This is a genomic window from Sphingomonas oryzagri, from assembly GCF_029906645.1.
In the GTDB taxonomy this organism is placed as follows: domain Bacteria; phylum Pseudomonadota; class Alphaproteobacteria; order Sphingomonadales; family Sphingomonadaceae; genus Solisphingomonas; species Solisphingomonas oryzagri.
Window position 1 is genome coordinate 1 of record NZ_JARYGZ010000006.1, and the last position, 54,229, is coordinate 54,229.

Genomic DNA, 54,229 nt, shown 5'->3' on the forward strand with positions numbered 1-54,229 from the left:
CTACACGCCGAGCCGCCGCCCGCATGTCCCTTCATCCAACCAACAATGAGAAAGATCAAACCGCTGCGCCGACAACCTCTTGTCCCTCCCTTTCGGTCGGGGCAGTGTGGCTGCCGATGTAGCGGTGAACCGCGTTTCGCTGTTGGCGAAGCGCCGTTGACGAGGGGCTATCTATGGGCGGTCGCTCCCCCCGTCAACCGCGTTTTGCAATTTTGTTGCGCTTTTATCGAAAGTGCCCGGAAACCGGGCTTTCTTAACCCCTGCGCGGGCATAGACCCACCATGCAGAGCGTGGAGAATCGGGTGTCGGCGATTCGTGAAGGGCAGGAATCGGCGGAATCGGGCGGCGAAATGACCGCGCGAATCCGCAGCGCGGTCATTTGGCGGTCGGGCAGCCAGATGATCGGCCAGCTTGTCATGTGGGGATCGACCTTCCTGGTCCTGCGCCTGCTGACGCCAGGCGACTATGGCCTGTTCGCGATGACCCAGGTGGTGATCGGCCTCGCGCAACTCCTCAATGGCTACAGCTTCGCATCTTCACTGGTGCAGGCCGAACAGCTCGACACGCGCCGGGCCAGCCAGGTGTTCGGCATGCTCATCATGATGAACTTCGGCATGGCGGCCGTACAGTTCCTGATGGCCCCGCTCGCCGCAGCCTATTTCCACCAGCCGGCACTGACCCTGATGCTGCGGGTCCAGTGCCTGCTGCACCTGACAACACCCTTCATCGTCGTGCCGCAGGCGCTGCTCAGCCGGAACATCGATTTCCGTACGCAGGCACGCGCCAACCTCGCCGCCGCATTGTCGGGCGCGATCGCGGGGCCGGTCTGTGCACTTGCCGGGTTCGGCGTGTGGACTCTGGTCATCGCGCCGATCGTGATGTTCTGGACGCGCGCGATCCTGCTGCAGACGCTCGGCCACTGGTGGATCCGCCCGCGCTTCGCGCTCGCGGGAGCCGGTGCGATGTTCGGCTATGGCGGCATGGTATTGGTGAGTGACGTGCTGTGGTTCGTGCAGAACCAGGCCGATACCTTCATCGCGGGCCGCCGTTTCGACGCCCACATGCTCGGCCTCTATTCGGAGGGACTGTTCCTCACCCAGCTGTTCATCAACAAGTTCGTGCCGGCGCTGAACGAGGTCGCCTTCCCGGCCTATGCGCGGATGCAGTCGGATCGCAGCTCCGTCGCCTGGAGCTTCGCCAAGGCGCTCTCGATCATCATGGTCGCGGCGATGCCCTGCTTCATCGGGCTGGCGGCGACCGCCGAGCCGCTGGTGCTGACGGTGATGGGGCCGAAATGGGCGGAGGCGGTGCCACTGGTGCGGCTGCTCGCCTTCGCGATGCCGTTCACGACGCTCCATGTCCTCTACCCGCCCGCCACCAACGCGCTGGGCAAGCCCAAGATCGCGGCGATCACCTCGGCGGCGGGCGCGGCGGTGCTGCCGGTCGCCTTCGCGGTCGGCGTCGGCTACGGGCCGATCGGCATGGCGGCGGCGTGGGTGGTGTCGATGCCGCTGCTGGTGCTGCTCTCCTCCAGCCTGTCGCTCCCGGTGCTGGGGCTGAGCTGGGCGCGGCTCGGCCAGGCGGTTCTGCCGCCGCTCGCCGCCGCGCTGGCGATGGGCGCGGTTGTGACCGGGATCGATCACCTGCTCCCACCGATGGCCGCGCCTCTGCGGCTGGCGAGCCTCGTACCGGTGGGCGTCGTTGCCTATGCCGGCTTCGTCCTGCTCTTCGCGCGCGATATCGTGCGTCAGGCGCTGGCGATGGTGCGCGGCCGGGGCAAGCCGGCCGCCGCCTAATTGCCGGCGATGTAGAGGCGCATCGCCTCGGCATCGGCCTCGATGCGATCGATGCGCAGCTTCACCAGATCGCCGATCGAGACGAGGCCGACCACCGCGCCGCCCTCCACCACCGGCAGATGGCGGATGCGCCGCTTCGTCATCAGCGCCAGTGCCGACATGATCGGGGTGCTTTTCTCGACGGTCAGCGCCGGCGAGGTCATCACCTCGGACACGCGGCGATCGAGCGCCGCCGGCCCTTCCTGCGCCAGCCGGTAGATCACGTCACGTTCGGAGAAGATCCCCTCCACCCGCCCGCCGGCGATCACCGGCACCGCGCCGATGCGCCGGTCGGCCAGCAGTTTCACAACTTCCCCGACGCGCTGATCGGGGCCGACGGAGATGATCTCCGCACCCTTGTTCTGGAGTATCGCCGCGATCGTCATGCCGGCTCCTCTCATTCTCGTTGGCGAAGCCGGCCCTTTGCGCCGGCCCGGTTGATCATCCCACTTTCGCGGTCCAATGGAAAGCCATGCCGCGCCACGATCCCGCCCCGCGTTCGTCGATCGCCAACCCGCACGCCTGGGCGCGTTTCCGCACGATCATGCGCTGGATGACGCTGCTGGGAATCGCCTGCGTGATCGGCGCGCTGGCCTATCTGCGGGACGGCGGCACCCCGATGACGGCGCAGGTCGTGATCGCCACCGCGCTCGGCGTGTTCCTGACGGTGCTGGTCGGCACCGGGTTGATGAGCCTGATCTTCCTGTCGCACGGCAGCGGCCATGACGAGCAGGTGGACGACCCCTTCGACGAGCGGCGCTGAACGACGAAAGGGCGCCGCCCCATTGGAGCGACGCCCTCTCGTTCAGATCCGGCGATACCGATCAGGCGGCAACGTCGGCTTCCGATGCGGTGCGACGGGTGCGGCGCTTGCGCGGCGCAGGCTCGGCGGCCTCGTCCTCGGCCTGGCCATTCGCCGCATCCCCGGCAGACGCCGAGAAGGACGGCGGCAGGCGATCGACCTCGATCCGCTGCGGTGCTTCGGCCGAGTCTTCCGCCTTCACCTTGCGGGGGCGGCCACGGCGCGGCTTGGGCGCGTCTTCCTCGGCAGCGACAGGAGCGGGAGCGACCTCGGCAGCCGGCGCCTGCTCCACCGGCGCAGCGGCGACCGGCTCGCGATAGTCGCGGCGCTCACGGCGATTGCCGCGATCTTCCCGATCGTCACGACGGTTGCCGCGATCCTCGCGATCGCCACGGTCACGGCGGAACTGGCGATCCTGCTGCTCGGGCTGGTGCTCGCGCGCTTCGGTCTCGGCGCCGTCGTCGGTGCCTTCGCCCTCATCGCCCTCGCCGTCGAAGTCTTCGTTGTCGAAGCGCTGACGACGCTGCTGCTGATGCTGGTTCTGATCCTCGAAGCGCGACCGGGATTCCGCCAGCACACGGAAATAATGATCCGCGAACTGGTGATAATATTCGGTCATCACCCGGTCGCCCTGGGTCTGGGCGTCACGCGCGAGATTCTTGTATTTCTCAAGGAGCTGGGCGGCATTGCCACGCGCCCGGTTGTCGATCCGGTTACCCCTGTCGCCACCGTTGTTGGGGCCCCGCATCTGCTGCGGACCGCCGCCACCACGGCCACGGCGACGGCCGTTCTGCCGATTGTTGATCAACGTCTGAGAGTCCTCGTTCTTGTGGCCTTGAAAGTCACCACTCCTGCCGGTGCAATTCCGGCGTCATCATCCGGGCCATCCCGGCGATTCCTGCGTCCGATCCATGGCCGGCGCCAGCGACAGGACACACCCCGAGAGGCGCGCCCGATCCGCGTCGCCACCCCCGCCCAGCGGGAGCAACAGGCCATCGGTTTCGGCATGGGGCTACAGCGTTGGAAACTCGCGTTCCGATGCTGAATGGCCCCCGTTCCTGATCGCTATGTAGTGCGCCCAAACGGCAAAACCAAGTCAAATATGCGTCTTATCGCCGCGTTGCCACGATACAGCGATCGAGGCCGGCAAGGTCGTGGCGGATTTGCACCACCAGCCCTTGCGACGCGATTAACGAGGCGACGGCCGCGCCTTGCGTCGCGCCGATCTCGATGCAGGCAACGCCGCCGGGCGCTAGCTGGGCGGGCAGCAGCGGGGCTATCGCGCGATAATCGTCGAGGCCGTCCGCGCCGGCGAAGAGAGCCGAATGCGGCTCATGCTCGATCACGTCGCGGGCGAGCGGCTCGGCGGTGCCGATATAGGGCGGGTTGCAGAGGATCAGATCGAACGCCTCGCCTGTGCCGGACCAGTCGCCTTCGATGATTTGGGCGCGGCCGGCCATACCCAGCGCCTCGGCATTGGCCTGAGCAATGGCGAGCGCCTGGGGCGAGCGGTCGATGCCGACGCCGGTAGCCTCGGGCCACTCGGCCAGCGCGGCGAGCAGCAGCGCGCCGGAGCCGGTACCGAGATCGAGGATGCGTTTCGGCCCGGATGAACCGGCGAAGTGAGCGACGGCCACCTCGATCAGCGTCTCACTGTCGGGGCGCGGGATGAGGACTCCGGGGGCCACCTTCAGCCGGATCGTCCAGAAATCGCGATGCCCGAGGATGTAGGCGATGGGTTCGCCGGACATGCGGCGCTCCAACAGGACTTCAAACGATCCGTTCGCACTGAGCGTAGTCGAAGTGCGGGCAGCGGGCGCCGCGCTTGCAGCCTGTCCTTCGACTACGCTCAGGACGAACGGGGGGATGGGCTGGCCCAGACCCGCAAGGATCATCGCTTCCCGCGTCACCCCCAGCGCCTCCGCCATCAGCAGCTCGGCATCGAGCCTCGGTGTCTCGGAGGTTTCGGCCAAGCGCGTAGCCGCCGCCCGGATCGCCGCCCCGATGGTCTCAGGCGGCGACATCGTCCAGCGCGGCGAGCCTTCCCGCCTCGTCCTCGGCGATCAGCGCGCCGATCAGCTCGTCCATCTGGCCCTGCAGGATCTCCGGCAGGCGGTGGAGCGTCAGGTTGATCCGATGATCGGTCACGCGACCCTGCGGGAAATTGTAGGTGCGGATGCGCTCGGAGCGGTCGCCCGATCCCACCATCGCCTTGCGCGATCCCGCCCGCTCGTTCGCCAGCCGCTCGCGCTCGCGCTCGTAGAGCCGCGCGCGCAGCACCTTTAGCGCCTTGGCCTTGTTCTTGTGCTGGCTCTTCTCGTCCTGCTGGATCACGACGAGGCCGCTCGGGATATGGACGATCCGCACCGCGCTGTCGGTGGTGTTGACCGACTGGCCGCCCGGCCCCGACGAGCGATAGATGTCGATGCGCAGATCCCTGGCCTCATCGATCTTCACATCCACCTCCTCCGCCTCGGGCAGGACGGCGACGGTGGCGGCGGAGGTGTGGATGCGCCCGCCGCTCTCGGTGACGGGCACGCGCTGGACGCGGTGGACGCCGCTCTCGAACTTGAGCCGCGCGAACACGCCCTGGCCGGTGACGGAAGCGACGACCTCCTTGTAGCCACCCATCTCGGCGGCATTGGCGGACATCAATTCGACCCGCCAGCCCTGCGTATCGGCATAGCGCTGGTACATCCGGAACAGGTCACCCGCGAACAAAGCCGCCTCGTCGCCGCCGGTGCCGGCGCGGATTTCGAGGATGGCGGAGCGCTCGTCGGCGGCATCCTTGGGCAGCAGCGAGATGGCGAGGTGGCGCTCGGCGGCAGGCAAGCGATCCTTGATCGCCTCGATCTCTTCGGCCGCCATCGCGCGGATCTCGGGATCGGGATCCTCGCCCATGCCGGTGAGCACCGCGAGCTCGGCGCGCAGCCGCCGCACCTCGGCCGCCGCACGCGCGACCGGCTCGATCTCGGCATAATCCTTGGAGAGCTGGACGAACTGCTCGGGCGGCAGATCGGCGCGCGCCATCGACGCCTGCAGCTCATCGCGCCGGCCCTCGATCTGGGCAATGCGTTCGGCGGAGATGGAGGTCATGCGGCGCCCGGTCCGCCTTTGAGTATTTCCGCGATATACTGAGCCCCGGTCGACGAAGCGCTGCCAGTCGGGATTTGCCAAAGCAGCGACAGAGGCATCGATCCAATGGATTCGATAGAGGCTGTTGCCTGCTGACCCTCCACCAGATTGCGAACGATGATCTTGCCCTCGGACAGCTCGTTATCGCCGAGAATGAGCGCGTAGGTCGCACCAGAAGCGGATGCCTTCGCCATCCGCTTCTTCATATTGCCCTTGAAGGCCATGTCGGTTGCGACGCCGCTGCGACGCAGCTTCGCAACGAGGCCAAGCGCAACCGCCTCGGCCGCTTCGCCCATCGGGACCATGACGGCTTCGATCGCCTCAGCCGCCGGCTCTTCCAGCAGCATCCCCAGCCGCTCGATGCCGGCCGCCCAGCCGACCGCCGGCGTATGCGGGCCACCGAGCGTCTCGATCAGCCCGTCATAGCGGCCGCCGCCCAGCACCGTGCCCTGCGCGCCGAGCCGGTCGGTCACGAACTCGAAGGCGGTGTGGCGGTAATAATCGAGGCCGCGCACCAGCCGCGCGTTGCGCGTCCACGCCACGCCCGCCGCGTCCAGCCCCTTGGTCACCGCCTCGAAGAAGGCGCCCGCCTCGGAAGACATATGATCGTCGATCCCCGGCGCGGCGTCCGCGATCGGGCGGTCCCTCGGGTCCTTCGAATCGAGGATGCGCAGCGGGTTCTTGTCGAGGCGCGTCTGGCTATCCTCGGAAAGATCGCCGCGATGCCCCTCGAAATGGGCCACCAGCGCCTGCCGCCACGCATCGCGCGTTTCGGAATCGCCCAGCGTGTTGAGCTGGAGCGTCACGCCGTCCGCGATGCCCAGTTCCTTCAGAAGCTGGTCGGCGAGCACCAGCAGCTCGACGTCCGCCGCCGGCTCCGCCGCGCCGATCACCTCGGCGTCGATCTGGTGGAACTGGCGGTAGCGCCCCTTCTGCGGCCGCTCGTAGCGGAACACCGGGCCGTGCGTCGCGAGCTTGAGCGGCGCGAACTGCTGCCAGCCCTCGGTCAGATAGGCGCGGCACAGGCCGGCGGTGAATTCCGGGCGCAGCGTCAGCGAATCCCCGCCGCGATCCTCGAACGTATACATCTCCTTGGAGACGACGTCGGTGGTCTCGCCGATCGAGCGGGCGAAGACGGCAGTCGCCTCGAAGATCGGGATCTGGACCTGCTGGAAGCCGTAAAGACGGCGCACCCGCTCGAACGCTTCGACGACCGCATGATGTCGCCGCGCGGACTCCCCGAAAAGATCCTGCGTTCCTCGGATGGGCTTGGGGGTTTCAGGGCGTGCCATGGGGGCGGCCTCCTAACCTAATTCCTTCAAACGGAAAATATCATTCGCAATTGCACAATAAGACGCTTGTGGATGACATATCCGAACCGCTATTCGCGGCCACGCTATGAACATCGATCTCATCCCCGTCGGGGCCAATCCGCCGCACGAGCTCAACGTCATCATCGAGGTGCCGGTGGGCGGCGAGCCGGTGAAGTACGAGTTCGACAAGAAGTCGGGCGCGCTCTTCGTCGATCGCATCCTGCACACGCCGATGCGCTACCCGGCGAACTACGGCTTCGTGCCGCACACCCTCTCGCCGGACGGCGATCCGCTCGACGCGCTGGTGATCGCGCGCTCGCCCTTCGTACCCGGCTCGGTGGTGCGCGTCCGCCCGATCGCGGTGCTGCGGCTGGAGGATGAGGCCGGCGGCGACGAGAAGCTGATCACCGTGCCCGACGAGAAGACCTTCCCTTACTATAACGACGTCGGCGAGAAGGGCGATCTGCCTGAGATCATCATGCAGCAGATCGAGCATTTCTTCACCCACTACAAGGATCTGGAAGCCAAGAAGTGGGTGCGCATCGGCACCTGGGGCGACGCCGAGGAAGCGCGCCAGGTGATCGTCGAGGCTATCGAACTCGCCAAGAGGAAGAAGGCCGAGACCGGCACCGACGCCGGCGCGAAGGCGCTCTGAAATATTTGAAATAAAATTGCGCGCTCTGGACGATCGTATCGGAGCGCGCAAAAAGGCTGACTTCGTTCTGTAGCGGAGTCGTCGCTTTCATGTTTTCCCTGTCCCGCCTCGCGCTGGGCGTGGCGCCCCTGGCGCTGATCGCCGGTGCCGCGCACGCCGGCCCGCAGCCCGCCGGCAACAGCCTGCCCCAACCGGTCACCATCACCGACACGATCCCGGCGCCGCAGGACACGCCCTATCCGGGCGGCACGATCCAGCTCGCGGTCGATGCGACCGACGTGACGCGCGGCATCTTCTCGGTGAAGGAAGTGATCCCGGTCGCGCAGGGCGGCAAGCTCACCCTGCTCTTCCCGAAATGGCTGCCCGGCAACCACAGCGCGACCGGCCAGATCAGCAAGATCGCCGGGATCGCCTTCAGCGTCGACGGCAAGACCATCCCCTGGGTGCGCGACACGGTGGACGTCTACGCCTTCCATCTCGATCTGCCGGCCGATGCGAAGGCGGTGACCGCCACCTTCCAGTATCTGTCGCCGACCAAGTCCGATCAGGGCCGCGTCGTCGCCACGCCCGACATGCTGAGCCTGCAATGGGATTGCGTGGCCTTTTACCCGGCCGGCTATTTCGTTCGCCAGATCCCATTCTCCGCGAGCGTGCAATATCCCAAGGGCTGGAAGTCGGCGACGGCGCTGGCGCCGGGCCTGTCCGGCGACACCGTCACCTATCCGACGGTCGATTTCGAGACGCTGGTCGATTCACCGACCATCGCCGGCCGCAACATGGTGAGCCACGATCTCGCCCCCGGCGTGAAGCTCGACATCGCGGCCGACCGGCCCGACCAGCTGGTCGCCACGCCCGAGCAGCTCGCCCCGCACAGGAAGCTGGTCGAACAGGCGATCAAGCTGTTCGGCGCGCAGCATTACGACCATTACGATTTCCTCTTCACCCTCTCCGACAATCTCGGCGGCGAGGGGCTGGAGCATCATCGCTCGTCGGAAGACGGCACCGGCGCCGATTATTTCACCGACTGGGCCAACCAGGCGCCTGATCGCAATCTGCTGGCGCACGAGTTCACCCACAGCTGGGACGGCAAGTTCCGCCGCCCGGCGGACCTCTGGACGCCGGATTACCGCACTCCGATGCAGGACACGCTGCTCTGGGTCTATGAGGGACAGACGCAGTTCTGGGGCTACGTGCTCCAGGCGCGATCGGGCCTCGGCACCAAGCAGGAAATCCTCGATTCGCTGGCGGCGACCGCGGCCTACTACCAGAACAGCCCGGCCAAGGACTGGCGCTCGGTCGAGGACACCACCAACGATCCGATCATCGCGCAGCGCCGGCCGAAGGGCTGGACGAGCTTCCAGTGGTCGGAGGATTATTACGAGGCCGGCAAGCTGGTGTGGCTCGATGCGGATCAGCTGATCCGCGAGAAGACCGGCGGCAAGAAGTCGCTCGACGATTTCGCCCGCGCCTTCTTCGGCGTGCGTGATCGCGACTGGGGCGTGCTGACCTACAGGTTCCAGGACGTGGTCGATACGCTCAACAAGGTGATGCCCTATGACTGGGCCACCTTCCTCAACGAGCGGATCAACCAGCCGGGCGCCAAGTTCCCGCTCGATTGGATCACGCGCGGCGGGTACAAGCTGGTGTATCAGGACACACCGACGAGCTGGTGGAAGCAGCGCGAGAAAGGTCGCAAGATCGTCGATCTGAGCTACTCGATCGGCCTCACGATCAGCAGCGGCGACAGCAAGGGCGCGATCAGCGGCGTATTCTGGGGCAGTCCCGCTTTCGACGCGGGCGTGACGGTCGGCTCCAAGCTGCTCGCGGTCAACGGCCGCGACTATGACAAGGATCTGCTCACCAGCGCGATCACCGCCGCCAAGGCCGATGGCAAGCCGATCCACCTTCTGATCAAGCAGGCCGACCAGTATCGCGACGTCGCGATCACCTGGCGCGGCGGCCTGCGCTATCCGACGCTGGAGAAGGTCGGCAAGGGCGAGACCGGACTGGACAAGCTGCTCGCGCCGAAGTGACGATACCCGTCAGCCCTTCCCGTTCGCGCGGGAAGGGCTGACGAAGAATTCACGAGACGGCGGGGCGGCCGGCGCTATGCTCGCCGACATGGCTCTCTCGCTCCATCTCGGCCGGCGCATCGCGCCACCGCGCTTCATCGCCTTCGTGCTCATCCTGGTCGCGGGGCTGCCGATCCTCCAGCCGCTGCTGGGCTGGCGACAGGGCGCGATGGCAGCGTTCGACGTCGCGGCGATGATCTTCCTCGTCTCGCTCTGGCCGCTGCTCACCACGCCGCACGCTAAGGAAATGCGCATCCATGCCGAGCGCAACGACGCCAATCGCGCGGTGCTGCTGGCGATCACCGGCGCGGTCATGCTGGTGGTGCTGGTCGCGGTCGGATCGGAACTGATCGAGAAGGACGCGCCCAAGCCGCTGGCGATCGCGCTGATCATCGTCACTCTGGTGCTGAGCTGGCTGTTCTCGAACATCGTCTATGCGCTGCACTACGCCCACATGTTCTACAGCCAGGAGGCCGGCGACGAAGGCTGCGAGGATACCGGCGGGCTCGATTTTCCGAGTACGAAGGAGCCCAATTACTGGGACTTCGTCTATTTCAGCCTGACGCTCGGCATGACCTTCCAGACATCCGACGTCGAGATGACGACGACGCCGGTGCGCATCGTCGCCACCTTCCACTGCTTCGCCGCCTTCATCTTCAACCTCGGCGTGCTGGCCTTCACGATCAACACGCTGGGCGGCGGCTAGGCCCTCAGCAAACGGACCTGCTCGGTCGAACGGCGGCGATATTCGTCGGTCGAATAACGATGCGTGCCGACGAAATGGAGGAAGCGGGCGTCCGGATTCGGCGCCTCGTTCCAGTAATTGAGGTAGCGGCGATAGGGCAGCGGCCGCATCCCCGGCTCGTTGGCGAGCAGGAAGCTGGAGGCGACCTGCTCGGTGCCCCACTCGGTCCAGCGCTGCTTGCCGACCAGGTCCTCGCCGGCCAGCGAGAAGGCCTCCGCCTCCGGGCGCCCCGAAGGCCCGCCCCGCGCGAAGCCGGTGAAGCCCGAGCAGCCGCGTACGTAGCGATAAGCGGCGGCGTCGGGATAGGCGGCAAAGCTGGTCTCGATCGCGGTCTGGATATGGAGGCGCCCCGCCGGCGCGCCTTGCGGATAGCGATGCGCCACGAACTCCGGCAGCGGCAGCGCGCCGACACCGTCCGTCTCGGGATCGCCGAGCAGGGTGAAGCTGTGATTGCCTTCGATCGCCGCCAGCACCTCGGGCACGTCGCCCACCGTCACCGTGTCCGAATCGAGCTGGATCACGAAATCGTCGGCGCGCAGATCAAGCAACGTCAGCAGCCGCTCCCAGGTGCCGCCCTGCGGGCAGCGGCCGGTATCGACATCGCGGATCGAGCGGATCTCGGGATCGCCCAGGTGATGCGCCAACACCGCCTTGTCGGCCTGCGTGAGCGATCCGTCGTCAAGGATCGCGATCCGGCCGATCCTGAGCCGCGCGTGCAGCGACTTCACCGCGACCAGATAGGGCAGCAGCACCCGCGTGCCGATCATCGAGAAGATCACCACCCGGTCGGCCGTCGGCACGATCGGCGGCGTCGCCAGCACCGCGCGTGCGGCGCGCAGGTGCAGCGTTTCGCGGCCCTTGCGGAAGATGCGGTCGATCATCACCCCTTGCGTCCCAATCCGTTCGTGTCGAGCGAAGTCGAGACACGTTGCGCCCGCGTCCCTCGACCACGCTCGGGACGAACGGGAGAGAACTTAACCGGCGGCGGTCACTTCCCCGTTAACGCGAGCCGCTCGATCCCCTCGCCTTCGATCCGCCACGGCTGCCAGCCCTCGTTGCGTTTCGCGCCGATCCGCTCGTAGAATTTCATCGCTTCGGTGTTCCAGTCGAGCACCGCCCAGTCCATCCTCGCGCAGCCTCGCGCCAGCGCCTCCTCGGCGAGCGCGACCATCAGCGCGCGTGCCACGCCCGATTTGCGCTCGCTCGGATCGACGAACAGATCTTCCAGATAGAGACCCGGTCGCCCCGTCCAGGTCGAGTAATTGAGGAACCAGAGCGCCAGACCCACCGCTCGTCCGTCGCGCTCGGCGATATGGGCATGGACCTGCGCGCCTCCCCCGAACAGGTTCTCGGTGAGCATCGCCTCGGTGGCGATCACGGCGTCCGGCTCCCGCTCGAAATCGGCGAGCGCGCGCACCATGCGCAGGATATCGGCCTCGTCGCCGGGCGCGGCGGCACGGATGGCGAGGCTCATCGGGCGGCCGCCGGTGAAATTGACAACATTGACAGCTGTGAGAGCAAAAAACGAACTCCTGAGTGCCGTTCGATCGCCACCCGATCGATCAGACGAGACCCTGACAGGCGCAATCCTACAAGGGAAGGCCCCGCATCACTGTCCGCTCAACCGTACAGCCCGTGCGAATTTGATCGGATTATCGCGCGCCAGAACCGCCACTATCTTGGCGCCACCCCATCAAGGAGACCTCTCATGTCCCATCCCGACGTGACGCGCGCCGGCACCTTCCGGCTCGGTGATCGCACTGTGAACCGCCTCGGCTACGGCGCGATGCAGCTTGCCGGCCCCGGCGTGTTCGGCCCGCCCAGGGATCATGACGCGGCGATCGCCGTGCTGCGCGCGGCGGTGGAGAGCGGCATCGACCATATCGACACCAGCGATTTCTACGGCCCGCACGTCACCAACAGGCTGATCAGGGAAGCGCTGCATCCCTACCGCGACGGCCTGACGATCGTCACCAAGGTCGGCGCCAAGCGCGGAGAGGATGCGTCGTGGAACCCGGCCCAGTCGCCCGCCGAGCTGGAAAGCGCGGTGCACGATAACCTGCGCAATCTCGGCCTCGACGTGCTCGACGTGGTCAACTTCCGCGCCATGGGCGATCCCGAGGGCCATGGCCCGGCGGAAGGAACGATCGCCCCGCAGTTCGAGGCTCTGGCGAAGCTGCGCGAGCAGGGGCTGATCCGCCACCTCGGCGTCAGCACGATCACCCCGACCCAGCTTGCCGAGGCGCGCGGCATCGCGCCGGTGGTGTGCGTGCAGAACCTCTACAACCTCGCCCACCGCGAGGATGAGGCGATGATCGACGATCTGGCGAAGGACGGCATCGCCTACGTGCCCTATTTCCCGCTCGGCGGGTTCAGCCCACTCCAGTCCGATGCGCTGTCCGCGGTGGCGGAGCGGCTGGGGGCGAAGCCGATGCAGGTGGCACTCGCCTGGCTGCTCCACCGCGCGCCCAACATCCTGCTGATCCCCGGCACCTCGTCGGTCGGCCATTTGCGCGAGAATATCGCGGCGGGCGGGCTGGAGCTTCCGGTCGACGCGCTGGCGGAGCTGGACGGTATCGGCGCGAAGACGGTGGCCTAAGGCACCTGCGAAATCGCGCCGATCGTCCCGTAGAAACCGGCATGGCGGAGCGTCTTCACGATATCCGCCATGCAGTCGTAGGAGATCTCGCCGCCCGCCTTGCCGATGAGGTGCAGCGCGATCCCCTTGTCGGGCAGGGCCGCGACCAGCGCGTCCTGCCCGGCCTCTGTCGCGATGTCGCCGGTGTCGACACCGTTGACCTGCGGCACGCAGCCCTTGTGGGTCGCGTCGTGGCCGACGAAGATCGTCTGGTGGCGACGCACCTCGGGCGCCTCCGGTCCGACCGCCACCAGCCCCAGCAACAGGCCGGCGATCACTCCGCCGCGACCGCCTGTTCCGCTGCCGCCTTGTGCGCTTCCAACTCGGCCGCCTTGGCCTCGACCAGCTTGACGACGTGATCGACCATATCCTCGTCGGCGATCGTGTGATCGGTGACGCCGGAGAGATAGATCATGTGCTTGCCGTTACCGCCGCCGGTGACGCCGATGTCGGTCTCGCGCGCCTCGCCGGGGCCATTGACGACGCAGCCCAGCACCGAAAGCGAGAGCGGGGTCGAGATGTGCTTCAGCCGCTCCTCCAGCTTCTCGACGGTGCGGATCACGTCGAAGCCCTGCCGCGCGCAGGACGGGCAGGAGACGACGCGCACGCCCCGCGTGCGGATGCCGAGCGACTTCAGGATCTCGTAGCCGACGCGCACCTCTTCCTCCGGCTCGGCCGAGAGCGAGACGCGGATCGTGTCGCCGATCCCGTACCAGAGCAGCGAGCCCATGCCGATCGCCGACTTCACCGTGCCGCCGATCAGGCCGCCGGCCTCGGTGATGCCGAGGTGCAGCGGGCAATCGACCGCTTCGGAAAGCTGCTGGTAGGCGGCGACGGCGAGGAACACGTCGGACGCCTTCACCGCGACCTTATATTCGTGGAAATCGGCGTCCTGCAGCAGCTTGATGTGATCGAGCGCGGATTCGACCAGCGCCTCCGGGCACGGCTCGCCGTACTTTTCGAGGAGATCCTTCTCGAGCGACCCGGCGTTGACGCCGATGCGGATCGCGCAATTGTTGGCCTTGGCGGCGTTCACCACCTCCTGCACGCGGGCGGCGGAGCCGATGTTGCCGGGGTTGATGCGCAGGCAGGCGGCGCCGGCATCGGCGGCTTCGAGCGCACGCTTGTAGTGGAAATGGATATCCGCGACGATCGGCACGCGCGCGGCGCGGACGATCTGCTTGAGCGCCGCCGTCGATTCCTCGTCGGGGCAGGACACGCGGATGATGTCGGCGCCGGCCTCCTCGCAGCGGCGGATCTGGTCGATCGTCGCCTTCACGTCGGTGGTCAGCGTGTTGGTCATGGTCTGGACGGTGACGGGGGCGTCCCCGCCGACGGGAACGTTGCCGACCATGATCTGGCGGCTCTGGCGCCGATGGATATCGCGCCACGGACGAACGGACATACTCAAGCCTTCGCGGTTGCTTCGCCTGCCTCTATAGGCGCTCGATGTGGCAAAAGTAAGCGCTCCGGAGGCTTACCTTTTGCTCATGGGACGATCCATCCCGCCGTCATTGCGAGCGAAGCGAGGCAATCCACGGCCACCAGCGCGGCGTCGATGGATTGCTTCGTCGCTGCGCTCCTCGCAATGACGGCGGGATTGCGAATGGGAGAGTGCGAGTGGGCTGGACCCTGATGATCCATGGCGGCGCGGGCTCGATGCAACGCGGCCAGTTGAGCGAGGCGGACGAGCAAGCGGGCCGCGCGGGGCTGTCGGCGGCACTGGAGGCGGGCGGCGCGGTGCTGCGCGATGGCGGCTCCGCCCTCGATGCGGTGGAAGCGGCGGTGAAGGTGCTGGAGGATGATCCCGCCTTCAACGCGGGGCGCGGATCGGTCTTCACCTGGGACGGCCGGATCGAGTGCGACGCTGCGATCATGGACGGCAGCGACCGCAATGCCGGCGCGGTGGCGGGCGTCACCGCGACCCGCCACCCGGTCAGCCTCGCCCGCGAGGTGATGGCGAACAGCGCGCACGTGCTGCTCTCCGCCGCGGGGGCCGACGCCTTCTCGAAGGAGCACGGGCTGGAGCAGGCGGCGCAGGACTGGTTCGCCATCCCCGAACGTCGCCGCCAGCTCGACGAGATGAAGGCGCGGCCCGAAGGCGCGTTCGATTCGGGGATGAAATATGGCACGGTCGGCGCGGTGGCGGTGGACGAGGCCGGCCATGTCGCCGCCGCCACCTCGACCGGCGGGCTCACCGCCAAGCGCTGGGGCCGGATCGGCGATTCGCCGCTGATCGGCGCCGGCACCTATGCCGACGATCGCGCCGCCGCGATCAGCTGCACCGGATCGGGCGAGCATTTCATTCGTCTCGGCCTCGCTCACGAACTGTGCGCACGACTGCGGCTGTGCGGCGACGAGCTGTCGATCGTCGAGCAGGACCTGATCGCCGAGCTGGGCCGGATCGGCGGCAAGGGCGGCTTCATCGCCGTCACCCCGCAGGGTGAGGCGCGCTGGGCGTTCAACACGCCGGGCATGTATCGCGGCCGGATCGGCCACGACCGAGCCGCGCAGGTGGCGATCTTCGGAGACGAGGGCTGATATGTCGGTTCGGCAATGCTTCTGACGCGCCTTCGCGCTAGGGCGCGCGCATGATTCGCATCCGCCTGTTGCTCGCCGCGCTTGCCGCGCTGTTCCTCTCCGCCTCACCCGCCGCCGCCTGGTGGGAATATGGCCACCAGACGGTCGCCGCGATCGCCTGGCTGGAGGTGACGCCGCAGACCCGTGCGGGGATCGACCGGCTGCTGCGCCAGTCGAAGCTGCTCGACACGCCGACCTGCCCCGCCCGCACCATCGAGGACGCGTCGGTGTGGCCCGATTGCGTGAAGACGCTCGGCGACCGGTTCAGCTATGCCTACAACTGGCATTTCGTCGATATCGACGTGTGCAAGCCGTTTGATCCGAAGGGGCCGTGCGCGGGCGGCAATTGCGTGATCAGCCAGATCGAGCGCAACCAGCGGCTGCTCGCCAACCCCAAGCTCAACCCGCGCGAGCGGCTGATGGCGCTGATCTTCCTCGTCCATTTCGTCGGCGATCTGCACCAACCGCTCCACGCCTCGGAACGCGACGGCGATCAGGGCGGCAACCGGCTCAAGGTCCATTACGGCGCGATGCCGCATACCAATCTGCATTCGGTGTGGGACGGGCTGCTCGCCGATCGCGCGATCTCGACGCCGCCGGGTGGTGCGAAGGGGCTGCTCTCCGGCACGACGCGCGAGAGCCGCGCGCTGATGGCGCAGGGCAGCGTGACGGATTGGGCGAAGGAAAGTTGGACCGTCGCGCACGACGTCGTCTACCCGACCGCGACTCACGCCCCGGCCTGCCCGGCGACGTCGCCCGCCGATGCGGGGCTGGACGAGGCGGACATCCAGAAGCTGGTGCCGGTGTTGCGCGAGCAGGTGCTGAAGGGCGGGGTCAGGCTGGCGAAGATGCTCGACGACGCCTTCGCCGGGCGCGTGAACCTGAAGCCAAGGTACAAATAGAAAGTCCTCCCCATCACTAGATGGGGAGGGGGACCACCCGCAGGGTGGTGGAGGGGTAGGCGCAGCGCACGAAAAGAAAAGACCGCCGTCTCGCGACGGCGGCCCCTCCACCAGCCTACGGCGGGTCCCCCTCCCCGTCTCGGGGAGGTATTGAGTGTTACTGCGGCACCACCGTCACGGCGCGGCGGTTCTGCGCCCAGGCGCTCTCGTCCGAACCCATCGCGACCGGACGCTCCTTGCCGTAGCTGATCGTGCTCATGCGATCGGGCGACACGCCCGCGCTGGCGAGGAAGTTCTTGGCCGCCGTCGCACGGCGATCACCGAGCGCGAGATTGTATTCGCGGGTGCCGCGCTCATCGCAATGGCCCTCGATCGTGACGCGCACGTTCGGGTGCGCGACCAGCCACTTGGCCTGCGCGGTGAGGATGCCCTGCGCCTCGGAATCGACGTCCGAATGATCGGTGTCGAAGTGGACGGTGTCGGTGCCGACCTGCTGGAGGAAGTCCGCACGCGAGCCGGGCACGATGCCGGTGCCGACCGGGCCGGTCGACGCGCCATTGTCACCGGCGGGGCCGGCGGGGCCCGGAGGCGGCGGCAGCTCGGCCGGCTTCTTCTTGGCGCAACCGGCCAGCGCGATCATCGCGGCGACGGTCACTATGGTTGCCGTCCGGGCGGCAGTTCTGGTCTTGATCATGTCGTCTCCTCTTTTCCTCAACGGCTGCCCCCGTCGTCCTTCATTACAGGCTGGTAATGTTAACCAGTCCGAGTCAACCCCCGAGCGCAAAATTCGTTACGGCAGCAACGGCGACCATGCCGGATCGGATCCGTCGAGCGGCGTCGGAATCCGCCTCTCGTTGGTGCCGGTCAGGTCCACAGACCACAGATCCGCCTTGCCGGATCCCTGGCCGGTACGGAAGAACATGATCACGCGGCCGTTGGGGGACCAGCTTGGCCCCTCGTCCTGCCAACCATGGGTCAGGATCTTCTCGCCGCTGCCGTCGGGCGCCATCACGCCGACGTCGAAGCCGCCGCCGATCTTGGTGAAGGCGATCAGATCGCCGCGCGGGCTCCACACCGGGGTGGCGTGGCGGCCGGCGCCGAAGCTGATGCGGTGCTGGTTGGATCCGTCCGCATTCATCACGTAAATCTGCTGCCCGCCCGAGCGATCGCTCTCGAACACGATCTTGCTGCCGTCGGGCGAATAGCAGGGTGCGGTGTTGATGCCGGGCGCGTTGGTGAGTCGCGTCGGAGACCCGCCGTTCGCCGACACGCGATAGATCTGCGTGTTGCCGCCGACCGACATCGAATAGACGATCGAACGCCCGTCCGGCGAGAAACGCGGCGAGAGCGTCATGTTCGGAGCATCGACCACCAGCTTCTGCGAACCGGAACCGATATTGTAGGTGTAGATGCGCGGGCGGTTGCCCGTGTAGCTCATGTAGACGATTTCCTGCTGGTTCGGCGAGTAACGCGGGGTCAGCACGATCGTCTGGCCGTTGGTCAGGAAATGATGGTTGGCACCGTCCTGATCCATGATGGCGAGGCGCTTGATACGGCGGTTCTTCGGGCCGCTTTCCGACACATAGACCACGCGGCTGTCGAAATAGGGGCCTTCACCGGTCAGGCGCGTGTAGACGGTATCGGCGCATTTGTGCGCGCCGCGCCGCCAGTCGGCGGGCTTCAGCACGAAGCCCTGCCGGGTCAGCTCCTGCTTCTGGTAGACGTCGTAGAGGTAGCAGCCGACGGTGACGGTGCCGTCGCCGTTCGCCTGCACGAAGCCCTGCACCAGCGCCGAGGCGCCGGTCGTCGTCCAGTAATCATATTCGGGTGCGGTCACCTGCGGGTAGCTCACCGGATGGGAGGCCGAGACCGGCTTGAACAGGCCCGAACCCTGCAGATCGTTGGTGACGATCTGCGCGACCTGCTGGCCGAGTGCCGCGGTATCGCCCGCAGCGGTGTGGACGGCCGCCGGCGTCGGCATCGCGGGAATCGCGATCGGCATCGGCTGCGACAGGCCGCCGTTGATGTCGACGACGAGACGCTGGCCGGGCTGCGGGCCAGCACCGGGGGCAGCCTGCGTCGCGGGCACCTGCGCCGAAACGGCGGTAGATGCCAACAGGGCGACTGCGCCCATCATCAGCCGGGCTTTCATCAACACTCCCTCCTCACTGCATCTGGTCCGGGCGGAACCGGAAATCGAAATCGCTCCAGCCGCCGTCGTAAAGTTCGGGCGGCAAGCCGGTGATCGGCGAGCATCGGCGCACGGCGCGCACCGCCGCGTCCGCCATCTGGCGCGCATAAGCGGAATTAGACCCGTTAACCCCGCTCTGCGCGCCCGGCGTGACGCTCGCGACCGAGCCGTCCTTGTTCATGCGGATTGAAAGCAGAGTCACGATCTGCCCGCTGTCCGCGCCGCCGGCGGGCGGATTGTAGCAGGGCTTCACCTTGGCGGCGATCAGCGCGATCAGCCCGCTCATCGACTGGGCCGAGATCGCCGCGGCGCGCGGCGCGCTGGCCTTGCCGGGCGCCTTGCTGGGCGACAGGCCCTTCAGGAAATCGGCGCCGAGCCGGGATCCCTTGGGCTTGGCGTTGCCCGGCTTGTCCTGCGGCAGATCCTTCAGGAAGTCCGACGACAGGCCGGATTTCTTCTCCGGCTTGGCGGGTGCGGGCTTGGCCTTTGCGGGCGCGGGCTTCGCCTGCTGCTTCTCCGGCTTGGCCTTGTCCGGCTTGGCCGGCGTCGGCTTGGGCACCGGCTTCGGTTCGGGTTTGGGTTCCGGCTTGGGCTGAGGCTTCGGCGGAGCGGGCGTCGGCCTGGGCGGCACCGGCTTGGGCTGCGGCTTCGGCTCGGGCACCGGCTCGGCCTTGGGCGGCGGCGGGTTGCTGTCCTCCGGCGCGCCCTTCTCCGGCGCAACCGACGGGGCCGGCGCCTCCTGGCTGACCTTGGGCGCGGCGGACGTCAGGCCCACCTTGTCGACGAACTGCACATCCATCGGATCGGACAGCTGCGACTTGGGGATCTTCGCCAGCGACAGGCTGAGCGACAGCAGCACCAGCAGGGCGACATGCCCCGCCAGCGCGACGCCGAGACCAATCCGTTCGGCGCGTTCCATCGCTTACTCGCGCTCCCCCTGCGCGGTGGAGACGATCGAGATCTTGTTGAGGCCGGCGCGGTTCAGCTCGCCCATCACCTGCATCACCTTCTCGAACTGCAGCGTGCGATCGGCGCGCAGGAACACCTGCTGCGGCTCGGGCGCGCCCGCCGACTGTTCGGCGATGGTCTGCAGCCGCTGGGGCAGCTCGGCGTCGGAGACGAGATCGTCGTCGACATAGACCTGGCCCGCCGGATCGATGCTGATCTGGGTCGGCTTCTTGGGCTGCTCCAGCGCCTTGGCCCGGCTGTCCGGCAGATTGATCGGCACGCCGGTCATGAGGAGCGGCGCGGTGATCATGAAGATGATCAGCAGCACCAGCATCACGTCGACCAGCGGCGTAACGTTGATCTCCGCCATCGGCGTGCGCCGGCCGCCATGGCCGCGCCGGGGGCCTACACCCATCGCCACTTATTCGGACTCCAGCTCGCGCGAGAGGGTGGCGTGGAAGCCGTCCGCGAAGCGGTGGAGCCGCGCCTCCAGCGTGTTGATGCCGTGGCTCAGGCGGTTGTACGCGATGACCGCCGGGATGGCCGCGAACAGGCCCAGCGCGGTGGCGAACAACGCCTCCGCGATGCCCGGCGCGACCACGCCGAGCGAGGTGTTCTGCTGCGCCGCGATCGAGGTGAAGCTGCGCATGATGCCCCACACCGTGCCGAACAGGCCGACGAACGGCCCGACCGAACCGATCGTCGCGAGGATGTTGAGCCGGTCCGACAGGCGATCGACCTCGGCCGCGATGGTCGCCGCCATCATCGTGGTCAGGCGCTCGCGCGTGCCCTCACGGTCGATCTTCTTGCCCGAGGTGGAACGGCGCCATTCGGTGACGCCCGCGCCCAGCACCTTGGCCGACGGCAGATCGCTGTTGCGGTTCGCCGTGTAGAAATTGTCGATATCCTCGGCCGCCCAGAAATCCTTCTCGAACTTGGCGGAACGGCGCGCGATGCTCTTCAGTCGGCCGCCGTGGCCGATGATGATCGCCCAGGTCCACACCGAGGCGGCCAGCAGGCCGACCATCACGATCTTCACGACAATGTCGGCCTGGAGGAAGAGGGCGAGCGGCGACATGGTCGCGGCGTCGGTCGCCAGATGTGCATTCATACGGTTTCTTCTTCCCCTTGCAGGCGGCGAAACGCTTCGAGCCAAGGTTGCGGCTGCCGCCTCGGCTTCCCCTCGGGCGAGAGGAAGGCGGCGGTGACATCCGCTTCGGCGACCAACACCCCGCCCCGCATGACTCGTTGCTGAATGACGCAGGAAACGGCCTTCGTATCCATCACCCGCGAAACAATCAGCAGATCGTCGTCAAGCCTGGCCGGCGCGCGGTAGCGAATGGCGAGGTTGGTGATCGCATACACCCCCTCGCCGCTCTCGAACGCGCCGCGCTGGTCGATCCCGGCGGCGCGCAGCATGTCGGACCGGGCGCGCTCCATGAAGCGCAGGTAATTGGCGTGGTAGACGACGCCGGACAGATCGGTGTCCTCGAAATAGACACGGCACGGGAAGCGGTGCTCGCTGCCCACGAAGCGCCCGCTCCTCGGCCGATCCTCGGTTTCGTCGTTAACCATGACAGCGCGGGCAATAACGGTTCGTCGCAGATGCGCCAAGTCCGCGCACGTCACGCGCCATCGAGCAGGCGCTCGTAGAAGCCGCCGAAGCTGCCATCGGGCGCGACGAGATGGATCTCCAGAATCCAGTGCCGGCGGCGGCCGAAGGCGTCCGGCCCGTTCAGCGGCGTCGGGTTTTCGGGGCGGATATGGCCGAGCCTCTTCTCGCCCGGCCAGCGCGCGTGGGGAAATTCGCCGACAAGATGGCCCGCAATCTCGCCACCGAAGCGCCAGCCCGCCGCCTCCGCCGATCGCACGGCAAAATCGTAGAGCTCGGCACCGGTGATCCCCGGATTCGCCGAAGCATGGGCCTTCACCCCCTCGAACTGGATCGGCAGATCCGCGACCAGCCTGTGCTTCAGCGGATCCGGCCCGACCGCATAGCTGCGCCCGACATCGGCCTCCCACGCCTCGAACACCGGGCCGAGATCGAGGAACACCATGTCGTCCTCCCCGATCGTGCGCCCCTTGGGGTTGTCGCCTGCGGTGGCGAGCGTGTTCAGCCCCGCGCGGACGATGCGCTTGTGCCAGTGCTTCTCCACCCCGAAACGATCGGCAGCGAGGCGCAGGATGTCCTGCTCCACCTCGCGCTCGGTGCGGCCGGGCGCGATCAGGCCGAGTTCCTCGATCGCATCGAGCAGGGCGAGTGCCTTGCCCTCGGCGGCGATGAGATCGGCGTGGCGCTGGCGTTCCTCGTCGGCGGTGATGGTGGTTTCCATGCCGGACAAATGAGCGAAGCGCCCGGCCTGCGCAACGCTTGACTCCCGTGTCACCTCAAGGTTACAGGTAACCCATAGGTTACAGGGGAACCGCCATGTCGCAGTCCGACGTCGCCCGCGCGGAATGGATGAGCCGTCGCCGCGCCAATCTCTTCTTCGCGTCCGCCTTCCTGTTCATCGCCATCTCGTGGGCGGATTTCCCGATGCGGGGATCGATCGATTTCACGATCATATGGGTTGCCTGGGCGGCCCTGCTGCTGCTCAACCTGACCGGCGTCGGCGGCTGGCTATGCCCGCCGATCGCCCGCGCCATGGCCGAGGACGAGAGCACGCGCGCGCACCGGGCACGGGCCTTGTCGATCGGGTTCTTCGTCGGCATGGGCGTGGCGCTGGTGATGTCGATCCTCGTCCGTTTCGTCGATGTGAATGCGCGCGAGGTGGCGATGATCGTGGTGACGGCTGGCATATCCTCGGCGCTGATCTCCTTCGCGGCGCAGGAGCGTCTCGCGATGCGCGATGCCTGAAGGCCTCTCCAACAGCCTGAAGGACGCACGCGCCGAACTCGGCTGGACGCAGGCCGAACTGGCCGATCGCGCGGGCGTCAGCCGCAAGACGATCAACACGGTGGAGAATGGCGTGTTCGTCCCCTCGACGATCCTCGCGCTGCGCCTCGCCCGCGTGCTAGGCCGGCCGGTGGAGGCGCTGTTCGCGCTGGAGGATTGAGGAGGGTGCGATGGCCTATCTCGGCCTGTTCTTCGCCGGCATGTTTCTGTGCAACGCGCTGCCGCATCTGCTGAAGGGGCTGCAGGGCGAGGCCTTCTACACGCCCTGGGCACGCCCTCGCGGTGTCGGCAAATCCCCGGCGCTGGAGAATGTGCTGTGGGGGTGCGGCAACCTGCTGGTCGCCACCTTCCTGATCGACCGCATCTTCCTCAAGAACGTGCCGCACGGGATGGTCGCGCTGGCGGCGGGGTTCATCCTCGGCGCGGTGGCGCTGGCGTCGATCTTTGCGAAGCGGAATGCGGCCTGAACCTGTAAAATCCGTTCGTACCGAGCGTAGTCGAGGTACGTGCCCCAAGCGCAGCGTCCCTCGACTACGCTCGGGGCGAACGGCAGTTTAGGTTCCAGTACCGTCGAACAGCCCCTCCTGCGCGCCTGCCGGCATCGGCAGGCCGAGGTGAGTCCACGCCCGCCCTGTCAGGCACCGCCCGCGCGCCGTGCGGGCGAGCAGGCCGAGCTGGATGAGGTAGGGCTCGATCACCTCCTCCACCGTGTCGCGCGGCTCGGAGAGACCGGCGGCGATCGTCTCCACGCCGACCGGGCCGCCGCGATAGATGTCGGCGATCATGTGGAGGTAGCGCCGGTCCATCGCATCGAGGCCGAGGCCATCCACCTCCAGCCGGGTGAGGGCGGCATCGGCGACCTTCTTGTCGACGGTGAGATCGCCCGCCATGTGCGCGAAGTCCCGCACCCGGCGCAGCAGGCGACCGGCGATGCGCGGGGTCCCGCGCGATCGGCGCGCGACCTCGGTGGCACCATCCGCCGCGAGGTCCATCGCCATCAACCGCGCCGCGCGCGAGACGACATGCTCCAGCTCGTCCACCGTGTAGAATTGCAGGCGGATCGGGATGCCGAAGCGATCGCGCAGCGGCGTCGTCAGCAGCCCCTGCCGCGTCGTCGCGCCGACCAGCGTGAAGCGTGGCAGCTCGATCCTGACCGACCGCGCCGACGGCCCCTCGCCGATCATCAGATCGAGCACGCGATCCTCCATCGCCGGATACAGCACCTCCTCGACGGCGGGGGCGAGGCGGTGGATCTCGTCGATGAAGAGGACGTCGCCCTCCTCCAGATTGGTGAGCAGCGCCGCGAGATCGCCCGACTTGGCGATCACCGGGCCGGAGGTGGCGCGGAAACCCACGCCCAGTTCACGCGCGACGATCTGGGCGAGCGTCGTCTTGCCGAGGCCGGGGGGGCCGAAGAACAGCACATGGTCCATCGCCTCGCCGCGCGATTTGGCAGCGCCGATGAACACGCGGAGATTCTCGCGCGCCGCCTTCTGGCCAACGAAGTCGTCGAGCGTCTTCGGGCGCAGCGCGGCGTCGAGATCCTCGGGCTTGCGCTCGGCGGCGATGAGGCGGTCTGGTTCGGCCATCGATGTTCCCTAGCCGTTCCGTTTCGCGCGCGCCAGACGGCTCAGGGCTGCTTGGTCACCTGCACGCCGATCGTGTCGTCGGCGGCGGCCGAAAGCTGCAGCGTGTAGACGCCACTCGGCAGCGTGAAATCGACCTGCTTCGCGATACCCGAGCAGGGCGCGCCATGAGCATGTGCCACCGATTCTACGGCCTTGTCGTCGCGCATCACGTCGATCCACGCCTTGTGCTGGAGCGCGATGCGATAGGTGCCGGCCGCCCTGATCTTGAGGATGACCAGCCCGCCCTTGTCGCCTTCGGCCACCGGCTTGCCGAGCGGCACTGCGAAACGCACCTTCGCCGCATCGATCAGCTTCACCATGACAGGGCCGCCGGGCCGCACCACCGGCACGCCGGAAACCGCACGGACGGCGGTGATCGGCTCGGCCTTGTCCCAGACGTGCGAGGGGACGAGGCACTTCGCCTCCGGCGGTTCGGCCCGAAGCGGCGCCGCGCCCGCCAGCATCACCATCGCCGCCCAACCGATCGCGCGCATCGCCGTCTCCTTCGTGCGTCCGCTTGCCAGCATCGAAACGCAGGCGCAATGTGCAGCGGGATACAGGGAGGGGACCATGAAGACACGGATCATCGCGGCCGCGACACTGGCGCTGCTCGCCACGCCGACACTGGCCAGGCACCACGACCGGGACGGCAATGGCCCCGGCCGCCCGCCGGCGATCGTGCTGTTCACCAAGCCCGGCTTCCAGGGCCGCAGCTATTTCACCGATCACGAGGTGCGCAAGCTCAGCCACAAGGACATGGACGACAAGGTCTCGTCGATCCGCGTGCTGGGCGGCGTGTGGCAGGTCTGCAAGGATGATGATTTCGACGGCCGCTGCGAGATAGTCGACCGATCCATGCCCGATACCAGCGTGATCAACATGGACGACAAGATCTCGTCGGTCCGCCCGGTGCCGCCGGGCATGCCCGGCTGGCGTCGCTAAGGCGCTACTTCGCCGCCTTGCGCAGCGCGAGGCGGACCAGCGCATCGAGCGTGGCATCCGCACCGAGTTCCTCCGCCGCGGCACCGACCGCGGCGGCCGCCTCGGCCGGGCGGAAGCCGAGATTGGCGAGCGCGGAAAGCGCATCCGCCTCGGCGCTGCCCTTGGGCGCCGTCGCCGCGCCGCCGACCGGGCCGAGCGCCGGGCCGGCCTTGTCCTTCAGCTCGGTGACGATGCGCAGCGCCAGTTTCGGGCCTACTCCATTCGCACGGGCCACCATCGCCTTGTCGCCCGACGCGACGGCGCGGCTGAGTTCATCCGGCGCCAGCACCGTCAGGATCGACAGCGCGACGCGGCCGCCGACGCCCTGAACCTGCGTGAGCAACCGGAACCAGTCGCGCTCGGCGACCGATCCGAAGCCGAACAGCGTGATCGCATCCTCGCGCACCTGCATGTCGGTGAGGATCTTCACCTGCGCGCCGACGCCGCCGAGCGCCTGCAGCGTCTTGCCCGATAGCTGGACGAGATAGCCGACGCCGTTGACGTCGATCACGGCATGGTCGCCCGCCGCCTCGGCCAGCACGCCGGTCAGCCGTGCGATCATCATCCCGCCCTCCTCAGCATCGCCTTCGCGGAGGCAAGATGGTGGGCGTGGGTGATCGCCACCGCCAGCGCGTCCGCCGCGTCGGCGCCGGTCAGCTTCACGCCGGGCAGCAGCCGGGCGACCATCGCCTGCACCTGTTCCTTGGCGGCCCCGCCGGTGCCGACTACCGCCTTCTTGACGATGCTCGGATGATATTCGCCCACCACCAGCTCGGCCTGCGCGGCGGCGAGCAAGGCCATGCCGCGCGCCTGCCCGAGCTTGAGCGTCGACTGCGCGTTGGAATTGCCGAGCACCTCCTCCACCGCCGCGCCCTGCGGCTGGTGCGAGCGGATCACCTCGACGATCGCGCCGTGGAGCAGCGCCAGCCGGCGCGGCAGCGGCATCGAGGCGTCGGTGCGGATCTGGCCGTTGGCGACGTGGGAGAGGCGGTTGCCGTCAGCGCGGATCAGGCCCCAGCCGGTCGTGCCGAGGCCTGGATCGAGGCCGAGGATCAGCATGTCAGCAGGCCTGCCACGAATACCCCCGTTCGCACTGAGCGTAGTCGAAGTGCGTGCCCCAAACACCTTCGCCTGCCGCACGTCCTTCGACTACGCTCAGGACGAACGGAGTGTGAGGAGCGAGGCCGTTCGTCAGCCCAGCTTCTCCATCACCTCGTCGGGGACGTCGTAATTGCCCCAGACGGTCTGCACGTCGTCGTCGTCGTCGAGCGTGTCGATCAGCTTCATCAGCAGCGCCGCGTCGGTCTCGGACGTCACCGCCACCTGCGTCTGCGGGCGCCAGGCGAGCTTGATGCCCTCGGCCTCGCCCAGCACCGGCTCGAGCGCCTTGGCCACTTCATGCAGCGAATCGATCGAGCACCAGATTTCGTGGCCGTCCTCGGACGAGGCGACATCCTCGGCACCCGCTTCCAGCGCCGCCTCGAACACCTTGTCCGCGTCACCCGCCGATGCCGGATAGTTGATCAGGCCGAGCCGGTCGAAGCCGTGGCTCACCGAACCCGACGCACCGAGATTGCCGCCATTCTTGGAGACGATCGTGCGCACGTTGGTGGCGGTACGGTTGCGGTTGTCGGTCAGCGTCTCGATGATCAGCGACACACCCGCCGGGCCGAAGCCCTCGTAGCGCACTTCCTCGTAGTTCGCGCCGTCGTTACCCGACGCCTTCTCGATCGAGCGCTTGATATTGTCGTTGGGCATCGACTGCGCGCGCGCCGCGATGATGGCGGAGCGCAGGCGCGCATTCATCGCCGGATCGGGCAGCCCCATCTTCGCGGCCACCGTGATCTCGCGGCTGAGCTTGGAGAAGAGCGACGAGCGCTTCTTATCCTGCGCGCCCTTGCGGTGCATGATGTTCTTGAATTTGGAATGGCCGGCCATCGCCGTGATCGTCCTATGTTCTGGCTTGTCGTTCCGGCGTCTCTAGGCCGTGGCGGGTAGGGCGATCAAGCCCGGCAACCCTTTCGTCATTGCGAGCGGAGCGAAGCAATCCAGAGCCACGAGCGCTCCGCCGATGGATAGCCACGTCGCTTCGCTCCTCACAATGACGCAGGAAGCTCAGATTCCCAGCGCCGCCTTGTACGTCTCGAGCAGCGCGTCCGCCTCGTCGCGGGCGTTCTTCTCCATCTTCCGCAGGCGAACGATGGTCCGCATCGTCTTGGGGTCGTAACCTTGGCTCTTGGCTTCCAGATAGACGTCCTTGATGTCGTCCATCATGCCCTTCTTCTCTTCCTCGAGGCGCTCGATGCGTTCGATGAAGAGGCGCAGCTGATCGGCCGCGACGTTGCCGTCACTCATGGGGTTCCCGCTCCCGATTCGATTAAGAAGCGCGCGAGGTAGCGGACGAAATCCTACACCTCAAGTTGGAAGCGGGCCGGTGCGGGATCTTCAGACCGGGTTCCGCTTCATGCTCTCTTCCATGCGCGCGAGCTGATCGGGCGTGGCCGCCGTCTGGTGCGTCGCCTTCCATTCGGAATAGGGCATGCCGTAGACCGCCTCGCGCCCCTGATCCTTCGAGATCGCGCCGCCGGAGGCCTCGGCCGTCCAGTCTCCCAGGCAGTTCCGGCAGAAGCCGGCCAGCCCCATCAGGTCGATATTCTGCGCGTCGTCGCGATGGCGCAGGTGCGTCACCAGCCGACGGAATACCCTTGCGGCGATTTCGTCATCGATGTCGTCCAGTTGCATAGCGCTGTCATTTCCGGTTGCCATGGAGACTGCTAGGGCTATGGGCATCGCGCGTCGGCCCTGCAACCGGCGAACGCCACATCGGGAGAGTTTCATGTCGATCAGCACCAGTGCCTTCGCGCCCCGCCGCCGCAAGGTTCGCGTGCTCGCGACGCTCGGCCCCGCCAGCCGCTCGCCCGAGATGATCCGCAAATTGTTCGTGGCGGGCGCCGACGCCTTCCGCGTCAACATGAGCCACGGCAGCCATGACGATCATGCCCAGTCGATCGCGGCGATCCGCGCGCTGGAGAAGGAACTCAACCGGCCGACCACGATCCTGGCCGACCTGCAGGGGCCGAAGCTGCGCGTCGGCACCTTCAAGGACGGCATCGTCACGCTGAAGAAGGGCGACACCTTCCGCCTCGATCGCACCGGCGAGCCGGGCGACGCGACCCGCGTGACACTCCCCCACCGCGAGATCTTCGAGGCGCTGGAGCCGGGCACCCGCCTGCTGGTCGATGACGGCAAGCTGGTGCTGCGCGTGCAGTCGGCGACGCACGACTTGATCGAGACGCTGGTCGAGGTCGGTGGCGCGATTTCGGACCGCAAGGGCGTCAACGTGCCCGACGTGGTGGTGCCGCTGCCCGCGCTGACCGAGAAGGACCGCAAGGATCTCGCCTTCGCGCTGGAACAGCAGGTCGACTGGATCGCGATCAGCTTCGTCCAGCGCCCGGACGACGTGGCCGAGGCGCGCCGCCTGATCGCAGGCAAGGCCGCCCTGCTCTCCAAGATCGAGAAGCCCGCCGCGATCGACCGGCTGGACGAGATCATCGAGCTGTCGGACGGCGTGATGGTGGCGCGCGGCGATCTCGGCGTCGAGCTGCCGCCCGAACGCGTGCCGCCGATCCAGAAGCGCATCGTCGAGACCGCGCGCAAGCTCGGCCGCCCGGTGGTGGTGGCGACGCAGATGCTCGAATCGATGATCAAGTCGCCCTCGCCGACCCGCGCCGAAGTCTCCGACGTGGCGACCGCCATCTACGACGGTGCCGATGCGATCATGCTGTCGGCCGAATCGGCAGCCGGCGACTGGCCGGAGGAAGCGGTGTCGATGATGGATCGCATCGCCGTCTCCGTGGAGGGCGACGCCGCCTACCGGGCACGCATCCACTTCACCGAGACGCTGCCCGATCGCACGACGGCGGACGCGCTGTCCGCCGCGGCGGCCGAGATCGTCGACACCGTGTCGGCGGCGGCGATCACCTGCTTCACCTCGTCGGGCGGCACCGCGCGCCGGATCGCGCGGGAGCGCCCGGCGGTGCCGCTGCTCGTGCTGACCCCGACGCTCGCCACCGCGCGCAGGATCGGCCTGCTCTGGGGCGCGCACGCGGTCCACACGCGCGATGTGGCGAGCTTCGAGGAGATGGTCGCCAAGTCCAAGCGCATGGCGCTGCGCGCGCGCGTCGCCAATGCGGGCGATTCGGTGGTGCTGATGGCGGGCGTGCCGTTCGGGACGCCGGGTTCGACCAACGTGCTCCACGTCGTCCGCCTGACCGGCGACGAACTGCGCAACTACAAGCCCGGCGAGGACTGACGCCTCAGGCCGCCTGCCGCAGCGGTTCCCGCTCTGCGCGGGCGGCCAGCACGGTCACCGTGGCGGTGGGTCGTGCCGCCTTCGGGCGGCGCGTGAGCAGGCGGCTCGTCACCACGGCGAGACCCAGCGTCGCATAGACGGCGAGCACGACCTCCGGCCGGGCGATGATGCCGATCGCCAGCGCCACGCGCAGCCAGAAGGGGTTGAAACCGAAATCCTCGCCGATCGCGTGGCAGATGCCGAAGAGATTGTCCTTGGGGGCGGTGGCGGGGTCTTGCATCGAACGGCTCCGGATAGGGATGCCGGATGCTGTGCAGGGGCGTGCCAGACCAGGAATCGGCTGTTTCCGAGGGTTTCGCGATCAACCGGCCCGTATCGCTGTCCATATCCGGACAGCGGAATCGTCTGGAACCGGACAGTCAGAGCAGGCCTAATCCCTCCAGCGCCGCGCGCAGGGTGGCGGCATCCGCGAAGCGGTGGCCGACGAAGCCGGCCCGCTCGCCCGCCTCGACATTGTCCTGCCGGTCGTCGACGAACAGCGCCTCGCCCGGCGCGAGGCCGAAGCGCCCCAGCGCCAGCGCATAGATCGCCGGATCGGGCTTGATCAGCTTCACCTCACCCGAGACGACGATGTCACGGAAGCGATCGAACAGAGCCGCCTCGCGCGCCCGGAACGGCGGCCAGAACTCATGGCTGAAATTGGTGATGGCGTAGAGCGGCACGCCTGCCGCATCGAGATCGGCGACCAGATCGGCCATGCCGGGCAGCAGATCGCCAATCGTCGCGTCGAACTGGGCGCCCCATCGGCGGATATTCTCCGCCTCGTCCGGATACAGCGCGATGCGCTCCGCCGAGGTATCGGCGAAGTCGCGTCCGGCATCATGCTGGGTGTGCCATTCGAGCGTCAGCACCTCGCCCATCAGGCGATCGAGGCGTGCGCTGTCCGTGACGTGCCGCGCGAACAGGGCGCGCGGATTCCAGTCGACAAGCACGTTGCCGACATCGAAGACGACACTTCGAGGAGAGGCGACCACCGGGGCGGTCGCCACCCGAATCAGCCCTGGCGGGCCTTGAAGCGGCGGTTCGTCTTGTTGATGACGTAGGTGCGGCCGCGACGACGGATGACGCGGTTGTCGCGGTGACGCCCCTTGAGCGACTTGAGCGAGTTACGGATCTTCATGGCTGACGCCCTGCTTCTTTCGGTTCGGGGCGTGTGCCCTTGAAAAACGAGGCGCCCGCCTATGCAGGATCGCCACACGAGTCAAGGGAGTCTGCGGGGAGACTCTTGCGCGCACCATCGTTCAGCCGTTGGAAAGCGGCGGCGAATGAAGCAAAAGGCATCGTCGAGACGTTCCAGTATCACAGCCCGCGCCGTTTCCGATCGCGCGGCCATTCGAGAGGCTTGCCATGATCCAGTCGCGAATCCCCTTCCGCCTCTCGTCGAAGCTGATGGCGGCGCTCGGCGGCGCGCTGGCACTGGCCGGCTGCACCACCACCAACCCGGTGCAGGTAACCCGCTTCCACCTCGACCAGCCGCTCGCGCCGGGCAGCTTCTCGATCGAATCGACGCCGGCGATGGGGCCGGGCTCGCCCGTCGCGCCCGACAGCATCGAGCTCAACATGTATAGCGACATCGTGGCGGGCGAGTTGACCCGGCTCGGCTACACCCGCGCTTCGGGTCCGGCCGATTCGGAACTGACCGTCAGCGTGCTGGTCGATCGCGGCACGCGGCCCGATTACAATGCGGGCGGCTCCTCGGTCAGCTTCGGGATCGGCGGGGCGAGCTTCGGCCGCCACACCGGCTTCGGCGGCGGCGTAGGCACGACCGTTCCGATCGGCAACCGGCAGGAGCGCTTCATCGTCGGCACGCGGATGCAGGTGCAGATCAAGCGACGCTCCGACGGCACCGCCATCTGGGAAGGCCGCGCGATGACCGAGGCGAAGGGCCAGTCGCCGGACGCCTCGCCGCAGGCCGCCGTCGCCAAGCTGGCGCACGCGATGTTCGCGGGCTTTCCGGGAGAGTCGGGGAAGACTATCTCGGTGAAATGACGATCCGCATTTCATCCGCTTTCGACAGCGGCAACATCCGCCTGACCGGTATCCTCGACGATCGCATCACGCTCGAGATCGCGCGCGACAAGGATTCGGACTTCTACCAATGGTTCCACTTCCGCGCGCTGGGCGTGCGCGGAAAACGGCTGACCTACGAGATCGGCAATGCCGGTCAGTCCGCCTATCCGGACGGCTGGCCGGGCTATCACGCCTGCTGGTCGGAAGATCGGGTTACGTGGCGGCGAGTCGCCGACACGAGCTACGACAAGGGCACGCTGCGCTTCACGCACGAGGCGCGCGGCGACGCGATCTGGTTCGCCTATTTCGCGCCTTACTCGATGGAGCGGCACAACGACCTCGTCGCGCGCATCGGCGGCCAGCCGGGCGTGACGCTCGCCTCGCTCGGCCAGACGCTCGACGGGCGCGAGATCGATTGCCTGACGATCGGCGAGGGCAGCAAGCAGGTGTGGCTCTACGCCCGCCAGCATCCCGGCGAATCGATGGCCGAATGGTGGATGGAGGGCGCGCTGGAGTGCCTCACCGATCCGGCCGATCCGATCGCCCGCTCGCTGCGCCAGAAAGCGACCTTCCACATCGTCCCCAACATGAACCCGGACGGCAGTTTCCGCGGCCATCTGCGCACCAATGCCGTGGGCGTGAACCTCAATCGCGAATGGCATGAGCCGACGCCGGAACGCTCGCCCGAGGTGCTGTGCGTGCGAAACGCGATGGACAAGACGGGCGTCGACTTCGCCATGGACGTGCATGGCGACGAGGCGATCCCCTATGTCTTCCTCGCCGGTTTCGAGGGCATCCCTTCGCTGAAGGACGGCCAGGTCAGCGGCTATCAGGCGTATCAGGACGCGCTCGTCGCCCGCACGCCCGATTTCCAGAAGGCCAAGGGCTATGCGACGGCCGGCAAGGGCAAGGCCAACCTCTCCATGTCCACCAACCAACTCGCCGAGCGCTTCGGCTGCGTGGCGATGACGCTGGAAATGCCGTTCAAGGACAATGATGACCTGCCTGACGCCGAGTTCGGCTGGTCGCCGGAGCGCAGCAAGAAGCTGGGCGAGGCCTGCCTCGCCGCACTGCACGACGTGATCGGGATGCTGTAAACCCCAAGCGCCACGTCGTCATTGCGAGCGAAGCGAAGCAATCCAGAGCCACAAGCGCCGCGCATGTGGATCGCCACGCCGCTGCGCGGCTCGCGATGACGACGCATGTGATCGCCGTGGGCAGGGGATGACGAACGCGCACCGCTCCGCTAGGCGATCCCGCGATACGCCCCGAGGGAGACCCGAATGCCCCGTCTCGTCCTGATCCGCCACGGCCAGTCCGCCTGGAACCTGGAGAACCGCTTCACCGGCTGGTGGGACGTCAACCTGACCGAAAAGGGCATCGAGGAGGCGAAGGCCGCCGGCCGTCTGCTCGCCGAGAAGGGCTTCGATTTCGACCAGTGCTTCACCAGCGTGCAGACCCGCGCGATCAAGACGCTGAACCTCGCGCTGGAGGAGATGGGCCGCCTGTGGCTGCCGGTCGAGAAGGACTGGCATCTCAATGAGCGCCATTATGGCGGCCTGACCGGCCTCGACAAGGCGGAGACGGCCGCGAAGCATGGCGACGATCAGGTGAAGATCTGGCGCCGCAGCTTCGACATCCCGCCGCCGGTGCTGGAAGCGGGCAGCGAGTTCGATCTGTCCAAGGATCGCCGCTACGCCGGCATCCCGATCCCCAGCACCGAGAGCCTGAAGGACACGATCGCGCGCGTGCTGCCTTATTGGGAGAGCCGGATCGCGCCGGTGCTGACGGCCGGCAAGCAGGTGGTGATCTCGGCCCACGGCAATTCGCTGCGCGCGCTGGTGAAGCATCTGTCGGGCATCTCGGACGAGGACATCGCCAGCCTCGAAATCCCGACCGGCCAGCCGATCGTCTACGAGCTGGATCATGCGCTCAAGGCCACCGATCGTTATTATCTGAGCGAACGGTGAAAATCCGCGGCATTTGATTGCCACGGAGCGGGGTCGCCGCTAAGCACCCCGCTCCTTCAAACCTCGATCCGGGCAGGCCGATGACCGACCAGCCGACCGCCAAAGCCCTTGTGGGCATCATCATGGGCAGCCGCTCCGACTGGGAGACGATGCGCCACGCCGCCGAGACGCTGGCGGCGCTCGGCGTCGCGCACGAGACGAAGGTCGTCTCCGCGCATCGCACGCCCGAGCGGCTCTATGAATATGCGAAGAGCGCGAAGGATCGCGGACTCAAGGTGGTGATCGCGGGCGCCGGTGGCGCAGCCCATCTTCCGGGCATGTGCGCGGCAATGACGCCGCTGCCGGTGCTCGGCGTGCCGGTGGAGTCCAAGGCGCTCTCCGGCATGGATTCGCTGCTCTCGATCGTCCAGATGCCGGGCGGCATCCCCGTTGGTACGCTGGCGATCGGCAAAGCGGGGGCGAACAACGCCGGGCTGCTCGCTGCCGCCATCCTCGCCACGCACGACGATGCGCTGGCGGAGCGGCTCGCCGATTGGCGGGCGAAGCAGACCCAGTCGGTGGACGAAGCGCCGGAATGATCGCCGCGCCCGGATCGACCATCGGCATCATCGGGGGCGGCCAGCTCGGCCGGATGCTGGCGGTCGCGGCGGCGCAGCTTGGCTATCGCAGCCACATCTTCGCGCCCGAGACGAGCGGCCCGGCCGCCGAGGTCTGCGCGGAATGGACGCAGGGCGACTATCAGGACGAGGCGGCGCTGCGGCGCTTCGCCGAGGCCTGCCACGTCATCACCTACGAGTTCGAGAATCTGCCGGTCGAGGCGCTGGCCGCGACCGAGGGCCTGCGCCCCTTCCACCCAAGCGTCGAGGCGCTGCGCATCGCGCAGGACCGCGCGCTGGAAAAGGGGTTCGCCGGCCGCCACGACATCCCCACCGCGCCGTGGACGACGGTCGAGACGCTTGACGATCTGCGCGAGGCGGTGGCGGCGATCGGCACGCCCGCCATCCTGAAGACGCGGCGCTTCGGCTATGATGGCAAGGGCCAGGCGCGGCTCCGTTCCGCCGACGACATCGAGGCGGCGTGGGAGACGATCGGCGGTCAGCCGGCAGTGCTGGAAGGCTTCGTGCGCTTCGACGTGGAATATTCGGTACTGCTCGCCCGCTCGTCGAACGGCGAGAGCGTGGCGTGGGACGTGCCGACCAACGTTCACCGCAACGGCATTCTCGCGCTGTCCACTGTGCCGCCGCAGGGACAGGTGGCGGAGCAGGTCGCCGATGCCGTGACGCTGACGAAGCGGCTCGCCGACGCGCTCGATTATGTCGGCGTGCTGGCGGTGGAGTGGTTCGCAGGCGCCAACGGCCCGATCTTCAACGAGATGGCGCCGCGCGTGCATAATAGCGGCCACTGGACGATCGAGGGCGCCACCACCTCGCAGTTCGAGAATCACATTCGCGCGATCTGCGGCCTGCCGCTTGGCTCGACGTCGCTGACCGGCGCGCACGTCGAGATGGAGAACCTGATCGGCGAGGAGGCCGAGCGCTGGCCCGCCATCCTCGCCGAGCGCGATGCGCACCTCCACCTCTACGGCAAGAGCGTGCGCCCCGGCCGCAAGATGGGCCATGTCACGCGGGTGCGGCGCTCCTAGGCATCCTCCCCATCTGCGATGGGGAGGATGAAATCACTCCTTCCGCGTCGCGGTCATCGGGAACTTGCCGAAGGCGCCGGTGTCGATCGTGCCCTCGATCGTGTCGCCTTCCAGTCGGCCCTCGATGGTCAGCGTCATCGGGAAGGGCACGGTCAGCTGCATCTTGGCGGTGACCATGTCGCCGGTCACCTGCCCGTCGGTCACGTCCATCGAGCCGAGCGGGCCGCTGTTGGTGCCCGCGAAGCTGCCGTCGGGCTTGCTGGTGAGCGTCAGCACGGACTTCTGCTCGCCCATCGGCGACTGCGCCACGCTGTCCCACTGGCCGTCAATTGCTGCCATCACGCGATCCTTTCCTATTACGTCAATCTAATGACCATTACTGCGCGGCGGGCGCCTTGACCACCTCCACCGGAAGCCCGAGCGTATCGAGCTGCGGTTTCACCTTCGCGGCATCACCCACCACCACCCAGACGAAGCGCGCCGGATCGATCTCGCGCCGCGCCGTCGCGTTCAGTTCGGCCGTGGTGAGCGCGCGATATTTGTCGGCGATGTGGGTGTAGTAATCGTCCGGCCGCTTGAGCAGATCGTTGCGCTGCATCGCGTCCAGCAGCTCGTTGCCGGTCTCGAAGCTGCCCGGCAGTTGGCGGATCGAGCGCTCCACAGTCCGTTCGCGCTCGGCATCGGTGAGCGGCTGGGTGGTGAGAAACGCCTTGATGTCGCCCAGCATCGCCTGGATCGACGGGCCGGTCTTGTCGGTCTGCACCGGCGCCGCGACCAGATAGGGGACGCGGCCCGCATAACGCGAAATCCCCGCCTGCACGCCGTAGGACCAGGCCTTGGTCTCGCGAATGTCCATGTTGAGCCGCGACAAGAAGCTGCCCCCCAGCGCATCGTTGGCCACGACCAGCGGCAGCAGTTCGTCGCTGCCCTTCGCGTCCAGCACCTCGCCGGCCTGGATCACCGATTGCGGCGAGCCGGGGCGATCGAGCAGCACGATGCGCGGCTTCGGCGTCGCCACCGTCGCTCCGGTCGCCTTCGTGCCGGCGGGGCCAGTCGCCTTCCACGCGCCGAAGCGGCTCTCCAGCATCGGCTGGATGGCGCTGAGCGGCTGATCCGACACGATGAAGATGCTGGTGTCGGACGGGCGCAGCCACTTGTCCTTGAAGGCCACCAGATCGGCCTTGGTGAGCTTCGCGACGGCGGCCGGATCGCCCGACCCGCTCGACGGCACGCCATAGGGATAGGACGGCCCGTAGATCAGCCCCGGCAACGTGCGCGACGCCAGCCCCTCGGGATCCGACATTTCGGACTGGATGCCGGCCAGCTGCTCGGCCTTCACGCGCGGCAGATCGGCGAAGGTGGGGTTGAGCGTCACGTCGGCGAGCAGATCCAGGCCCGGCGCGAGATTGGGGGTCAGCACGGCAAGATCGATCTCGGCGCGGTCCATCGATCCACCCGCCGCGATGCGCGAGCCGAGATGCTCCTGCTCGGACGCGATCTGCGCGGAACTGCGTGTCGTCGTGCCTTCGTCGAGCAGGCTCAGCATCAGGGTGGCGGTGCCGAGCGCATCCTTGGGATCGGCCGAGAAGCCGCCGTCGAACGTCACCGCCAGGCGGGTGAGCGGCAGGCCGGTCCGCTGCGCATAGACGAGCGTCACGCCGTTGGAGAGCTTCGTCCGAGTGATCGCCGGATAGGTGAGCGCGGAGATGTCGCCGACCGGCGGCGCCTCGCGCTTCGGCCCGGTGGCGGGCGCCGCGCCGCTGGCGGCGACCTCCTTCGTGCCCGCGATCGGCTTGTCGGCCTCCTGACCCGCCTTTGCCTCCTCATAGGGCGCGCGCGCGCCGGGCGAGACGGTGAGCGCATAGACCGGGCGCGTCAGCCATTTCTGCATCGCCGCCTGCACGCTGGCCGGCGTCTCTTTGGCATATTCCTTGAGCTGCTTCTCGTAGAAGCCAGGGTCGTTCGCATAGACCGCGCCCTGCGCCAGCAGCGCCGCGCGGCCCGAGAAGCCACCGACCTTTTCCATCGAGAAGATGCGACCGGCAATCTCCTGCGTCACGGCGCGCTGGATCTCGTCTGCGGTGGGTCCGGTGGCGATGAAATCGGCGATGATCGCATCGAGCCGCTGGCCGACCAGCCTGGGATCGACGCCGGGGCGCACGTCCACCTGCACCTCGAACTCGCCGACCCGCTCCAGCGGCTCGACATTGGCGCTCACCGAAACGGCGAGCCGCTCCTTGCGGACGAGGATATTGTCGAGCCGCGAGCTGGCGAGGCCGCCCAGCACCGAGGCGGCGATGTCGAGCGGCACGCTGTCGGCATCGAGCAGCCCCGGCACCGCCCACTGGCGATAGAGCCGCGTGGTCGCGACCTGATCGTGGATCGTCTCGTCCTTGCGTGCCGGCAACGTCGGCACCGAGGCCGCGGTCGGCACCGGCTGCGGACCACGCGCGATGTCGCCGAAATACTTTTTGACCAGCGGCTTCGCGGTGGCGGCGTCGATGTCGCCGCTCAGCACCAGAACGGCGTTGTTCGGGCCGTAATGCCCCCGAAACCACTCGCGCACGTCGGCGAGGCTCGCCTTGTCGAGATCGGCCATCGAGCCGATCGTGGTGTGGTGGTAAGGGTGTCCTTCCGGAAACAGCGTCTGCTGCTCGGCATATTGGACGAGGCCGTAGGGTTGGTTGTCGTCCTGCCGTTTCTCGTTCTGGACGACACCGCGCTGGCGGTCGAGCGTCTCCTGCCCCACCGCGCCGAGCAGGTGGCCCATGCGATCGCTTTCGAGGAACAAAGCCAGCGGCAGCGCCTGCGTCGGCACCGTCTCGAAATAATTGGTGCGATCGAAGCTGGTGGTACCGTTGTAATCGGTGGCGCCGACGCTCTCGAGCGGCTTGAAGAAGTCGCCCGGCGCATTCTCCGATCCGTTGAACATCAGATGCTCGAACAGGTGCGCGAAGCCGGTCTTACCCGCCGGCTCGTCCTTCGATCCGACATGATACCAGACCGAGACGCCCACCACCGGCGCCTTGCGATCGGTCGACACCACCACGCGCAGGCCGTTCGCCAGGGTGAACTGCTCGTAGGGCAGCTTCACCTGATCGGCGAGTACGGAGAGCGGCGCGGGCTTGGCGGGCGGGGTCGCGGCCGACAGCGGCGAGAGGGCGGAAGCGAGGAGAAGCGCGGGAATCGCGAGACGCATCAGGACAGAACCTCGGAAGGAAACGTGACATAACCATAATGCGGCCTGCGCTTGGCGCCAGCCGCCATTTGGCGCACCTCTCGGGCCGATCATTTCAGGAGTCGCTCATGGCCCTTCGCCCGCACCTCACGCTGCCGGAGCTAGCGCTTCGCTATCTGCGCAAGGATCCGCACAATCTCGATCCCGAGGAACGCAAGGTCCTCGAAACCTTCAAGGAACGCGCGCCGATCAGCCGCGACGCCGCCGACATCGAGGAAGCGGAGGCGAGCTTCGGCGATCGGCTGGCGGATCGCGTCGCGGCGGTCGGCGGCTCGTGGGGCTTCATCGGCAGCTTCACCGCGATCCTGATCGGCTGGATGCTGCTGAATTCGGACATCCTCACCCGCTGGGGCCATCCGTTCGATCCCTATCCCTATATCTTCCTCAACCTGATGCTCTCGACGCTGGCGGCGATCCAGGCGCCGATTATCATGATGAGCCAGAACCGCGCCGGCGACCGCGATCGGGTGGCGGCCAGCCACGATTACGAGGTCAACCTGCGGGCCGAGCTGGAGATCATGCGGCTGCACGAAAAGATCGACATCGTGCTGGCACGGCTGGACAAGATCGAAACCGGGGTGTGACCCTCTTGTGTGGCAAATAAGTCACACCATATCGCGGCGGACTGTATTCCCAGGGGAGTTCGATGGACCTCGAAAAATTCACCGACCGCGCGAAGGGCTTCCTGCAATCCGCGCAGACCGTCGCGATCCGCATGAACCACCAGCGCATCGCGCCGGAACATATCCTGAAGGCACTGCTGGAGGATGAGCAGGGCATGGCCTCGGGCCTGATCGCCAGGGCGGGCGGATCGGCCAAGGTGGCGCTGCGCGATACCGATGCGGCGCTGGCAAAGATCCCGGCCGTGTCGGGCAGCGGCGCGCAGGCCTCGCCGCAGCTCGACAATGACACTGTGCGCCTGCTCGACAATGCCGAGCAGATCGCCAAGAAGGCGGGCGATTCCTACGTCACCGTCGAGCGGATGCTGCTTGCCTGCGCGCTCGCCACGACGACGGCGGCGGGCAAGGCGCTGGCCGATGCCGGTGTGAAGCCCGAGGCACTGAACGCCGCGATCAACGAACTGCGGGGCGGCCGTACCGCCGACACCCAGTCCGCCGAGGACCGCTACGACGCGCTCAAGAAGTTCGCGCGCGATCTCACCGCCGCCGCGCGCGAGGGCAAGCTCGATCCGGTGATCGGCCGCGACGAGGAGATCCGCCGCACGATCCAGATCCTCGCGCGCCGCACCAAGAACAATCCGGTGCTGATCGGCGATCCCGGCGTCGGCAAGACCGCCATCGCCGAAGGCATGGCGCTGCGCATCGCCAATGGCGACGTGCCCGACACGCTGCGTGACCGCCAGCTGATGGCGCTCGACATGGGCGCGCTGATCGCGGGCGCGAAGTATCGCGGCGAGTTCGAGGAGCGGCTGAAGGGCGTGCTCGACGAGGTGAAGCAGGCCGAAGGCCACATCATCCTCTTCATCGACGAGATGCACACGCTGATCGGCGCCGGCAAATCGGAAGGCGCGATGGACGCCGGCAACCTGCTCAAGCCCGCTCTGGCGCGCGGCGAGCTGCACTGCATCGGCGCGACCACGCTCGACGAATATCGCAAGTACGTCGAGAAGGACCCGGCGCTGCAGCGGCGCTTCCAGCCGGTGTTCGTCGGCGAGCCGACGGTCGAGGACACGATCTCGATCCTGCGCGGCCTCAAGGACAAATACGAGCTGCACCACGGCGTGCGGATCACCGACGGCGCGCTGGTCTCGGCGGCGACGCTCAGCAACCGCTACATCACCGACCGCTTCCTGCCCGACAAGGCGATCGACCTGATGGACGAGGCCGCCTCGCGCCTGCGCATGGAGGTCGAGTCCAAGCCCGAGGAGATCGAGAGCCTCGATCGCCGCATCATCCGCCTCAAGATCGAACGCGAGGCGCTGAAGAAGGAGACCGACAAGGCCAGCGCGGACCGGCTGGGATCATTGGAGTACGATCTAGCCCGGCTGGAGGAGGAATCCGCCGCGCTCACCCAGCGCTGGCAGGCCGAGAAGGAGAAGATCGCGGGGCAGGCCAAGATCAAGGAACAGCTCGATGCGGCAAAGCTCCAGCTGGAGCAGGCGCAGCGCTCGGGCGATCTCGGCAAGGCGGGCGAGCTGTCCTACGGGGTGATTCCCGGCCTGGAGAAGCAGCTTGCGGAGGCAGAGCAGGCTTCGCAGGGCGCGATGCTGCGCGAGGAGGTGACGTCCGAGGACATCGCCGCCGTGGTCGGCCGCTGGACCGGCATCCCGGTCGATCGGATGCTGGAGGGCGAGCGCGAGAAGCTCCTCAAGATGGAGGAGACGATCGGCAGGCGCGTCATCGGCCAGTCCGAGGCGGTGGTCGCGGTCAGCCGCGCCGTCCGCCGTGCGCGTGCCGGTCTGCAGGATCCGAACCGGCCGCTCGGCAGCTTCCTGTTCCTCGGCCCGACCGGCGTCGGCAAGACCGAACTGACCCGCGCGCTCGCCGGCTTCCTGTTCGACGATGACAGCGCGATGGTCCGCCTCGACATGAGCGAGTTCATGGAGAAGCATTCGGTCGCCCGGCTGATCGGTGCGCCGCCGGGCTATGTCGGCTATGACGAGGGCGGCGTGCTCACCGAGGCGGTGCGGCGCAGGCCCTATCAGGTCGTGCTGTTCGACGAGGTGGAGAAGGCGCACCCGGACGTGTTCAACGTCCTGTTGCAGGTGTTGGACGACGGGCGCTTGACCGACGGGCAGGGCCGCACGGTGGACTTCACCAACACGCTGATCATCCTGACCTCGAACCTCGGATCGCAATTCCTCGCCTCACTGGGCGAGGATCAGCCGGTCAAGGATGCCGAGCCGCAGGTGATGGAGGTGGTGCGCGCGCACTTCCGGCCGGAATTCCTCAACCGTCTGGACGAGATCATCCTCTTCCACCGGCTGGGTGCGGGCCACATGGCGCCGATCGTCGACATCCAGGTGGCGCGCATCCAGAAGCTGCTGCGCGACCGCAAGATCGCGCTGAGCCTCACGGACGCGGCGCGGGCATGGCTGGGGCGGGTCGGCTACGATCCGGTCTACGGCGCGCGGCCGCTGAAACGCGCGGTGCAGCGTTACCTGCAGGATCCGCTCGCCGAGATGATCCTGCAGGGCGAGGTGCCGGACGGATCGATGGTCAATGTCGACGAGGGCGATGGCGCGCTGAAGCTCGCCGTCGCTTGAGGGGGGCAATAGTGACACCGGCCTGACCGCGCGGTAAAGGCCGGGTCCGCCCCCAAGAGGTCCGCATGTACCTGAACGAACCGCTGCTGAGGCTGCCGATCCGCTTCGACGCGGAGGTGCTGCGGCGCGAGATCGATACCCTTCCGCCCCATGCCTGGACCGATCATCCGCAGGGGTACAAGGGCAATGACGCGGTGCGCCTCGCCACCGCCGGCGGTGCGCTGAGCGATGCCATCGGCGGAGACCCGATGGCGCCGACCGAATATCTGGAAGCCTGCCCCTACATCATGGAGGTCATGGCGGCGATCGGCGCGGTCTGGGGCCGTGTGCGCCTGATGCGGCTGGCACCCGATGCCGGCGTGCCCCCGCACGTCGATTCCGATTTCTACTGGCGTACCCATGTGCGGCTGCACGTGCCGATCACGACGACGCCCGACGTGCTGTTCACCTGTTCCGACGAGACCGTCCACATGGCGGCCGGCGAATGCTGGATCTTCGACACCTTCGCGCGGCACAAGGTGCGGAACGGCCGTGATGCGATGCGGGTCCATCTGGTGATGGACACGGTGGGCGGCGAGGGCCTGTGGGATCTGGTCCAGGCCGCGCGGACCCGCCGCGATGCCGAGCCGCGCCTGATCCCGCCCGGCAGCGGCGGCGGCGCGCTGGCCTTCGAGGAGAAATACGGGCCGCCGGTGATGTCTCCGTGGGAATTGTACCAGCACCTCGCCTTCCTGCGCGACCGGTCGGAACCCTCGCCCGCGATGGCGGCCCTGCTGCTGCGACTCGATCGGCTCGCGGCGGGCTGGCATGGCCTGTGGGCGCAGCATGGTCCGTCGCCGGACGCCGTGCCCGCCTATATGCGCCTGATCGCCGAACTGGGCCGCGACCTGAACGGCCATGCCGGCATCGGCACGTTGCTGCTGCCCAACCAGATGCCGGTGATGGAGCATATCAGCAACTTGATCCAGGCGATGATCAGCCGGCCGATGCTCGCCCAGGCGGCGCGCGGCGCCAACGGCCTGCGCGCCGTCCCCGGCGGCCGGTAAGAGGCCCGTCGCGCGTTGAACGGCGCCTCCCCGGTCATCTTCGATCGCCCGGTCTTCCTCCTCAGCTCGCCGCGTTCGGGTTCGACGCTGCTGCTGAAGACGATGGCGCAGGCGCCGGACGCCCTCACCATCGGCGGTGAGAGCCATGCGCTGATCGAGACGATCCCCGGCCTGCACCCTTTCGATCGCGGCTGGTCGTCCAACCGGCTCGAAGCAACCGACGCGACGCCCGCGATCGCGGGTGAATTGCGGCACCGGTTCGCCATGACACTCCGCGACCGGGACGGCATCCCGTCGCGCGGTGCGGTGAGGATGGTCGAGAAAACGCCCAAGAACAGCCTGCGCGTCCCCTTCTTTGACGCGATCTTTCCCGATGCGCTGTACGTCTACCTCCACCGCGACGTGCGGCAGACGCTGTCCAGCATGATCGAGGCCTGGTCGAGCGGGCTGTTCCGCACCTATCCGCGATTGCCGGACTGGCCCGGCACGCCCTGGTCCCTGCTGCTCGTGCCCGGCTGGCAGGATTGGCGCGGATTGCCGCTGCCCGAGATCGTCGCGCGGCAGTGGGCGGCGGTGACGTCGCTCCTGCTCGACGATCTCGATCGCCTGCCGAAAGAACGGACGATGGCGCTCGCCTACGACCAGTTGGTAGCCACCCCGCGCCCGACGATGGAGGCGCTGAGCCGCGCCGTCGGCCTCGGCTGGGATCGGCCGCTGGATGGCAACCTGCCGCTCTCCGCCACCACCGTCACCGCGCCGTCAGCGGAGAAGTGGCGGAGGCACGAGGCCGAGATCCGCGCGATCTGGCCGATCGTGGAACCTGTCGATACGCGCGCACGCGCCTGGCTGGAGGCGCATCGCATCGCTTTCTGACGGCGGGCCGGGGCGCCGATCGACGACGCCCCACGAACCGATCAGCCGCCCTGGTGCGACTTCTGCATCTGGATGCGATCGGTGGTGAGCCGCATCTCCCGCTCATACTGCGCCCATTCGGCCGCCGTATGGCAGGTCTTCTCGGTCGCGAGCCGGCTGCCGATCACCTCCTGCGAGCGACAGATCACCTTGTTGGGATCGGTGGTGGCGACATGGTCGCCAGCCCCCTCCGGATAGGCGAATGCGGCGGCGGGGAGCGAAAGCGCGGTCAACGCGACGAGGATCAAGCGGCGCATCATGGTCTCCAGCATACTCGCGGCGGCCGTGTCGGGCCGTCGCCATAGCGGCACGTTCTAGCACGTTTCCGGGCGGGGAGTCAGCCTCAGCCGACGTCGAACGCGGCGGTCAGCCGCTCGCCCGATCCGAACGGCCGTGTGCCGTGCCACATGGTCGAGGGGAACAGGACCAATTGCCCCGGACGTGGCGCGATGGTGCGATAGGGGGGAAGGCCGGTCCCCAATATTTCCTGCGGCTCGCCCAGCGTCAGGAAGCCCTCCTCGCTTCCGGCCGGGGCATCGGGCACGGCGACGTAGAAGGCGGAACTCAGCCAGCCATAGGGATGGAGGTGGGAATCGTGGAATCCCCCGCCGGTCAGACGCACCGACCATGATCCGATAAAACGCGGGCGGCGGGGTATCCGCCCCAGCAGGGGATGCCCCTCGATCGGATCGGGCAACGACGCCACATAGTCGGCGATCGCCGTCTCGATCCGCGCGCGCAGCGCGCGAATCGGCGCATCCATCCGCTGGAACAGCGGCCCGTCGGTCTGCGTGCCGCCACGCACCGACTGATCGAGCGGCTGCGCGCGGGCGAGATGGAGCGAGCGCAGGCACGTCGCCAGACCATTGAGTTCCGCGGGCGAAAAGCCGAGATCGAATACCCGCACGAAGCGCGGCACATCCTCCAGCCAGCCGATCCGCGCGTCATTGGTCATCCGCATCGCGATCGACAGATAGGGCCATGCGTCGTTGACATCGGCGCGGGCGATCAGGCGCGGCGCCTGCGCGACTACGCGCTCCGGGCGGCCTTGCCGTACCTGATGCCGCAGCCAGTGGACCATAAGGGCGGTTTCGGCGAAGGGATCGATCCGCGCGAAGGCGGCATCGGCCGCCCCGGCATCGCCCAGTTCGGTCGACAACATCGCGGCGGCCGCGACGAGCGCCTGGCTTTCGCCGAAGCGCTGCCGCGCCTCTGCAAGCGTCCGTGCCTCCGCCCCATATTCGCGCGCACGGTGCTGGATCGCGATCTTCAGCTGCCACAACGCGAACTCGCCGGGCGTGCCCCCGATCGCCGCGTCGATCGCCGCGAGCTGGTCCGTGCGCCCCGCCGCCTGCCGCGCCCGCGCCAAGGCGGCATGTCCTTCGAGCCATACCGGGTTTTGCCGCAGAATATCGGCCAGCAGTGCGTCGGCCTCGCCGTCGCCCCCTTCCGCTGCGAGTGCGGCGGCATGACCCAGCGCGGTTGCCATGTCGAGCGGCGCCAGTCGTCGCGCCTCCTCGTGCAGCGCCGCTGCCGGCAGGCCGGCTTCCAGCGCGACATGCGCGCGCGCCTGGGCGAGCCGCGCGGTGACGGGTCCGGCCGCGGCGGCCTCGTCCAGAGCCGCGACGGCGCGATCCGTCTCGCCCAGCGTGCGGTACAGCAGCCCCCGCACGTGCAGCAGAGCCTGCGTCCGGGGGGCATGGCGCAGCGCCTGATCGACCAGGGCAAGACCGTCTTCCTCGCGCCGCTCGTCGATCGCGCGCACCGCGACCGAAGCCACCGCCGCGACATTGCCGACATCACGCCGCGCGAGCGACAGCGCGGTCTCGAACGACGGAGCGCTCGCCATCAGCCCTCGCCCTCAGAGCGGCGTGCCATGCTCGGTCTCTTCGGCTTCCATCATGCGCGTCACCGCCGCACGCTCGGCAGCGCTGAGCGCAGGATGCCAGACGTCGAAGATCAGCACCGCGCGCGGCTGGTCGCTGTCGTTCACCGCCTCGTGCTCGATCGTGTCGTCGAACACGAACGCCTCGCCCTCCACCCATTTCCGCTCCGTGGCGCCGACCCGGTACAGACACCCCTCCGGCACGACGAGCGGCAGATGGCAGACGAGCCGCGTGTTGGCGATGCCGTGGTGCGGCGGGATCCGCGTGTGCGGCTTCAGCAGCGAGAACATCGCGTTGGGCGAGCGCCGGGCGATACGGGGCTGGGGGATCGGCGCCAGCGCCTCCATCGTGCGCGGGCAGCGATCGGCATTGGCGGCGACACGGACCCCGCTGTTGAGCAGGTGGAAGGCCGTCCAGTCCATCGAGTTGTTCAGTGCCGCCCACTGCCGCACCGGCACGTCCGCCGGATATTGGACATAGGGTTCGGCCTGCGCCAGCCGATCCTCGAACAGCGCCTGGAACTCCGCGCGGATGGCATCGGTATGGGCTTCGAGAGCGGCCAGCCAGGGGAAGTCCGCGCGGTCATGGAATTCGCGCTCGGTGAGGCCAGGATAGAAATAATGGGTAGGGTCCGAACGATAGAGGGGCGTCCGGCGCAACGCGTTGCTGGCGAAGCGGTCGAGCCGCCGGCGCTCGTCCGGACTTGGTGCCGGCTCGCCGCTGTCGATCGCCCGCTGCCAGGTCGCCGCCATGCCGTCCCGGTAAGATGTCTGCATCGCCTCGGCATGGGCCAGGACCGCCTTAAGCGCAGGGGTCTCCACATCGCCCGACGGCCGCTGCGCCAGCGCGCGGACATAGGCGCGCGCCGCCTCGCCGGTCCGGCCCGCCGCCTCGAGCAGCCGGGCACGCGACAGCAGCGCCAGGAAATGCAGCGGCTCGACCCGCAGGGCCTGCCCCACCGCATCGAGCGCGGCGGTCATGTCGCCTGTCGCCCGGCTCATCGCGGACAGTTTGAGCCAGTTGTCGATCCGTTCGGGAGCAGCCCGTGTCGCGGCTTCGAGCAGCCGCCGGGCGGCCGGAATGTCGCCCGCCGCGGCGGCGCGATCCGCCTGGATTTCGAGGTCTTCGGTTTCGGTCATGTCGCCCGACCATGATCGATCGATGGGGACTTGGGAACGCCCAAAAGAAAACGGCGGGCCTTTCGGCCCGCCGTCCAGTTCTTGGGAATGTCAGCCCGATCAGAGATCGAGCGTGATGCCCACGTACAGGTAACGACCCAGCGCGTCGTAAACCTGCGGGAAGGTGTTGCCGTTGCCGTAGACCGCCGGGAGCGAGTCCGTGCCGATCAGCGGCGGCGACTTGTCGAAGATGTTCTGCACGCCAACCGTGAAGGTATACTTGTTGGCGATCGGCATCTGCGCGGTCAGATCGAAGTAGTTGTAGGCCTTGATCTTCGCGCTGCCGGGGCGGACCGACGCCGGAGCGTTGAGGTCCGGATCCGAGCTCAGATAGTCGATCTTCGTGTTGCCGATATAGCGCCAGCGGAGCGACAGGCTCGGGCCCGACGGCAGGGTCCACGTCAGGCGGGCCGTGTGGCGCCACTTCGGCGACGGGGTGCCGCAGGTCACGCCATAGTAGCCGGCGCAGTTGTAGCTCACGCCACCGAACAGGGTGGTCTTGAGCGAGTCGAGCCAGGTGCCGTTCAGCTGGAAGCCGAGCGAACCCAGCTTGCCGATGTCCTGCGTGTACGACGCAGCGACGTCGATACCCTTGGTGCGCAGACCGCCGATGTTGACGTTGGTGTCGACCACGTAGCCGTTCGGCGAGAGCCACAGCGAACCGTTCGAGTCGCGATGGATCAGACCGCAGAAGGTCGAGTTCCCATCCATGCACTGGTTCAGGATGTTGTCGGCACCGTAGGTGGCGATGAGGTTCTTCACCTTGATGTCGAAGTAATCGACCGTCGCGGAGAAGCCACGCAGGAAGCTCGGCGTGAACACCGCACCGAACGTCTTGGTGGTGGCGATTTCCGGCGTCAGATCCGGGTTGCCGCCCTGGAAGCCGTTATACTGGCTCGCCGGGTTGGCCTTGACCACCTCACCGACCGACAGACCCTGCGCCAAGCAGGCGGTGTCGGCAGCCGTGATGGTGAAGCCCGAGCACGGATCGGTCGCACCGTCGAGCGCCACGTTACGCGAGCCAAACAGCTCGGTGACGTTCGGCGCGCGAACCGCACGGTTGTAGCTGGCGCGCAGCTTGATGTCGCGGATCGGGGCCCAGGTCAGCTCGAACTTGTAGGTATCGGTGCTGAACGCGTTGCCGCCGCCGTACGGCGTGATGCTGCCGTCCGGGTTGAGCGAGTAGCCGGTGCCGTCGGTGTTGTACTTCGAGTGACGGTAACCCGCATCGAACACCAGCGACTGGAAGAACGGACGATCCTGGATCAGCGGGACCGAAAGTTCGCCGAAGACTTCCTTCGCCTTCAGGTAACCGCTGGCACCGAGGGTCGCGCCGCCCTGGCCGGCCAGATCACCCGTGGTGAATTCCTGGTCGGTGCTGAGGCTCAGCGTTTCCTTGCGGTACTCGGCGCCGAAGTTCAGCGCGATGCCCTCGTTGGCGAGCGGGCTGGTGAGGCCATATTCGCCGCCGAGGAAGGTGAAGTTGACGTTGGCGACCTGCTCGGTGTTCTGACCGCGCTCGAAGCCCGGCGTCGACAGGTAGTTGATCGCGTCCGCGCTCACACCGCCGCCGAAGATGTCGTAGGGAACGCACTGCGTGTCGGTGCCGTTGAGCACCGAGCGGCAGGTGCCCGAGGCATCCACGTCCAGCGAGTTGTTCAGCTTCTTGATCGAGAAGTCGTTATAGTAGGTCTCGGCATAGACGGTGCGACCATACTGGTAGGACGCATCGTAGCTGAGGCCCTTGGCCAGGTCGCCCTTGGCGCCGATCACACCGCGGTAGGAGGTGTGCTGCAGGTCGTCCTGACGCGGGCCACCCTCGACGTTGCGACGCAGGATGGTGACGTTCGCCTCGTTGTACGAAACGCCGTTCGCATCGGTGAAGACGGTGGGCGTGCCGCTGATCACGCCGGTCGCGCTGACGCTCTGACCGACATAGTTGCCGTTCGTGCAGAGCGTCGCCTTCTCCTGAGCGGACAGGAACGCGTTGTCGCAGCTGACGGAGGTGGTGTTGCCGAAGTCGCCCGACGCGCCGATCTGGGCGATCGTGCGATCGTCCATGAACATGAATTCCATGTACGGCTTGAAGGCGTCGCTCACGTCATAGTGCGCGAAGAAGCCGGCGGTGTAGCGCTCGTCGGGGCGCTGGTAGTAGTTGGCCGGCGCGTAGTTGTAGAGCGAGTAGCCCGGAACCAGGCTGTTGCCAGACACCTGCAGGGTGCGGCCGTCGCCGGTCAGGAAGGTACCAGCCGCGCTCGTCGCCGAACCGCCGCAGGCATAGAGGCCGTTGGCCGCAACGGCCGACGCCTTGTTCGAGGTCAGGGCGCAGCTCGAATAGTCGCGCTTTGCCTGGGTGACCGCGTTGATCTTGCGGTAGCCGGCATAGGCCACGACGTGGCCGCGATTGTCGTCGAAGCCCGCACCGATGGTGGCGGTGACGTCGATCGTGCCGCCGTCGGCGGAGGTACCGCGCGGATAGCCGTAACCGAGAGCCGTGTTGGGATCGGTGACGCTCGAACCGGCGCGGTTGTCATGGTTGTAGAGGCTGTACTGGCCGTCGATCTTGAAGCCCGAGAAGTTCGTGTCCATCACGAAGTTCACGACGCCGGCGACCGCGTCCGCACCGTACACCGCCGAGGCGCCGCCGGTCAGGACGTCGACGCGCTTGATCAGCGAGGACGGGATGAAGTTCAGATCGGTGAACGGCGTGCGGGGATCACCCGGAACCACGCGACGGCCGTTGACGAGCACCAGGGTGCGCTGCGGGCCGAGGTTGCGCAGATCGACGGTGGCGATACCCGACGCACCGTTCGAGATGCTGCCGCCCTGACCGGCGAACACCTGCGGCAGGCTGTTCAGCAGATCTTCGGTGCGGGTCGTGCCGGTGAGCTTGAAGTCCTTGGCGCCGACCACGGTGACCGGGCTGGCCGACTCGAGGTCCGGATGCGGAATGCGCGAACCGGTGACGACGATATCGCCGCCGCTGGCCGGGGCCGAGGTGTCGGCGGTGGTCGCCGCAGGCGCAACGCTGGGTGCAGGCGCGGCGGTCGCGGCGTCCTGCGCGAACGCCGGCGCGGCGAACGCCACGGTGCCCGCAATGATCGTGGACGCCAGAAGGCGGTCCCTGATGAGCTTGCCGTTCATCTATGTATGTCCCCTTTGAGGCCGACCCTGGTCCTGACGGATGTCCCGCGCAGGTTCCTGGGCCGCTAGGGCCAGCTTGCTAACGGATGTACGGAACTCCGATCAATCTCGCGTGTGCAGTTGCAATACGAATGCGCAGCTATGTAGCAAAAAGGACACAGATACGCGGCATGGCGACGCATTCGGAAACGAGCGCGCACGCCCCTTCCCTTCCCGGTGGCGATGCTCCTACAGAGGGCCATCCTGCTTCATGAGGCGCCGCCCGATGCCCCGCATTTCCGCCCTGGCCCCGATCCTTTTCCTCCTGTCCGGAACGGCCGCACTCGCCGCAAAGGACGACGGCACGGCCAAGCGCGCGCCGCTGCTCCAGAAGGTGGTCGATTGCCGCGGCATCGCCGATTCGGCCCAGCGCCTCGCCTGCTACGACAGCACCGTGTCCGCGCTCGACAGCGCGGAGGCCAAGCATGACATCGCGGTGGTCAGCCGCGCCGAGGTGCAGCAGTCGCGTCAGGCGCTGTTCGGTTTCCGCCTGCCCAGCCTCGCCATCTTCGGCCATGGCGACCCGCGCGAGCATGGCCAGGAGGATGAGCTCAAGGAGATCACCGCCAAGGTCACCGGCGTGACCCAGGGTTCCTACGGCATCTACATCGTCACGCTGGAGGGCGGCGCGGTCTGGCAGCAGAATGACAGCACGACGCTCGGCCGTCGCCCGCGGGTCGGCGATACCGCCACGGTGACGCGCGGCGCGCTCGGCAGCTACCGAATCGTTTTCAACGGCGGCCAGGGCTTCAAGGCGGTGCGGACCCAATAGGGTCAGCCGCCGGTCATCGCCCCCGCCACCAGCTTGGGATCGATCCGCTCGCCGCGCCAGGTGAGCGCCCAGTGAAGATGCGGGCCGGTGGCGCGGCCGGTCATTCCGCTCTCGCCGATCACCTGGCCCTGCTTCACCACGTCGCCGACCTTCACGTCGATGTGGCTCAGGTGGAGGAAGGCGCTGTCCAACCCCATGCCGTGCGCGACCATCAGCAGGTGCCCCTCGAGCGTGAAGGGGTCGCCGGTGGCGGCGAGGATCACGACGCCGTCGGCGGGCGCACGGACCGGCGTGCCGGTCGGGACGGCGACATCCTCGCCGCTGTGGTAGCTGCCCTTCTCGCCATTGTAGACGCGCTGCGCCCCGAACGCGCCTGAGATACGACCGTTGACCGGCCAGACGAAGCGCTGCCGCCAGCCGTCGCTTTGTGTGACCGCCGCCTGCTGGCGCGCCGCCTTGATCTGGGCGAGCTCACCCTCGCGGATCTTCAGGAACTCCGCCTCGGGCTGCTGGTATTTCGGGATCGGCAGCGCCTCGATCCGGTATGTGCCCGGAGCGATCGCCAGCGTGCGCGTCACGCCGTTGCCGTCCGGACGGCTGGCGACCAAAGTCGCGCTCGGGCCGTGATCGCGCCCGAAGGCGATGAGGAATTTCCCGTCGCTCGCCAGCGGCACGTCGGCACCGTCGAGGGTAAGCGACACGGTGCCGCGCGGCGCGGTTCCGATCACCATGCCGCCCTGGCTCATCGATCCGGTGAAGGCAAAGTCGGCGGACGCACTGGGCGAGGCCGGCAGCTGGACGTTCGGGCGCGGCGCGGGCGGCGGCTCGGCCGCTGCGGGCGGCGCTCCGTGCGGCGCCACACAACTGGTCAGCGCGAGCAGCACGGCCGCTCCGCCGGGCCAGCGCGGGCGCCTCAAAGGCCCAGCTCGGCCTTGGTGGAATATTCAGCCGAGGCGTAAGGCTCCTGCCGCGCGACACTCCAATATTTGAGCTTGTCGAGCGGGATCGTCTGCCCCGACACCGCGCAGGTGACGTGATCGCCCGGCACCAGCACGCGGAAGCTGTTGGCGAGATAGCGCAGCCGCGCCTCGCGACCGCTTTGCGACATCAGCATGGCCATATCCTTTCTTTGCCTCCCCTTACAGAAGGCGCGGCTGAAGGGAAGGGTTGGTCGGCGGCTTGGGCTTCGGGCGCGGCGGGGGTGGCGGTGCGTCGGTGGTCGCGACGTCGACGCGGCCGTCGGCGAAGACGAGGGTCATCGCACCAGCCTCACGCGCCTTCTCCGCGCTGGCGACGACATGCCCGTCCGCCTCGACGCGGGCATAGCCGCGCTGGAGGACGAGATCGGGGTTGAGGCTGCGCGCCAGCCGCCACAGCGCCTCCAGCCGACGCTCGCCATCGGCGATGCGGCTCGTCACCAGAGTCGGACGCAGACCGACGCGAGCCAGCAGCGCACGATCACGATCCACGCGGGCGGCGAGCAGACGAGGGCGCAGCGCGCCCGAGGCGTGGGCGAGATCGCCGCGCGCCACCGCCAGCCGCTTCGACAGCGCGCGGGGCAGACGCTCGGAGAGATCGTCGAGCTTCTGCCGTTGTGGGCCGAGCAGAGTGTCCGGCGTCGGCATCCGCCGCGCGACCGATTCGAACCGCTCCCCCGCCCGCTCGCGATAGCGGCGCGCGCAGTTGGTCATCCGCCCGCCGAGCGCATCGAGATAGCCCGCCAGCTCGGCCCGCACCGGTACCGCCATCTCGGCGGCGGCGGTAGGGGTCGGGGCGCGGCGATCGGCGGCGAAGTCGCAGAGCGTGGTGTCGGTCTCGTGGCCCACCGCCGAGACAATCGGGATCGAGCAACCGGCGACGGCGCGCACCACCACCTCCTCGTTGAAGGCCCACAGATCCTCGATCGATCCGCCGCCCCTCGCGACGATCACGAGGTCCGGCCTCGGCACCGGCCCGCCCACGGGGAGCGCCGAGAAGCCGTTGACGGCCGCCGCCACCTTCTCGGCCGCGCCGTCGCCCTGCACCGGCACGCCCCACACCAGCACGCGGCTGGGGAAGCGATCGGCGAGGCGGTGGAGGATGTCGCGGATCACCGCACCCGTCGGCGAGGTCACCACGCCGATGGTGCGCGGCAGGAACGGCAGCGCCTTCTTCCGATCCTCGTCGAACAGCCCCTCGGCGGCGAGCGCGCGGCGACGCCTGTCGAGCAGCGCCATCAGCGCGCCCTGCCCGGCCAGCTCCATCCGGTCGATCACGATCTGGTATTTGGAACGCCCCGGATAGGTGGTGAGCTTGCCCGTGCAGATCACCTCGATCCCGTCCTCGGGGCGGAAGCGCAGGTTGGCGGCCTGCCCCTTCCACACCACGCCATCGATCACCGCCTTGTCGTCCTTGAGCGCGAGGTAGCAATGGCCCGAGACGTGCCGCTTCCACCCCGAAATCTCGCCGCGCACGCGGACATGGCCGAAGCGATCCTCCACCGTCCGCTTGAGCGCGCCCGACAGATCCGACACCGAGAGCGCGGGCGCGTTGTCGCCGGGCGCTTCGTTCGCTAGGAGCGCGGCTTCGTCATACGGAGCGAAGGGGTCGGCCATGAATGTCCTGCTGCTGGGATCGGGAGGCCGCGAACATGCGCTCGCCTGGAAGCTGGCGCAATCGCCGAAGCTGACCAGGCTGTACGCGGCGCCCGGAAATCCGGGGATCGGCCATTGCGCGGCCTTGGTGCCGCTGTCGCTTTCGGATCATGCGGCGATCATCTCCTTCGCGCAGGAAGCGGCGATCGATCTCGTCGTCGTCGGGCCGGAGCAGCCGCTGGTGGAGGGCCTCGCCGACGCCTTGCGCGACGCCGGCATCGCGGTGTTCGGCCCTTCGGCGGCGGCCGCGCAGCTCGAAGGCTCCAAGGCCTTCACCAAGGCCTTGTGCGACCGCGCCGACGTGCCGACCGCCGCTTATGCCCGCCACACCGATGCCGGGGCCGCAAAGACCGATCTGCCGCGCTTCGGCCTGCCGGTCGTCATCAAGGCGGACGGCCTCGCGGCGGGCAAGGGCGTGATCATCGCCACCACCGCGCAAGAGGCCGAAGCGGCGATCGACGACATCCTCGGCGGCCGCTTCGGCGCGGCGGGGGCGAGCCTCGTCATCGAACAATTCCTCGAAGGCGAGGAGGTCAGCTTCTTCGCGCTCTCCGACGGCAAGACCGTGCTCGCGCTGGGATCGGCGCAGGATCACAAGCGCGTCGGCGACGGCGACACCGGCCCCAATACCGGCGGCATGGGCGCCTACACCCCCGCCCGCGTGCTGACGCCCGAGCTGGAAGCCCGCGTGATGGCCGAGATCGTCCGCCCCTCGATCGCGGGCATGGCGGAGGCCGGCACCCCCTTCACCGGCGTGCTGTTCGCCGGGCTGATGCTGACCGAAACCGGCCCGCAGCTGATCGAATACAATGTCCGCTTCGGCGATCCCGAATGCCAGGT

At 67.7% G+C, this 54,229-nt stretch carries 59 protein-coding genes (1 of these 59 cut by a window edge); 24 read left to right on the forward strand and 35 right to left on the reverse strand.

Annotated features, from left to right (window positions below):
* Positions 1-302: 302 nt before the first annotated feature.
* Positions 303-1,796: a lipopolysaccharide biosynthesis protein gene (locus tag QGN17_RS20035; RefSeq protein WP_281046374.1), complete on the forward strand. Its 1,494-nt coding sequence runs from the start codon at positions 303-305 to the stop codon at positions 1,794-1,796.
* On the opposite strand, the gene QGN17_RS20040 is transcribed toward QGN17_RS20035, so the two are convergent.
* Positions 1,793-2,221 (reverse strand): CBS domain-containing protein, encoded by a 429-nt coding sequence (locus QGN17_RS20040; RefSeq protein ID WP_281046375.1) that lies wholly within the window; start codon positions 2,219-2,221, stop codon positions 1,793-1,795. The two genes, QGN17_RS20035 and QGN17_RS20040, sit on opposite strands and share 4 nt — an antisense overlap.
* A gap of 86 nt (positions 2,222-2,307) precedes the next feature.
* Between QGN17_RS20040 and QGN17_RS20045 the strand changes: the two genes are divergently transcribed.
* On the forward strand, positions 2,308-2,598 hold the full coding sequence (locus tag QGN17_RS20045; protein ID WP_281046376.1) for a hypothetical protein: 291 nt from the start codon (positions 2,308-2,310) through the stop codon (positions 2,596-2,598).
* 61 nt (positions 2,599-2,659) lie between these two features.
* Here the strand turns inward: QGN17_RS20045 and QGN17_RS20050 are convergent, their stop codons facing one another.
* The 4 genes from QGN17_RS20050 to hisS all read right to left on the reverse strand — a co-directional run bounded on the left by QGN17_RS20050 (position 2,660) and on the right by hisS (position 7,064).
* Complete coding sequence (locus tag QGN17_RS20050; protein ID WP_390902724.1) at positions 2,660-3,385, reverse strand: DUF4167 domain-containing protein; 726 nt, start codon at positions 3,383-3,385, stop codon at positions 2,660-2,662.
* A gap of 361 nt (positions 3,386-3,746) precedes the next feature.
* Positions 3,747-4,661 (reverse strand): peptide chain release factor N(5)-glutamine methyltransferase, encoded by a 915-nt coding sequence (gene prmC / locus QGN17_RS20055; RefSeq protein ID WP_281046378.1) that lies wholly within the window; start codon positions 4,659-4,661, stop codon positions 3,747-3,749.
* Positions 4,648-5,733 carry a peptide chain release factor 1 gene (prfA, locus tag QGN17_RS20060; RefSeq protein WP_281046379.1) on the reverse strand — a complete coding sequence of 362 codons (1,086 nt, stop codon included), beginning with the start codon at positions 5,731-5,733 and terminating at the stop codon, positions 4,648-4,650. Before prfA ends, prmC begins: the two co-directional genes overlap by 14 nt.
* On the reverse strand, positions 5,730-7,064 hold the full coding sequence (gene hisS / locus QGN17_RS20065) for a histidine--tRNA ligase (RefSeq protein ID WP_281046380.1): 1,335 nt from the start codon (positions 7,062-7,064) through the stop codon (positions 5,730-5,732). The genes prfA and hisS overlap by 4 nt, the downstream gene beginning before the upstream one ends.
* Before the next feature lie 106 nt (positions 7,065-7,170).
* Here hisS and ppa point away from each other — a divergent pair, with 106 nt between their 5' ends.
* From ppa to QGN17_RS20080, 3 genes are all read left to right on the forward strand, one after another.
* The gene (gene ppa / locus QGN17_RS20070; RefSeq protein ID WP_281046381.1) at positions 7,171-7,740 is read left to right on the forward strand and encodes an inorganic diphosphatase; all 570 of its coding nucleotides are present in this window, start codon (positions 7,171-7,173) and stop codon (positions 7,738-7,740) included.
* Between the two features lie 89 nt (positions 7,741-7,829).
* Positions 7,830-9,773, forward strand: coding sequence for a M61 family metallopeptidase (locus QGN17_RS20075; RefSeq protein WP_281046382.1), 1,944 nt, complete (start codon positions 7,830-7,832; stop codon positions 9,771-9,773).
* A gap of 88 nt (positions 9,774-9,861) precedes the next feature.
* On the forward strand, positions 9,862-10,518 hold the full coding sequence (locus tag QGN17_RS20080) for a DUF1345 domain-containing protein (protein ID WP_281046383.1): 657 nt from the start codon (positions 9,862-9,864) through the stop codon (positions 10,516-10,518).
* Here QGN17_RS20080 and QGN17_RS20085 read toward each other — a convergent pair.
* Complete coding sequence (locus tag QGN17_RS20085) at positions 10,515-11,438, reverse strand: hypothetical protein (protein WP_281046384.1); 924 nt, start codon at positions 11,436-11,438, stop codon at positions 10,515-10,517. The two genes, QGN17_RS20080 and QGN17_RS20085, sit on opposite strands and share 4 nt — an antisense overlap.
* Before the next feature lie 107 nt (positions 11,439-11,545).
* On the reverse strand, positions 11,546-12,031 hold the full coding sequence (locus QGN17_RS20090; protein WP_281046385.1) for a GNAT family N-acetyltransferase: 486 nt from the start codon (positions 12,029-12,031) through the stop codon (positions 11,546-11,548).
* A 234-nt stretch (positions 12,032-12,265) separates the two neighbouring features.
* Here QGN17_RS20090 and QGN17_RS20095 point away from each other — a divergent pair, with 234 nt between their 5' ends.
* A complete protein-coding gene (locus QGN17_RS20095) occupies positions 12,266-13,156 on the forward strand; it encodes an aldo/keto reductase family oxidoreductase (RefSeq protein ID WP_281046386.1) in 891 nt (296 codons plus the stop codon).
* Here QGN17_RS20095 and QGN17_RS20100 read toward each other — a convergent pair.
* Positions 13,153-13,473, reverse strand: a complete 321-nt coding sequence (locus tag QGN17_RS20100) for a hypothetical protein (protein WP_281046388.1) — start codon at positions 13,471-13,473, stop codon at positions 13,153-13,155. The genes QGN17_RS20095 and QGN17_RS20100 overlap by 4 nt on opposite strands.
* Positions 13,470-14,600: a flavodoxin-dependent (E)-4-hydroxy-3-methylbut-2-enyl-diphosphate synthase gene (gene ispG / locus QGN17_RS20105; protein WP_022692875.1), complete on the reverse strand. Its 1,131-nt coding sequence runs from the start codon at positions 14,598-14,600 to the stop codon at positions 13,470-13,472. Before ispG ends, QGN17_RS20100 begins: the two co-directional genes overlap by 4 nt.
* A 215-nt stretch (positions 14,601-14,815) precedes the next feature.
* On the opposite strand from ispG, the gene QGN17_RS20110 reads away from it, so the two are divergent.
* Positions 14,816-15,736: an isoaspartyl peptidase/L-asparaginase family protein gene (locus QGN17_RS20110; RefSeq protein ID WP_281046389.1), complete on the forward strand. Its 921-nt coding sequence runs from the start codon at positions 14,816-14,818 to the stop codon at positions 15,734-15,736.
* Between the two features lie 50 nt (positions 15,737-15,786).
* On the forward strand, positions 15,787-16,677 hold the full coding sequence (locus tag QGN17_RS20115) for a S1/P1 nuclease (RefSeq protein ID WP_281046390.1): 891 nt from the start codon (positions 15,787-15,789) through the stop codon (positions 16,675-16,677).
* A gap of 157 nt (positions 16,678-16,834) precedes the next feature.
* On the opposite strand, the gene pal is transcribed toward QGN17_RS20115, so the two are convergent.
* The 7 genes from pal to QGN17_RS20150 all read right to left on the reverse strand — a co-directional run bounded on the left by pal (position 16,835) and on the right by QGN17_RS20150 (position 22,149).
* Positions 16,835-17,371 (reverse strand): peptidoglycan-associated lipoprotein Pal, encoded by a 537-nt coding sequence (gene pal, locus QGN17_RS20120; RefSeq protein WP_281046391.1) that lies wholly within the window; start codon positions 17,369-17,371, stop codon positions 16,835-16,837.
* Between the two features lie 96 nt (positions 17,372-17,467).
* On the reverse strand, positions 17,468-18,811 hold the full coding sequence (tolB, locus tag QGN17_RS20125; RefSeq protein WP_390902725.1) for a Tol-Pal system beta propeller repeat protein TolB: 1,344 nt from the start codon (positions 18,809-18,811) through the stop codon (positions 17,468-17,470).
* Positions 18,812-18,842: 31 nt separating this feature from the next.
* Positions 18,843-19,787, reverse strand: a complete 945-nt coding sequence (locus QGN17_RS20130) for a cell envelope biogenesis protein TolA (protein ID WP_281046393.1) — start codon at positions 19,785-19,787, stop codon at positions 18,843-18,845.
* Positions 19,788-19,790: 3 nt separating this feature from the next.
* On the reverse strand, positions 19,791-20,237 hold the full coding sequence (locus QGN17_RS20135) for an ExbD/TolR family protein (RefSeq protein ID WP_390902722.1): 447 nt from the start codon (positions 20,235-20,237) through the stop codon (positions 19,791-19,793).
* Positions 20,238-20,927: a protein TolQ gene (tolQ, locus tag QGN17_RS20140; protein ID WP_281046395.1), complete on the reverse strand. Its 690-nt coding sequence runs from the start codon at positions 20,925-20,927 to the stop codon at positions 20,238-20,240.
* Positions 20,924-21,391, reverse strand: coding sequence for a YbgC/FadM family acyl-CoA thioesterase (locus tag QGN17_RS20145; RefSeq protein ID WP_281046396.1), 468 nt, complete (start codon positions 21,389-21,391; stop codon positions 20,924-20,926). The genes tolQ and QGN17_RS20145 overlap by 4 nt, the downstream gene beginning before the upstream one ends.
* Before the next feature lie 50 nt (positions 21,392-21,441).
* Entirely contained in the window at positions 21,442-22,149 is a 708-nt protein-coding gene (locus QGN17_RS20150; protein ID WP_281046397.1) for a M24 family metallopeptidase, read from the reverse strand.
* Positions 22,150-22,244: 95 nt separating this feature from the next.
* Here QGN17_RS20150 and QGN17_RS20155 point away from each other — a divergent pair, with 95 nt between their 5' ends.
* From QGN17_RS20155 to QGN17_RS20165, 3 genes are read left to right on the forward strand one after another with little or no spacing between them, the layout of a single operon-like run.
* Positions 22,245-22,673 (forward strand): hypothetical protein, encoded by a 429-nt coding sequence (locus tag QGN17_RS20155; protein ID WP_281046398.1) that lies wholly within the window; start codon positions 22,245-22,247, stop codon positions 22,671-22,673.
* Entirely contained in the window at positions 22,666-22,872 is a 207-nt protein-coding gene (locus QGN17_RS20160) for a helix-turn-helix transcriptional regulator (protein WP_281046399.1), read from the forward strand. The genes QGN17_RS20155 and QGN17_RS20160 overlap by 8 nt, the downstream gene beginning before the upstream one ends.
* A 10-nt stretch (positions 22,873-22,882) precedes the next feature.
* Positions 22,883-23,179 carry a hypothetical protein gene (locus QGN17_RS20165; RefSeq protein ID WP_281046400.1) on the forward strand — a complete coding sequence of 99 codons (297 nt, stop codon included), beginning with the start codon at positions 22,883-22,885 and terminating at the stop codon, positions 23,177-23,179.
* 87 nt (positions 23,180-23,266) lie between these two features.
* On the opposite strand, the gene ruvB is transcribed toward QGN17_RS20165, so the two are convergent.
* Both ruvB and QGN17_RS20175 read right to left on the reverse strand, forming a co-directional pair.
* Positions 23,267-24,301: a Holliday junction branch migration DNA helicase RuvB gene (ruvB, locus tag QGN17_RS20170; protein ID WP_281046401.1), complete on the reverse strand. Its 1,035-nt coding sequence runs from the start codon at positions 24,299-24,301 to the stop codon at positions 23,267-23,269.
* Positions 24,302-24,342: 41 nt separating this feature from the next.
* Entirely contained in the window at positions 24,343-24,834 is a 492-nt protein-coding gene (locus tag QGN17_RS20175; protein ID WP_281046402.1) for a hypothetical protein, read from the reverse strand.
* Between the two features lie 76 nt (positions 24,835-24,910).
* Between QGN17_RS20175 and QGN17_RS20180 the strand changes: the two genes are divergently transcribed.
* Positions 24,911-25,282, forward strand: a complete 372-nt coding sequence (locus tag QGN17_RS20180; protein ID WP_281046404.1) for a beta/gamma crystallin-related protein — start codon at positions 24,911-24,913, stop codon at positions 25,280-25,282.
* 4 nt (positions 25,283-25,286) lie between these two features.
* Here the strand turns inward: QGN17_RS20180 and ruvA are convergent, their stop codons facing one another.
* From ruvA to QGN17_RS20205, 5 genes are all read right to left on the reverse strand, one after another.
* Complete coding sequence (gene ruvA, locus QGN17_RS20185) at positions 25,287-25,883, reverse strand: Holliday junction branch migration protein RuvA (RefSeq protein WP_281046405.1); 597 nt, start codon at positions 25,881-25,883, stop codon at positions 25,287-25,289.
* Positions 25,883-26,380, reverse strand: a complete 498-nt coding sequence (gene ruvC / locus QGN17_RS20190) for a crossover junction endodeoxyribonuclease RuvC (RefSeq protein WP_281046406.1) — start codon at positions 26,378-26,380, stop codon at positions 25,883-25,885. The genes ruvA and ruvC overlap by 1 nt, the downstream gene beginning before the upstream one ends.
* 132 nt (positions 26,381-26,512) lie before the next feature.
* Positions 26,513-27,259, reverse strand: a complete 747-nt coding sequence (locus QGN17_RS20195) for a YebC/PmpR family DNA-binding transcriptional regulator (protein ID WP_281046407.1) — start codon at positions 27,257-27,259, stop codon at positions 26,513-26,515.
* A gap of 177 nt (positions 27,260-27,436) precedes the next feature.
* Complete coding sequence (locus QGN17_RS20200; protein WP_022692166.1) at positions 27,437-27,676, reverse strand: DUF2312 domain-containing protein; 240 nt, start codon at positions 27,674-27,676, stop codon at positions 27,437-27,439.
* 90 nt (positions 27,677-27,766) lie between these two features.
* Positions 27,767-28,063 (reverse strand): DUF1244 domain-containing protein, encoded by a 297-nt coding sequence (locus QGN17_RS20205; RefSeq protein WP_281046408.1) that lies wholly within the window; start codon positions 28,061-28,063, stop codon positions 27,767-27,769.
* 94 nt (positions 28,064-28,157) lie between these two features.
* On the opposite strand from QGN17_RS20205, the gene pyk reads away from it, so the two are divergent.
* Complete coding sequence (gene pyk, locus QGN17_RS20210; RefSeq protein WP_281046409.1) at positions 28,158-29,633, forward strand: pyruvate kinase; 1,476 nt, start codon at positions 28,158-28,160, stop codon at positions 29,631-29,633.
* 4 nt (positions 29,634-29,637) lie between these two features.
* Here the strand turns inward: pyk and QGN17_RS20215 are convergent, their stop codons facing one another.
* The 3 genes from QGN17_RS20215 to ykgO form a co-directional block, all read right to left on the reverse strand.
* Complete coding sequence (locus tag QGN17_RS20215) at positions 29,638-29,913, reverse strand: PspC domain-containing protein (RefSeq protein ID WP_281046410.1); 276 nt, start codon at positions 29,911-29,913, stop codon at positions 29,638-29,640.
* A 139-nt stretch (positions 29,914-30,052) separates the two neighbouring features.
* Positions 30,053-30,682 (reverse strand): HAD family hydrolase, encoded by a 630-nt coding sequence (locus QGN17_RS20220; protein ID WP_281046411.1) that lies wholly within the window; start codon positions 30,680-30,682, stop codon positions 30,053-30,055.
* 5 nt (positions 30,683-30,687) lie between these two features.
* On the reverse strand, positions 30,688-30,813 hold the full coding sequence (gene ykgO / locus QGN17_RS20225; RefSeq protein WP_004210176.1) for a type B 50S ribosomal protein L36: 126 nt from the start codon (positions 30,811-30,813) through the stop codon (positions 30,688-30,690).
* Between the two features lie 227 nt (positions 30,814-31,040).
* On the opposite strand from ykgO, the gene QGN17_RS20230 reads away from it, so the two are divergent.
* From QGN17_RS20230 to QGN17_RS20250, 5 genes are all read left to right on the forward strand, one after another.
* Entirely contained in the window at positions 31,041-31,682 is a 642-nt protein-coding gene (locus QGN17_RS20230) for a DUF4136 domain-containing protein (protein ID WP_281046412.1), read from the forward strand.
* Entirely contained in the window at positions 31,679-32,800 is a 1,122-nt protein-coding gene (locus tag QGN17_RS20235; protein WP_281046413.1) for a M14 family metallopeptidase, read from the forward strand. The genes QGN17_RS20230 and QGN17_RS20235 overlap by 4 nt, the downstream gene beginning before the upstream one ends.
* Positions 32,801-32,986: 186 nt before the next feature.
* Positions 32,987-33,673, forward strand: coding sequence for a 2,3-diphosphoglycerate-dependent phosphoglycerate mutase (gene gpmA, locus QGN17_RS20240; RefSeq protein WP_281046414.1), 687 nt, complete (start codon positions 32,987-32,989; stop codon positions 33,671-33,673).
* 80 nt (positions 33,674-33,753) lie between these two features.
* Positions 33,754-34,251: a 5-(carboxyamino)imidazole ribonucleotide mutase gene (purE, locus tag QGN17_RS20245; RefSeq protein WP_281046415.1), complete on the forward strand. Its 498-nt coding sequence runs from the start codon at positions 33,754-33,756 to the stop codon at positions 34,249-34,251.
* Positions 34,248-35,315, forward strand: a complete 1,068-nt coding sequence (locus QGN17_RS20250; RefSeq protein WP_281046416.1) for a 5-(carboxyamino)imidazole ribonucleotide synthase — start codon at positions 34,248-34,250, stop codon at positions 35,313-35,315. Before purE ends, QGN17_RS20250 begins: the two co-directional genes overlap by 4 nt.
* Positions 35,316-35,348: 33 nt before the next feature.
* On the opposite strand, the gene QGN17_RS20255 is transcribed toward QGN17_RS20250, so the two are convergent.
* Positions 35,349-35,654, reverse strand: a complete 306-nt coding sequence (locus tag QGN17_RS20255; RefSeq protein ID WP_281046417.1) for a hypothetical protein — start codon at positions 35,652-35,654, stop codon at positions 35,349-35,351.
* A 37-nt stretch (positions 35,655-35,691) separates the two neighbouring features.
* Positions 35,692-38,514 carry a M16 family metallopeptidase gene (locus QGN17_RS20260; RefSeq protein WP_281046418.1) on the reverse strand — a complete coding sequence of 941 codons (2,823 nt, stop codon included), beginning with the start codon at positions 38,512-38,514 and terminating at the stop codon, positions 35,692-35,694.
* A 107-nt stretch (positions 38,515-38,621) separates the two neighbouring features.
* Between QGN17_RS20260 and QGN17_RS20265 the strand changes: the two genes are divergently transcribed.
* The 4 genes from QGN17_RS20265 to QGN17_RS20280 all read left to right on the forward strand — a co-directional run bounded on the left by QGN17_RS20265 (position 38,622) and on the right by QGN17_RS20280 (position 43,698).
* Complete coding sequence (locus tag QGN17_RS20265; protein WP_281046419.1) at positions 38,622-39,137, forward strand: DUF1003 domain-containing protein; 516 nt, start codon at positions 38,622-38,624, stop codon at positions 39,135-39,137.
* 62 nt (positions 39,138-39,199) lie between these two features.
* Positions 39,200-41,779, forward strand: coding sequence for an ATP-dependent chaperone ClpB (clpB, locus tag QGN17_RS20270; RefSeq protein WP_281046420.1), 2,580 nt, complete (start codon positions 39,200-39,202; stop codon positions 41,777-41,779).
* A gap of 65 nt (positions 41,780-41,844) precedes the next feature.
* Positions 41,845-42,825, forward strand: coding sequence for an aspartyl/asparaginyl beta-hydroxylase domain-containing protein (locus QGN17_RS20275; protein WP_281046421.1), 981 nt, complete (start codon positions 41,845-41,847; stop codon positions 42,823-42,825).
* A 15-nt stretch (positions 42,826-42,840) separates the two neighbouring features.
* Positions 42,841-43,698, forward strand: coding sequence for a sulfotransferase family protein (locus QGN17_RS20280; protein ID WP_281046422.1), 858 nt, complete (start codon positions 42,841-42,843; stop codon positions 43,696-43,698).
* 41 nt (positions 43,699-43,739) lie between these two features.
* Here QGN17_RS20280 and QGN17_RS20285 read toward each other — a convergent pair whose 3' ends face one another.
* The 4 genes from QGN17_RS20285 to QGN17_RS20300 form a co-directional block, all read right to left on the reverse strand.
* Positions 43,740-43,994 carry a hypothetical protein gene (locus QGN17_RS20285; RefSeq protein ID WP_281046423.1) on the reverse strand — a complete coding sequence of 85 codons (255 nt, stop codon included), beginning with the start codon at positions 43,992-43,994 and terminating at the stop codon, positions 43,740-43,742.
* 86 nt (positions 43,995-44,080) lie between these two features.
* The gene (locus QGN17_RS20290; RefSeq protein ID WP_281046424.1) at positions 44,081-45,586 is read right to left on the reverse strand and encodes a putative 2OG-Fe(II) oxygenase; all 1,506 of its coding nucleotides are present in this window, start codon (positions 45,584-45,586) and stop codon (positions 44,081-44,083) included.
* 12 nt (positions 45,587-45,598) lie between these two features.
* A complete protein-coding gene (locus QGN17_RS20295) occupies positions 45,599-46,762 on the reverse strand; it encodes an aspartyl/asparaginyl beta-hydroxylase domain-containing protein (RefSeq protein ID WP_281046425.1) in 1,164 nt (387 codons plus the stop codon).
* A 99-nt stretch (positions 46,763-46,861) separates the two neighbouring features.
* On the reverse strand, positions 46,862-49,945 hold the full coding sequence (locus QGN17_RS20300; protein WP_281046426.1) for a TonB-dependent receptor domain-containing protein: 3,084 nt from the start codon (positions 49,943-49,945) through the stop codon (positions 46,862-46,864).
* A gap of 265 nt (positions 49,946-50,210) precedes the next feature.
* Here QGN17_RS20300 and QGN17_RS20305 point away from each other — a divergent pair, with 265 nt between their 5' ends.
* Positions 50,211-50,756, forward strand: coding sequence for a hypothetical protein (locus QGN17_RS20305; protein WP_281046427.1), 546 nt, complete (start codon positions 50,211-50,213; stop codon positions 50,754-50,756).
* 2 nt (positions 50,757-50,758) lie between these two features.
* Here QGN17_RS20305 and QGN17_RS20310 read toward each other — a convergent pair whose 3' ends face one another.
* From QGN17_RS20310 to xseA, 3 genes are read right to left on the reverse strand one after another with little or no spacing between them, the layout of a single operon-like run.
* Positions 50,759-51,640 carry a M23 family metallopeptidase gene (locus QGN17_RS20310; protein ID WP_281046428.1) on the reverse strand — a complete coding sequence of 294 codons (882 nt, stop codon included), beginning with the start codon at positions 51,638-51,640 and terminating at the stop codon, positions 50,759-50,761.
* A 29-nt stretch (positions 51,641-51,669) separates the two neighbouring features.
* Positions 51,670-51,870 (reverse strand): DUF2093 domain-containing protein, encoded by a 201-nt coding sequence (locus tag QGN17_RS20315; protein WP_281046429.1) that lies wholly within the window; start codon positions 51,868-51,870, stop codon positions 51,670-51,672.
* 25 nt (positions 51,871-51,895) lie between these two features.
* A complete protein-coding gene (gene xseA, locus QGN17_RS20320; RefSeq protein ID WP_281046430.1) occupies positions 51,896-53,350 on the reverse strand; it encodes an exodeoxyribonuclease VII large subunit in 1,455 nt (484 codons plus the stop codon).
* Between xseA and purD the strand changes: the two genes are divergently transcribed.
* On the forward strand, positions 53,349-54,229 hold the 5' portion of the coding sequence (gene purD / locus QGN17_RS20325) for a phosphoribosylamine--glycine ligase (protein WP_281046431.1). The gene runs 400 nt beyond the window's last position; only the first 881 of its 1,281 coding nucleotides appear in the window; its start codon is at positions 53,349-53,351; its stop codon lies beyond the right edge, outside the window. The two genes, xseA and purD, sit on opposite strands and share 2 nt — an antisense overlap.

Excerpts from the sequence above, each read along its gene's own strand:
- QGN17_RS20115 (WP_281046390.1), top strand. The coding sequence starts at position 15,787 with ATGATTCGCATCCGCCTGTTGCTCGCCGCGCTTGCCGCGCTGTTCCTC.
- QGN17_RS20145 (WP_281046396.1), bottom strand. The coding sequence starts at position 21,391 with ATGGTTAACGACGAAACCGAGGATCGGCCGAGGAGCGGGCGCTTCGTG.
- QGN17_RS20085 (WP_281046384.1), bottom strand. The coding sequence starts at position 11,438 with ATGATCGACCGCATCTTCCGCAAGGGCCGCGAAACGCTGCACCTGCGC.
- QGN17_RS20205 (WP_281046408.1), bottom strand. The coding sequence starts at position 28,063 with ATGCAACTGGACGACATCGATGACGAAATCGCCGCAAGGGTATTCCGT.
- pal (WP_281046391.1), bottom strand. The coding sequence starts at position 17,371 with ATGATCAAGACCAGAACTGCCGCCCGGACGGCAACCATAGTGACCGTC.
- QGN17_RS20275 (WP_281046421.1), top strand. The coding sequence starts at position 41,845 with ATGTACCTGAACGAACCGCTGCTGAGGCTGCCGATCCGCTTCGACGCG.
- QGN17_RS20250 (WP_281046416.1), top strand. The coding sequence starts at position 34,248 with ATGATCGCCGCGCCCGGATCGACCATCGGCATCATCGGGGGCGGCCAG.
- QGN17_RS20165 (WP_281046400.1), top strand. The coding sequence starts at position 22,883 with ATGGCCTATCTCGGCCTGTTCTTCGCCGGCATGTTTCTGTGCAACGCG.
- pyk (WP_281046409.1), top strand. The coding sequence starts at position 28,158 with ATGTCGATCAGCACCAGTGCCTTCGCGCCCCGCCGCCGCAAGGTTCGC.
- hisS (WP_281046380.1), bottom strand. The coding sequence starts at position 7,064 with ATGGCACGCCCTGAAACCCCCAAGCCCATCCGAGGAACGCAGGATCTT.
- ruvC (WP_281046406.1), bottom strand. The coding sequence starts at position 26,380 with ATGCTGATCCTCGGCCTCGATCCAGGCCTCGGCACGACCGGCTGGGGC.
- tolB (WP_390902725.1), bottom strand. The coding sequence starts at position 18,811 with ATGGGCGCAGTCGCCCTGTTGGCATCTACCGCCGTTTCGGCGCAGGTG.
- QGN17_RS20095 (WP_281046386.1), top strand. The coding sequence starts at position 12,266 with ATGTCCCATCCCGACGTGACGCGCGCCGGCACCTTCCGGCTCGGTGAT.
- tolQ (WP_281046395.1), bottom strand. The coding sequence starts at position 20,927 with ATGAATGCACATCTGGCGACCGACGCCGCGACCATGTCGCCGCTCGCC.
- QGN17_RS20075 (WP_281046382.1), top strand. The coding sequence starts at position 7,830 with ATGTTTTCCCTGTCCCGCCTCGCGCTGGGCGTGGCGCCCCTGGCGCTG.
- QGN17_RS20255 (WP_281046417.1), bottom strand. The coding sequence starts at position 35,654 with ATGGCAGCAATTGACGGCCAGTGGGACAGCGTGGCGCAGTCGCCGATG.
- QGN17_RS20195 (WP_281046407.1), bottom strand. The coding sequence starts at position 27,259 with ATGGCCGGCCATTCCAAATTCAAGAACATCATGCACCGCAAGGGCGCG.
- clpB (WP_281046420.1), top strand. The coding sequence starts at position 39,200 with ATGGACCTCGAAAAATTCACCGACCGCGCGAAGGGCTTCCTGCAATCC.
- QGN17_RS20160 (WP_281046399.1), top strand. The coding sequence starts at position 22,666 with ATGCCTGAAGGCCTCTCCAACAGCCTGAAGGACGCACGCGCCGAACTC.
- ispG (WP_022692875.1), bottom strand. The coding sequence starts at position 14,600 with ATGTCCGTTCGTCCGTGGCGCGATATCCATCGGCGCCAGAGCCGCCAG.
- QGN17_RS20150 (WP_281046397.1), bottom strand. The coding sequence starts at position 22,149 with ATGGAAACCACCATCACCGCCGACGAGGAACGCCAGCGCCACGCCGAT.
- prfA (WP_281046379.1), bottom strand. The coding sequence starts at position 5,733 with ATGACCTCCATCTCCGCCGAACGCATTGCCCAGATCGAGGGCCGGCGC.
- QGN17_RS20285 (WP_281046423.1), bottom strand. The coding sequence starts at position 43,994 with ATGCGCCGCTTGATCCTCGTCGCGTTGACCGCGCTTTCGCTCCCCGCC.
- QGN17_RS20230 (WP_281046412.1), top strand. The coding sequence starts at position 31,041 with ATGATCCAGTCGCGAATCCCCTTCCGCCTCTCGTCGAAGCTGATGGCG.
- QGN17_RS20155 (WP_281046398.1), top strand. The coding sequence starts at position 22,245 with ATGTCGCAGTCCGACGTCGCCCGCGCGGAATGGATGAGCCGTCGCCGC.
- QGN17_RS20180 (WP_281046404.1), top strand. The coding sequence starts at position 24,911 with ATGAAGACACGGATCATCGCGGCCGCGACACTGGCGCTGCTCGCCACG.
- QGN17_RS20305 (WP_281046427.1), top strand. The coding sequence starts at position 50,211 with ATGCCCCGCATTTCCGCCCTGGCCCCGATCCTTTTCCTCCTGTCCGGA.
- QGN17_RS20215 (WP_281046410.1), bottom strand. The coding sequence starts at position 29,913 with ATGCAAGACCCCGCCACCGCCCCCAAGGACAATCTCTTCGGCATCTGC.
- QGN17_RS20090 (WP_281046385.1), bottom strand. The coding sequence starts at position 12,031 with ATGAGCCTCGCCATCCGTGCCGCCGCGCCCGGCGACGAGGCCGATATC.
- ppa (WP_281046381.1), top strand. The coding sequence starts at position 7,171 with ATGAACATCGATCTCATCCCCGTCGGGGCCAATCCGCCGCACGAGCTC.
- prmC (WP_281046378.1), bottom strand. The coding sequence starts at position 4,661 with ATGTCGCCGCCTGAGACCATCGGGGCGGCGATCCGGGCGGCGGCTACG.
- QGN17_RS20290 (WP_281046424.1), bottom strand. The coding sequence starts at position 45,586 with ATGGCGAGCGCTCCGTCGTTCGAGACCGCGCTGTCGCTCGCGCGGCGT.
- QGN17_RS20130 (WP_281046393.1), bottom strand. The coding sequence starts at position 19,787 with ATGGAACGCGCCGAACGGATTGGTCTCGGCGTCGCGCTGGCGGGGCAT.
- QGN17_RS20050 (WP_390902724.1), bottom strand. The coding sequence starts at position 3,385 with ATGCGGGGCCCCAACAACGGTGGCGACAGGGGTAACCGGATCGACAAC.
- QGN17_RS20300 (WP_281046426.1), bottom strand. The coding sequence starts at position 49,945 with ATGAACGGCAAGCTCATCAGGGACCGCCTTCTGGCGTCCACGATCATT.
- QGN17_RS20045 (WP_281046376.1), top strand. The coding sequence starts at position 2,308 with ATGCCGCGCCACGATCCCGCCCCGCGTTCGTCGATCGCCAACCCGCAC.
- gpmA (WP_281046414.1), top strand. The coding sequence starts at position 32,987 with ATGCCCCGTCTCGTCCTGATCCGCCACGGCCAGTCCGCCTGGAACCTG.
- QGN17_RS20260 (WP_281046418.1), bottom strand. The coding sequence starts at position 38,514 with ATGCGTCTCGCGATTCCCGCGCTTCTCCTCGCTTCCGCCCTCTCGCCG.
- QGN17_RS20295 (WP_281046425.1), bottom strand. The coding sequence starts at position 46,762 with ATGACCGAAACCGAAGACCTCGAAATCCAGGCGGATCGCGCCGCCGCG.
- QGN17_RS20315 (WP_281046429.1), bottom strand. The coding sequence starts at position 51,870 with ATGCTGATGTCGCAAAGCGGTCGCGAGGCGCGGCTGCGCTATCTCGCC.
- ruvB (WP_281046401.1), bottom strand. The coding sequence starts at position 24,301 with ATGGCCGAACCAGACCGCCTCATCGCCGCCGAGCGCAAGCCCGAGGAT.
- purE (WP_281046415.1), top strand. The coding sequence starts at position 33,754 with ATGACCGACCAGCCGACCGCCAAAGCCCTTGTGGGCATCATCATGGGC.
- ykgO (WP_004210176.1), bottom strand. The coding sequence starts at position 30,813 with ATGAAGATCCGTAACTCGCTCAAGTCGCTCAAGGGGCGTCACCGCGAC.
- QGN17_RS20200 (WP_022692166.1), bottom strand. The coding sequence starts at position 27,676 with ATGAGTGACGGCAACGTCGCGGCCGATCAGCTGCGCCTCTTCATCGAA.
- QGN17_RS20040 (WP_281046375.1), bottom strand. The coding sequence starts at position 2,221 with ATGACGATCGCGGCGATACTCCAGAACAAGGGTGCGGAGATCATCTCC.
- ruvA (WP_281046405.1), bottom strand. The coding sequence starts at position 25,883 with ATGATCGCACGGCTGACCGGCGTGCTGGCCGAGGCGGCGGGCGACCAT.
- xseA (WP_281046430.1), bottom strand. The coding sequence starts at position 53,350 with ATGGCCGACCCCTTCGCTCCGTATGACGAAGCCGCGCTCCTAGCGAAC.
- QGN17_RS20235 (WP_281046413.1), top strand. The coding sequence starts at position 31,679 with ATGACGATCCGCATTTCATCCGCTTTCGACAGCGGCAACATCCGCCTG.
- QGN17_RS20175 (WP_281046402.1), bottom strand. The coding sequence starts at position 24,834 with ATGCGCGCGATCGGTTGGGCGGCGATGGTGATGCTGGCGGGCGCGGCG.
- QGN17_RS20080 (WP_281046383.1), top strand. The coding sequence starts at position 9,862 with ATGGCTCTCTCGCTCCATCTCGGCCGGCGCATCGCGCCACCGCGCTTC.
- QGN17_RS20265 (WP_281046419.1), top strand. The coding sequence starts at position 38,622 with ATGGCCCTTCGCCCGCACCTCACGCTGCCGGAGCTAGCGCTTCGCTAT.